A 55986-nucleotide genomic window follows, 5' to 3' on the forward strand; every position below is an offset into this window, starting at 1 on the left:
CGACCAGGCACGAGGTCAATCAATAAATTGGCATTGACAATGTGCACGCTGTTGAGTTCTCAAGGACCAGACGCACTTGCTCCTCGGCTCGAGTTCGAGCTTCAGCCACAAGGCTTGTGTTCTTGGCTTGCCACCGGTTGTTCGTCGGACCCGGAGGTCCAGTGGCTCATCCCGAGGGGAGAGAACCGGTGGGCTTGTCATCCTAGGCGTCGAAGCGATCCGGCGCAAGGCCCGATCTGAACTTCAGTGGAGGATGGTCCCGCTTGAGGGCCGGCGTGCTCTGGGCTTTCGCTCCAGCCGCTCCGCCGCACCTTTGGGGTGACGAGTAAGAACTATACGCAGCCCTGAGCGAGTGCGCCAAGCCGGCTCCCATCCCGGGCGTGTCGCTTTGTGCAACACACGTCGCCCGGACGCAGCGATGCCCGGTTCCACAGGGGAACCGGGCATCGCAGGGGGTCAGGCAACGGGGTCAGGCGAGCGTCACGCCGGCGAGGGTCTTCTTGCCACGACGCAGCACGAGCACTCCCCCGGGCAGGGCGAGGTCGGACAGCGGGGCGGCCGGGTCTTCGGCCCGGACGTTGTTCACGTAGACACCGCCCTGGTCGATCGCGCGGCGGGCTTCACCGAGGGACTTCACGAGCTCGGTCTCCACCAGTGCACGCGCGACGTCCGCTCCGCGCTCGAGTGTCACGGATCCGGGCAGCTCGGCGATCGCCGATCGCAGGGTCTCCGCGTCCAGGGCACCGAGGTCACCGTTGCCGAACAGCGCCGCTGCGGCGTCGATCGCTGCCCGTGTCGCCGCCACCCCGTGCACGAGCGAGGTGACCTCGAACGCCAGGGTCCGCTGGGCCTCTCGCCGGAAGGGTTCGTCGGCGACGGCCTGCGCGAGCCGCTCGATCTCGGCCCGCGTCAGGAACGTGAACTCCCGCAGTCGGGCGATCACGTCGGCGTCCGCCGTGTTGAGCCAGAACTGGTACAGCGCGTAGGGCGAGGTCATCTCGGCATCGAGCCAGATCGCGTTGCCCTCGCTCTTGCCGAACTTCGTGCCGTCGGAGTTCGTGATGAGCGGGGTCCCGAGGGCGTGCACCGTGGCACCTTCGGCACGACGGATGAGCTCCGTACCGGAGGTCAGGTTGCCCCACTGGTCCGAGCCGCCGGTCTGCAGCGTGCACCCGTACTGCCGCCAGAGTTCGCGGTAGTCGAGCCCCTGCAGGATCTGGTAGCTGAACTCGGTGTAGCTGATCCCCGCATCGGAGTTCAGCCGCGCGGCCACCGCGTCCTTCTTGAGCATCGAGTTGACCCGGAAGTACTTGCCGACGTCTCGCAGGAAGTCGATCGCGGACAACGGGGCGGTCCAGTCGAGGTTGTTCACCAGGCGGACGCCGTTGTCGCCGTCCGGACTGAGGAACCGGGACACCTGTGCCTGCAGCCGGGACACCCACTCCGCAACGGTCTCCGGCGTGTTCAGTGTTCGCTCCGCCGTGGGACGGGGATCGCCGATCAGACCGGTCGACCCACCCACCAACGCGAGCGGCTTGTGCCCGGCGAGCTGCAGCCGCCGCATGGTCAGGAGCTGCAGGAGGTTGCCGCAGTGCAGCGACGGCGCCGTCGGGTCGAAGCCGCAGTAGTACGTGATCGGCTCACCGTCGAGGGCCTCTTTCAGCGCGGTCTCGTCGGTCGAGACCTGCACCAGACCGCGCCACTGCAGTTCGTCCCACACCGAGTCGAAGGCCGGGTCGTTCTGCTGGCGCGTCAGGACGTCTTGAGCGGTATCACTGGACACCCCGCCATCGTAGCGGCGACGGACGTCCAGCAGGCGCGGCAGCCGGGAGGCCCGTGGCCGGGTTCACGAGTCCAGCGCGCCCTTGTGCCGTCGGTACGTCGAGACCGTGGGGTCGCCCGTCAGCCAGAAGCGCCAGGGGTACCGCACCCCGCCGGCGATGCCGCCGACGCCGGTGCGCGGGCCTCGGGAGATCCGTGGGACCGCAGCGCCCGCGGGCGGACCGGCCAGGGTCTCGGACAGGAGCTCGTCGATCACGTGGGCCGGTCCGGCGGAGGCGAGCCGGGCCTCCAGGCCGGGGGCCAGGGTGAGCACGAACGGACCGGACCCGTCGAGGAGTGACGTGCCGTCGTCCTGCCCGAGGACCGCTCCGAGCGCACCACCGAGGTTGCCGGGCCCGCGTGCCAACGCGACGTCCGCGACCTTCGAACCGCGACGCGCTCGCGCGACGTCCAGGCCCTCGACGACCTGCGCACCGCGCAGCAGGGAGCCCGACGAGGTGCCGGTCGGCCCGCTCACCACGTTGACGCAGGTGTGGATGCCGTACGAGCGGTAGGCGTACAGCGTGCCGGGCGGACCGAAGAGGTGGCGGTTGCGCTCCGTCATCCCCCGGTGACCGTGGGATCCGGGGTCGGTGGGGCCGGAGTAGGCCTCGACCTCGGTGATGCGGAGCGCCACGCCACGCCCTGCGATCGTCGCACCGAGCAGGGCCGGCGCGATGATCGGGGCGGGCTCGGCGAGCAGCGCGGCGATCCCACGGCTCATCGCGAGAAGGGCGCGCCCTCGGCCAGGTCGCGGACGCGGCGGGTGACGGACGCGAGCTGCTCGGCGACCCGGTCGGGTGCGGTGCCACCGACTCCGGACCGCGATGCGACGCTGCCCTCGATGGTCAGGACGGAACGGACGTCGGGCGTGAGGTGCTCGGACACCGACCGGTACTCGTCGTCGGTCGGCTCGTCGAGTTCGATGCCGCGCTCCTCGCAGTACCGGACGAGCGCGCCGGAGACCTCGTGCGCATCCCGGAACGGGACGCCCTGACGAACCAGCCACTCGGCGACGTCCGTCGCGAGCGAGAAGCCCTGCGGCGCGAGCTCGGCCATCCGGTCGGTGTCGAAGGTCAGGGTCGCGATCATGCCGGTGAACGCGGGCAACAGGACCTCGAGCGTGGCGACGGAGTCGAAGACCGGCTCCTTGTCCTCCTGCAGGTCGCGGTTGTACGCCAGCGGCAGTCCCTTGAGGGTCGCGAGGAGCCCGGTCAGGTTGCCGATCAGGCGCCCCGACTTGCCTCGTGCGAGCTCGGCGATGTCCGGGTTCTTCTTCTGCGGCATGATGCTCGAGCCGGTCGAGAACGCGTCGTGGAGCCGGACGAAGCCGAACTCCTTCGTGTTCCAGAGGATGATCTCCTCGGACAGGCGCGAGACGTCGATGCCGATCTGCGCGAGGACGAACGCGAACTCGGCGACGACGTCACGAGCTGCCGTGGCGTCGATCGAGTTGTCCGCCGGACGGTCGAAGCCGAGCTCCGCGGCGATCGCGGCGGGGTCGAGGCCGAGGGAACTGCCCGCCAGCGCACCGGCACCGTACGGGCTGACGCTCGCGCGGCCGGCCCAGTCGCGGAGGCGCTCGAGGTCGCGGACGAGCGGCCAGGCGTGCGCGAGCAGGTGGTGGGCCAGGAGCACGGGCTGTGCGTGCTGCAGGTGCGTGCGCCCCGGCATGATCGCGGCCGGGTGCTCGGTGGCCTGCTGGGTGATCGCGTCGACGAGGTCGATCACGAGCCGGCCGATGCGCCGCCCGTGGTCGAGCATGTGCATGCGACCGAGGGTGGCGATCTGGTCGTTGCGGCTGCGACCCGCGCGGAGCTTGCCGCCGAGCTCGGGACCGAGGTCGGCGATGAGCAGGCGTTCGAGAGCGCCGTGCACGTCCTCGTCGGAGTCGTCGGGCTGCAGTGCGCCGTCGGCGTGCGCCGCTTCGAGCCGGTCGAGGCCGGCGAGCATGCGTTCGAGCTCGTCGGCGGTCAGGTAGCCCGCGGTGTGCAGCGCTCGGGCATGAGCACGTGACCCCGCGATGTCGTAGGGCGCGAGCTGCCAGTCGAAGTGCGTCGACTTCGAGAGCGCGGCGAGGGCCGCACTCGGGCCGTCGGCGAAGCGGCCGCCCCAGAGGGCGCCGGTGTTGGTGGCGTCGGTCTTCTCGTCGGTCATGTCGTCCTGCGTCGTTTCGTCGGTACTGGGCGGGCCGGGGGCTGGGGCCGCGGGCCGTTGGTCGGTGCGCTGCGGCTGTCGGTCAGTTCGCCGCGTCGCGGCGGGCGGAGATCTTGCTGGGCAGTGACCAGAGCTCGATGAACCCCCTGGACACGGACTGGTCGAACGCGTCACCGGTGTCCGACGTCGCCAGGTCGAAGTCGTAGAGGCTCTGCTCCGACCGGCGGCCCGTCACGGTGGCACGCCCGCCCTGCAGCCGCAACCGGACGTCGCCGGAGACGTGCTGCTGGGTGTGCTCGACGAAGGCGTCGAGGCTGCGCTTGAGTCCGCCGAACCACAGTCCGTCGTAGACCAGGTCGGCCCACTCGGACTCAACGCCACGTTTGAACCGGGCGACGTCGCGCTCGAGGGTGAGGCTCTCGAGCTCCTCGTGCGCGGCGATGAGCGCGATCGCTGCCGGCGCCTCGTAGACCTCGCGCGACTTGATGCCGACGACCCGGTCCTCGACGACGTCGATGCGCCCGACCCCGTGCTTGCCGGCGACGGCGTTGAGCTCCTGCACCATGCGCAGCACGCTGAACCGCTGCCCGTCGAGGGCGACCGGGACACCGCGGTCGAAGGTGATCGTGACCTCGTCGGCCTGCTGCGGGAGCGCCGGGTCCTGCGTGGCCGCGTAGAGGTCGGCGGCGGGGGCGTTCCACGGGTCCTCGAGGAGCCCGGTCTCGACGGCTCGGCCCCAGACGTTCTGGTCGACCGACCACGGCTCCCGTTCCGAGTGCTGGATCGGCAGCCGGTGCTCCTGCGCGTACGCGATGGCGCGGTCGCGGGTCAGCGCGAGGTCCCGCACCGGGGCGACGGTCCGCAGGTCCGGTGCGATCGCCGCGACTGCTGCCTCGAAGCGGACCTGGTCGTTGCCCTTGCCGGTGGAGCCGTGCGCAACACTGTCGGCACCGAGTTGCTTCGCCGTCAGCGCGAGGTGCTTCGCGATGAGCGGGCGGCTCAGTGCCGAGACGAGCGGGTACCGCTTCTGGTAGAGCGCGTTGGCCCGGAGCGCCGGCACGATGTACTCGTCGGCGAACTCGTCCTTGGCGTCGACGACGAGTGACTCGACGGCGCCGCAGTCGAGCGCACGCTGCCGGACCGCCTCGAGGTCCTCTCCGCCCTGGCCGACGTCGACCACGAGTGCGACGACGTCCTTGCCGGTGGCGTCGCGCAGCCAGCCGATCCCGACGGAGGTGTCGAGACCGCCGGAGTACGCGAGGACGACGCGGTCAGCCACTGGTGTTCGGTCCGTCGGCTAGTCGTTGGCGAGCAGCCAGGCCAGCAGCGCCTTCTGGGCGTGCAGACGGTTCTCCGCCTCGTCCCAGATGATGCTGCGCGGGCCGTCGATGACGTCGGCGGTCACTTCGAACCCACGGTCGGCCGGCAGGCAGTGCATGAAGACGGCGTCGTCGGCGGCGTGCGCCATGAGCGCGTCGTCGACGCGGTACCCCGCGAAGGTGTCGAGACGCGACTGCTTCTCGGACTCCTTGCCCATCGACACCCAGGTGTCGGTGACGACCACGTCGGCACCCGCGACCGCGGCCACCGGGTCGGTCACCACGAGGACGGATCCGCCCGTCACGGCGGCGCGTTCCTCGGCGTCGGTGACGACCTGCGCCGAAGGGGAGAACTCGGCAGGGGCGGCGACGCGGACGTGCATGCCCGCCGTCGCCCCCGCGAGCAGGTACGACTGCGCCATGTTGCTCGCGCCGTCGCCGATGAACGCCACGGTCTGCCCGGCGAGGGCACCGCGGTGCTCACGGATGGTGAGCAGGTCGGCGAGGAGCTGGCAGGGGTGGAAGTCGTCGGACAGCGCGTTGACGACGGGGACCGTCGTGCCGGCGGCCATCTCCTCGAGCCCGGCCTGACCGTAGGTGCGCCACACGATCGCCGACACCATGCGCTCGAGCACACGGGCGGTGTCCGACGGGGTCTCCTTGCCGCCGAGCTGGCTGTTGGCCGTCGAGATGATCAGCGGGCTACCGCCGAGGTCGGAGATGCCGACGTGGAAGGACACCCGGGTACGGGTCGACGACTTGTCGAAGATCACCGCGACGCTCTGCGGACCGGCCAGCGGCTTCTCCGCCCAGCGGTCGGCCTTCATGCGGTCGGCGATGTCGAGGATCGCGGACTGCTCGACCTGGCTCAGGTCGTCGTCGCGGAGGAAGTGGCGGGTCATGCGGTGGGCTCCTGCGCTGCGGCGACGGCCGCGAGGCTCTGGGCGAGGATCGACAGGAACTCGTCGATCTCGGCGTCGGACACGATGAGCGGCGGCGCGATGCGCAGGCTCGACTCGTTGGGGGCGTTGATGATGAGGCCACGCTCGAGGGCGGCTGCGTTGACGGCCGGACCGATCGGACCGGTCAGACCGACGCCGATGAGCAGGCCGGTGCCACGGACCTCTTCCACCAGCGGGGAACCGATGGCGCGGATGCCGTCACGGATCCGCTCGCCCTTGACCACTGCGCCGGCGACGAGGTCGGCGCGCTCGATCTCCTCGAGCACCGCGTTGGCGACGCGGGTGCCGAGCGGGTTGCCGCCGAAGGTCGAACCGTGCTGCCCGGCCGAGAACAGGTCGGATGCCCAGCCGAACGTGACGAGGGCGCCGATCGGGAAGCCACCGGCGATGCCCTTGGCGACGGTGATGGCGTCCGGCGTCACACCGTGGCCCTGGAACGCGAACCAGTTGCCGGTCCGGCCGACACCCGTCTGGATCTCGTCGAGGATCAGCAGTGCGCCGTGCTCCGCGGTCAGTCGGCGTGCCGCCAGCAGGAAGCCCTCTGGCAGGTCGACCACGCCGGCCTCGCCCTTGATGGGTTCGAGGATCAGGGCGGCGACGGAGTCGTCGATCGACGCTTCGAGCGCCTCGATCGAGGTGTCGATGTGCTCGACACCCGGGATCATCGGCAGGAAGTCCTGCTGCAGCGCGGGTTTGCCGGTGAGCGCGAGCGCGCCCATGGTGCGGCCGTGGAAGCCCTGCTTGAGCGCGAGGATCCGGGTCTTGGTGCCGTCTGCACCCTTGTTGAGGCGGGCCAGCTTGAACGCGGCCTCGTTCGCTTCGGCGCCGGAGTTGCCGAAGTACACGCGGCCCGCGTCGCCCGCGCCGGTGATGCGCTTGAGGCGCTCGGCGAGTTCGAGCTGCGGCGGGGTGGCGAAGTAGTTCGACACGTGCACGAGCTTCGCGGCCTGGTCGGCGATCGCCTCGACGAGGGCGGGGTGCGCGTGGCCGAGCGAGTTCACCGCGATGCCGGCGAGGAAGTCGAGGTACTCGTTGCCCTCGACGTCCCAGACGCGGCATCCCTGGCCACGCTCGAGCATGATCTTCGGCGGGGTCAGGGATCGCATGAGCGACGCCCCGAACCGGTCGTTCCAGGTCTCGGTCTGCGTCTCGGTGCTCACTGCTGGTGTCCCTTCTCGTCCGTACCCGCCACGTGCTGGCCGGTACTGCTGTCGATCGACGGCGACGCCACGCGACGGCCGATCTCGGCGTGGGTCATCTGGTTCTCGGTTCGTCGGCTCGGGTCCGGGATCACCTCGGTGCCCGCACCCCGCAGGGTGAAGACCTCGAGCAGGATCGAGTGCGGGATCCGGCCGTCGATGATCGTCGCACCGCCGACCCCGCCGACCACGGCGTCGAGGCACGCGGTCATCTTGGGGATCATCCCTGACTCGAGGCTCGGCAGGAGCTCGCGGAGCTCGTCGACCGCGATGAGGTCGACGATCGAGTCACGGTCGGGCCAGTTGCGGTACAGCCCGGGGACGTCGGTGAGCATCATGAGCTTCGAGGCCCGGAGCGCGATCGCCAGGGCACCCGCCGCAGCGTCCGCGTTCACGTTGAGTGCCTGGTCGGGGTGCGCGTCGTCGATCGCGATGCTCGAGACGACCGGGATCCGGCCGGCCTCGATCGCGGCGAGCACGCCGGACGGGTCGACGTGGGTGATGTCCCCGACGTGGCCGAGGTCGTACTCCTGCCCGTCGACGACGACGCCCTTCTTCTCGCCGGTGAACAACGAGCCGCCGTCGCCGAACACGCCGACGGCCAGGCCCTCGCCGTGTTCGTTCACCAAGTCGACGATCTCGCGGTTGACCTCGCCGGCCAGGACGTCGCGGACGACCGTGATCGCCTCGGTCGTCGTGACGCGGTAGCCGCCGCGGAACTCGGACTCGATGCCCTGTTCCTTGAGGGCGGCGGAGATCTGCGGACCCCCGCCGTGCACGACGACCGGGTGCAGGCCGGCGTAGCGCAGGTAGACCATGTCCTCGGCGAAGGCGCGCTTCAGGTCCTCGTTCACCATGGCGTTGCCGCCGAACTTGACCACGACGACCTTGCCCGAGAAGCGCTTGAGCCAGGGCAGCGACTCGATGAGCGTCGCGGCCTTCACCGCGGCGAACTCGTGTTCTTCTTCCTTCGTGAGGGGCGTGCCGGCCCCGTTCGTGTCGGCCGCCATCAGCTGGAGTACGCGCTGTTCTCGTGCACGTAGTCGTGCGTGAGGTCGTTGGTCAGGATCGTGGCCGAGTGCGTGCCGACACCGAGGTCGATGCGCACGTGGGTGTCACGCGGGGTCAGGTCGACGGAGTCGCTCGGCTCGTCGGGTGCGCCCGCGTGGCAGACCCGGACGCCGTTCATGCTGACGTCCACCGCGTACGGGTCGAACTCGGCGTCGGTGGTGCCGATCGCTGCGAGCACCCGTCCCCAGTTCGGGTCGTTGCCGAAGACGGCCGCCTTGAACAGGTTGTTCCTGGCGACGCTCCGACCGACGGTCACGGCGTCCTCCTCGGTCGCGGCGTGCACGACCTCGATCGCGATGTCGTGGCTCGCGCCCTCGGCGTCCTGCTGCAGCTGGCGGGCCAGGTCGGCACAGACCGCGGTCAGGGCCTCCTGGAAGTCACCGACCTCGGGCGTCACGCCGCTCGCACCCGACGACAGCAGGACGACGGTGTCGTTCGTGGACATGCACCCGTCGGAGTCGACCCGGTCGAACGTGATGCGGGTGGCGGCGCGGAGCGCCTGGTCGAGCTGGTCCGGCGTCTGCACGGCGTCGGTAGTGATGACGACGAGCATCGTCGCGAGACCCGGGGCGAGCATCCCAGCGCCCTTGGCCATGCCGCCGACGGTCCAACCGTCCTCGGTCACGACGGACTGCTTGGCCTTCGTGTCCGTCGTCATGATCGCGGTCGCCGCATCGGGACCGCCGTCGTCGCTGAGTGCCGCGCTCGCCAGGTCGACGCCACGGAGCACGTTGTCGCGGAAGCTCTGGTCGCCCACACCGATGAGCCCGGTGGAGCAGACGACGACGTCGCCGGCTCCGATCCCGAGGGCGTCGCCCACGGCTTCGGCCGTCAGGTGCGTCGTCTGGAAGCCGAACGGGCCGGTGAAGCAGTTCGCGCCGCCGGAGTTCAGGACGACGGCACGGGCGACGCCGTCGCCGACGACCTGGCGGGACCAGATGACGGGGTGCGCCTGGGCTCGGTTGCTGGTGAAGACGGCGGCCACGGCCGCGTCGGGGCCGTCGTTGACGACGAGGGCGACGTCCGGCTTGCCGCTCGTCTTCAGGCCGGCGGTGACACCGGCGGCGCGGAAGCCCGCTGCCGCGGTGACGCCCTGGAGGCCCGGCTCGGTCTGGGTGGTCGTGCCTGCGTCGGTCACGGTGCGACTCCGTCCACGCTGAGGCCCGTGGTCTCGGGGAGACCGAGGGCGATGTTCGCCGACTGGACGGCGGCGCCCGCCGTGCCCTTGGCGAGGTTGTCGAGCGCGGTCACCGCGACGACGCGGCCGGCGGCCTCGTCGACGGCGATGCCGACGAGCGCGGTGTTCGCACCGATCGTGTCCGCGACCCGGGGGAACTCGCCCTCGGGCAGCAGGTGGACGAAGGGCTCGTCGGCGTACGCCTGTTCCCAGGCGAGCCGGACGTCGCGTGCGCTGACGCCGGGCGAGAGCTTCGCGGTGGTGGTCGCCAGGATCCCCCGCGACATCGGGACCAGGACCGGCGTGAACGAGATCGTCACATCGGAGGCTCCCGCGACCTGCAGGTTCTGCTGGATCTCGGGGACGTGCCGGTGCGAACCGCCGACGGCGTACGCGCTGGCGGACCCCATGATCTCGGAGGCCAGGTAGGTGGTGCTGAGCTTCTTTCCTGCACCGCTCGGGCCGACGCTGAGCACCGCGACGAGGTCGTCGGACTCGACGAGGCCGGCCTGGATGCCCGGCTGGATGCCGAGCGTCACCGCGGTGACGTTGCAGCCGGGTACCGCGATGCGCTTCGTGCCGACCAGGGCGGAACGCTGCTTGCCCTGCGACGCGATGTCGTCGACCTCGCGCCATTCATCGGCCGAACCCGGGGCGGGTGCCGCGAGCAGGAGCTCGGGCAGACCGTAGGTCCACGCGCCGAAGTAGTCACCGCCGTAGAACCGCTCCCACGCCGCCGGGTCCGTCAGACGGTGGTCCGCGCCGCAGTCGATGACGAGCGCGTCGTCGCCGAGTTCCGCGGTGATCGCACCCGACTGCCCGTGCGGCAGCGCCAGGAACACCACGTCGTGCCCGCGCAGCGTCTCGGCCGTCGTCTCCGCCAAGGTCAGGTGCGACAGCGAACGGAGGTGCGGCTGGGTCGCGATCAGGGGCTGTCCGGCGTTCGAGAACGCCGTCACCGTCCTGACCTCGAACTCGGGGTGGGCGGAGAGCACGCGCAGGAGCTCACCACCCGCGTAGCCGGAGGCTCCCGCCACGGCGACGGATACGGACATGGGATTCCACCTTTGGTCGGACTGGTCGTCGAGAGAGTCGGAGGCGGCGACCCCGGGCGGTGCTGATCCCGTGTGGGTCAGTCGCGCAGGGTCGCCCCGAATCGCTCGCCGGCACGTCGGACAGCGCCGTCACGGGCCTCGGTGGCCTCGGCAGCGGTCAGCGTGCGGTCCGTGGCACGGAAGCGCAGGGCGAACGTCAGGGACTTCTGTCCCTCGTCCACGCCGGAGCCCCGGTAGTCATCCACGAGCCGAGCATACTCCAACAGGTCCCCGGCGCCAGAGCGCACCGCATCCAGCACGTCACCGGCCGGCACGCCGACGTCGACGACGAGCGAGAGGTCCTGCGTGGCTGCCGGGTACGAGACGATCGGCGCGACCGCGACGAGTTCCGGGGCCGCGGCGACCAGCGCGTCGAGGTCGAGCTCGACGACCGCCACCACGCGGGGCAGGACGGCGGCCTCGGCCAGTTCGGGCAGGAGCTCTCCGGCGACGCCCACGACCGTGCCGTCGACGAGCAGCGACGCGGCACGGCCCGGGTGCAGTGACGGGTGGGTCGTCTGCGCGACGGTGAGTTCGACACCGACGGCCCAGGCGACCTGGCGGGCCGCGTCGATCGCGTCGGCGATGCCGAACGGTTCTGCCGTGGCGCCGGGCTGCTTGACGACCCGGTGGCCGGTGAGCAGTGCGGCGACGTGGAAGGGCTGGGCGGGCAGCGAGGCGTCCAACGCCTCGAGCGTTGCACGGTCGGGCCGGGCGGCGCCCGCCGGGACCTCGTCGGTGCCGAGCGTCACGCCCGTCACCGGCAGGAACACCCGGGACGTCTCGTAGAGCGCGACGTCGACGAGCCCACGCGACACGTTGCGACGGGCGGCGTCGACCAGGGCCGGCACGCCACTGCGGCGCAGGAGGTTCTGCTCGCTGTCCAGGGCGTTGGCGAGCACGACGCTCGGTCCGCCCTGCGGGTCGATCCCCGGGTAGGCGTCCTGCGTGGCCGCCGACACGAACGGTGCCGTGACGACCTCGGTCAGGCCCGCCGCGGCCAGCGCCGAGGCGACCCGGCGACGAGCCTGCTGGTGCCGGGTCAGGCCCCGACCGGGCGGAGCGACCGGCAGCACGCTCGGGATCCGGTCGTAGCCGACGATGCGCGCGACCTCTTCGACGAGGGTGGTGTCGTCGGTCAGGTCGGGACGCCAGGTGGGCGGGGTGACCGCGAGCTGCTCGCCGTCGGCCTCGACCCTGGCGCCGACCGCACGGAGCGTGTCGATGACCTCGGCGTCGGTGTACTCGACACCGACGAGCTCGGCCGGACGCGAGAGCCGCATCGTCACGGTCGCCCTCGGCTCGCTGTCGACGAGCGTCGACCCGAGGGCGTCCGCGGTGCCGCCGGCGAGCTCGACGAGGAGCTCGACGGCACGGTTCGCCGCAGCCTCGGCCACCTGCGGGTCGACCCCACGCTCGAAGCGCCGGGATGCCTCGCTGGGGAGCTTGTGGCGACGAGCGGTGCGGGCGATGGAGACCTGGTCGAACCCGGCGGCCTCGATCAGGACGTCGGTCGTGCTCGCCGAGATCTCGGTGCGGGCTCCGCCCATGACGCCGGCGAGGCCGACGGGACCGTCGTCGTCCGTGATGACGAGGTCTTCGCGGTCGAGCTTCCGGACGGTGCCATCGAGGGTCTCGAGCGTCTCGCCGGCGGTCGCGCGGCGTACGCCGAGGCCGCCCGCGATGGTCTGCAGGTCGTAGCCGTGCAGCGGCTGACCGAGCTCGAACATGACGTAGTTCGTGATGTCGACGGGGAGTGAGATGGAGCGCACGCCAGCCAGGGAGAGGCGCGACACCATCCAGGACGGTGTCTTCGCGGTGGGGTCGATCCCGCGGACGACACGGGTGACGAACGTCGACGCTCCGACACGACCCCGGATCGGGCCCTGGTCGTCGATCGTGACCCGGAAGCCCTCGGCCGAACGCGGTGCGACGCGGTCGACGGGGTCGTGGAAGCTGGCTCCGGTGGCGTGCGCGTACTCACGGGCGACCCCGCGCATGCTGAGCACGTAGCCGCGGTCCGGCGTGACGTTGATCTCGACCGCGGCGTCGTCGAGGCCGAGGAGCGCGATGGCGTCGGCGCCGACGGTGGGATCCATGCCGAGGTCGGCGAAGCGCAGGATGCCGTCGTGCTCGTCGCCCAGCCCGAGCTCGCGGGCCGAGGCGATCATGCCGTCGGACACGTGCCCGTAGGTCTTGCGGGCGGCGATCGGGAACGGCCCGGGCAGGACTGCGCCGGGCAGCGTGACCACGACGAGGTCGCCGACGTCGAAGTTGTGGGCGCCGCAGACGATGCCTCGGGGCTCGGCCTCGCCGACGTCCACCTGGCACCAGTTGATGGTCTTGCCGTTCTTCTGCGGCTCGGGGACGCGCTCGAGGACCCGACCGACCACGATGGGTCCGGTCAGGTCGAAGGTGTGGACGTCCTCTTCCTCGAAGCCGACCGACACGAGCGCCGAGTGGACGTGCTCGAGGGTGACGTCCTCGGGGAGGTCGACCGACTCACCGAGCCAACGGAGTGGGACGCGCATCAGACCACCGTTCCGAACTGCTGCGAGAAGCGGATGTCGCCCTCGAGGAAGTCACGCATGTCGTTCAGGCCGTTGCGGAACTGCAGTGTCCGCTCGATGCCCATGCCGAACGCGAAGCCCTGGTACTCGTCCGGGTCGATGCCGGCGGCACGCAGGACGTTGGGGTTCACCATGCCGCAGCCACCCCACTCGACCCACCGCGCGCCACCCTTGGCGTTCGGCTGCCAGACGTCCATCTCGGCGCTGGGCTCGGTGAACGGGAAGTAGTTCGGGCGGAGCCGGATCTGCGCCTCGGCGCCGAACATCTGCCGGGCGAAGTGCTCGAGCGTGCCGCGCAGGTGCGCCATCGTCAGGCCCTTGTCGATCGCGATGCCCTCGACCTGGGTGAAGACCGGCAGGTGCGTGGCGTCGAGCTCGTCGGCCCGGTAGACGCGACCCGGCGCGATGACGTACAGCGGGAGGTCACGCGACAGCAGCGACCGCACCTGCACCGGCGAGGTGTGGGTGCGCATGACCAGGTGCCGGTCGACCGGCTCGACGAAGATCGTGTCCGCCATGGCCCGGGCCGGGTGGTCCTGGTCGAAGTTCAGCGCGTCGAAGTTGAACCACTCGTGCTCGAGCTCGGGGCCTTCTGCCACCTCCCACCCCATGCCGACGAAGATGTCGGCGACGGCTTCGTTCAGCAGCGAGAGCGGGTGGCGGGAGCCGGTGGCTCGGTGGACCGGCAACGCGGTGACGTCGACGCGCTCGGCTTCGAGCCGTGCGCGCTCCTCGGCCACCGCGAGGACGGATTCCTGCTCGGCGATCGCTGCGTTCACCCGCCCGCGGGCCTGCCCGACGAGCTTGCCCGCCGCGGCCTTCTGCTCCGGCGGCACACTGCGCATCGATGCGTTCATCCGCGCCAACGGTGACTGCTCACCGATGTGCGCGGCCCTGGCCTGCTTCAGTTCGGCGACCGTCGTCGTGGCACGGACGGCAGCGAGGGCCGCGTCCACCGCGTCGGCGACGGCCGATTCGCTGATCTCGAGAGGTTCTGACACGAGACCCAAGCCTACCGGCCGTCGGGATACCACCCGCCTGCACCGAGCGGACGGTGGATGGCCGACGCCGGCTACCGGCCTGGGGAGGGAGGAGCGTCAGCTCCGGAGCGCGAAGGCCGACTCGTACAGGCACACCGACGCGGCCGTGGCGAGGTTCATCGACTCCGCCTGCCCGTAGATCGGCACCTTGACGGCCCGGTCGACGAGGGCCAGGTCGTCGGCGGTGAGTCCGCGGGCCTCGTTGCCGAAGACCCACGCGGTCGGTCCGTCGAGCATCCCCTCGGCGCGGACCACCGGCAGGTCGTCGCCGGAGACGTCCGCCGCGAGCACCGTGTACCCGAGGGCCTTCGCACGCTCGATCGTGTCCGCCAGGGTCACGCCGACGGACACCGGCACGTGGAACAGCGACCCGGTCGTCGACCGGACGACCTTCGGGTTGTACGGGTCGACCGAGCGTCCGGTCAGCACCACCGCGTCGGCGCCGGCCGCGTCGGCGGCCCGGATGATCGTGCCGGCGTTCCCCGGGTCCCGCACCTCTTCGAGGATGGCGACCAGTCCGGGCAGCGCGGCCTGGTCGTCGGACGCACCACGGGCCTCCGGGTCGGCGGCGGCCGCAGCGCGGTCCGGGAAGACGTCCTTCACGGACGTTGGGAACTGCTGGCACACCGCCACCACGCCCTGCGGTGTGACCGTGTCGGCCATCGCGTCGAGCACCTGCTCGGTCACGAACCAGGTGTCCACCGGCGCGTCGTCGAGCCCGTGGCGGGCAGCGGCGGTCGGGGTCACGTAGAGCTCGCGCAGGAGCTCCGGGGCGTACTCCAGCGCTTCACGGACCGCTTGGGGCCCTTCCAGCAGGAACAGGCCGGTCTCGGCCCGGACGTCCTTCTTGGCCAGGGCCGCAACGGCCTTCACGCGTCCGGCACGGGGGTTCTCGAGGAGATCGCTCACGACCCAAGTCTAGGAACGACGAAACCCCCGCCGTGCGGCGGGGGTTTCGCGAGCAGAAGAACTGACTACGCAGCCTTCGGGGCCGAGGTGTCGGCCGGGAGGGCCTTCTTCGCGGTCTCGACGAGCGCGGTGAAGGTCTCGGGGTTGTTCACCGCGAGGTCGGCGAGGATGCGACGGTCGACCTCGACGCCGGCCAGGTTGAGGCCCTGGATGAGGCGGTTGTAGGTCAGGCCGTTCGCACGGGACGCAGCGTTGATGCGCTGGATCCAGAGGCGACGGAACTCGCCCTTCTTCGCGTGACGGTCGCGGTACGCGTAGACGAGGGAGTGGGTGACCTGCTCCTTGGCCTTGCGGTACAGGCGCGAACGCTGGCCGCGGTAGCCCTCGGCGCGTTCGAGGATGACGCGGCGCTTCTTGGCGGCGTTGACCGCTCTCTTTACTCGTGCCATTGCACTATTCCTTTACGATCTGCGGGGCTCAGTGGCCGAGGAGCTTCTTGACGTTCTTCGCGTCACCCTTGGAGAGGACCTGGTCCTCGTTCAGGCGGGCCTTGCGCTTGGAGCTCTTGACCTCGAGGTTGTGACGCATACCGGCCTGCTGCTTCATGATCTTGCCGGTACCGGTGACCTTGAAGCGCTTCTTCGACCCGGAGTGGGTCTTCTGCTTGGGCATGGTGGTGCCTTTCCGTGGGATGGATGGGGGGCCGCGTCGTTGCGGGGTCGGTCCGGGGACCTATTCGGCCGCGGCGTCCGTGGATTCCGCAGCTGCCTCGGACGTGGAACCGGCCTCGGCCTCGTCCTTGCCCTTCGCGGCGTGCTCGGTGGCACGACGCTCGGCCTTCTGTGCAGCACGCTTGGCGTTCTGCTCGCCCTTGACGTCGGACTTGTTCTTGAGCGGGGCGATGATCATCGTCATGTTGCGCCCGTCCTGGGTCGGACGCGACTCGACGACGCCGAACTCGGCGATCTCTTCCGCGAACTTCTGGAGGAGACGGACACCCTGCTCCGGACGCGACTGCTCGCGGCCACGGAAGAGGATCATCGCCTTCACCTTGTCGCCGCCGAGGAGGAACCCCTCGGCGCGCTTGCGCTTCGTCTCGTAGTCGTGCACGTCGATCTTCAGGCGGAAACGGACCTCTTTCAGGTCCGTGTTCACCTGGTTGCGACGAGCTTCCTTGGCCTTCTGAGCGGCCTCGTACTTGAACTTGCCGTAGTCCATGATCTTGGCCACGGGCGGCTTCGAGTTCGGCGCGACCTCGACCAGATCCAGTTCGGCTTCCTGCGCGAGACGCAGTGCCATGGCGATCGGGACAACGCCGACCTGCTCACCCTGCGGACCGACGAGTCGGACTTCGGGAACGCGGATTCGGTCGTTGGTACGGGGATCGGTGATGCGGAGCTCCTTCAATCAGGTGGTGGCCGTCCGGGGCGTTTGCCCTGGACGACAGCACGAGAGAGGAGATCTGACGCACGGGATGTCGACCCGTTCGGCAGCCGCCCTGCATCGGATCCGTGGGATCCGACCGACGAGCACAACACGTGCACTCGCGGAGCGGTGGTGACCCGGTAGCCTGGTGGAACGCGGCCGCGGGTGGGAGAGACTCCTCTTTCGTGACACCGTCCGGGTGTTGTCGAGGATCTTGACGTCAGAGAACTGATGTCGAGGGAACTGACGGCACACGGACAGCATCTGCCGCGAGCAAGCCTAGCAGAGGAGCACCGTGAGCGACACCCCGATCGACGACACCGGCATCGACGCCGCCAGGGACATCGCGGAGGTGCCGGCGGTCGAACTCATCAACACCGTTGCGGTGCACCTGCTCAGTGCCGCGGCCGTGAAGGTCGGCCTGGCCGACGACCCGCAGGAACAGACCGACCTGGACGAGGCGCGGAAGCTCATCACCGCGCTGGCCGGCCTGGTCACCGCCGCCGCGACCGAGATCGGCGACCACCACGCCCGCCCGCTCCGCGACGGACTGCGGTCACTGCAGCTCGCCTTCCGCGAGGCGTCGGCGATACCGGACGCGATCGGTGCCGGACCGGGCGAGAAGTACACGGGTCCCGTCAACTAGACGACGTCACCCGATGACGGACGGGAGGCCCGTGGCGGTGTCGCCACGGGCCTCCCGTCCGTTCGTGGGTCGCGCTCAGGACCCGCTGTCGCCGACCAGGCGCGCGACGGCCGCGAGCGGGATCCCGACCCAGTCGGGTCGGTTGCGGGTCTCGTAGACGACCTCGTAGACCGCCTTGTCGAGCTCGAAGGCGTCGAGCAGTGCGCTGTGGGCGGCGAGGTCCGCGCCGGTGCCCTGCTGGTAGCCCTCGAGGAAGCGTGCGCGCGCCTCGGCTGCCCAGGAGGCGGCGTCGACCGGCTCGGCATCGTGCGCCAGCGCACCCGCGACGTAGTCGAACGAGCGCAGCATGCCCGCGACGTCGCGAAGGGTGACGTCCGGCAGCGAGCGTTCGTCGAGGGGGCGGAGCGGTTCGCCCTCGAAGTCGAGGAAGACCCACCCGCGGGGTTCCGGTGCCGACAGGACCTGTCCGAGGTGCAGGTCACCGTGGATGCGCTGCAGGTCCGGCCACGCGGTGTCAGCGGCACGGGCGTAGACGGCGCGGATGGCGTCGGCGTGCTCGGCGACGGCCGGGGCCTCGCGGGCGGCGGTGTCAAGTCGGGCGTGCATCGTCGCGACGGCGACGTCCCGTCGGGACGCGTCCGCCGGTTCCGTCGGCAGCGCTCCCGCCAGGGTGCGGTGCACGTCGGCGAGCGCGGTGCCGAGCTGCTCCGCGCGGTCACCGAACGGGGTGCCGGCCTGCGCCTCCTGCAGGGCGACGCGCCAGGCGTCGTCGAGCCCGGGCAGGAACTCCTGGGCGAAGGCGAGGTGACCCGTCGCCGTGCCGTCCGGGCGTCCGACGTCGGGCCAGTCGGCGCGGAGGGCACCGTAGACCCGCGGCACGCGCGTGCTGCCCGCCGCCGTGAGGGCGAGCTGCGTGGTCACGTCCGGGTTGTCGCCGTGGTGCAGCACGCGGAAGACCTTGATGATGACGCGGTCGCCCGACTCGGTGTCGCAGATGACCGAGGTGTTGGACTGCTCACCCGTCAGGACCCGGGCCGCGGTGACCCGGCCGATCGGGCTGAGGCTGTCCGGTGCCGCGTCGATGCGTGCGGCGAGCGCCGAGACCCATGCGAGGTCGGTGGTGGCGTCGACGATCGCGCCGTCGGGGCCGCTGGTGATCGGCGACTGGTAGAGGACGGGGACCGCGGGGGCCTCGTCGAGCACCAGCCGGGTCCCGTCGTCGGTGGAGATCGTCCGGAGGCGTGGCACGGACCCCTTCGAGGCGTACCAGCGGCGGTCGGCGATCCAGGACTCGAGGTCGCGGTCGCTCGGCGTGCTGGTGTCGGGGGCCGTGGTGCCGGGGGCGCTGGGTGCTCCGTCGCTCATGCAGCGGAACCTACGCGCCGGGGCCTGGCGAGGTGCCGAGTCCTCCACAGGACGCGCTGGCGAACGCTCCGTCCACGGAAGCCCGCTGCCCCCGGTCTGACACGGGCGCGTCGGACGACACTTGCGGCATGCCCCGATCCGCTGCCGCTCCTCCCCCCGCCGCTGACGCTGCACGTGCGCTCCCCGATCCCCGCCGGACCTGGCGGATCCTCGACGACCGCAGGCTCCCCGCACTCGAGCCGTTCGCCGCCGACGTGCGCCGTCACGATGCGGTGACGGTGCGCGAGACGGTGTGGGACTCCGACGACCGGGTGCTCGCCGCCGAGGGTGTCGTGCTCACACGGTTGCCGGACGGCGCCTGGACGATCGACCGGGGTGGGGACGGGATCGACCCGGAACCGCTCGGGAGCGCGTCCGACGATCCCCCACGGGACGCCGTCGAGGTGTTCCTGCGTGGTCGTCCCCTGCGGGTGGTCCTGGTCCGTGACACCGCCACGACGCTCGTGACCCTCCGCGGCGGCGACGGCCGGGTGCGGGCCGAGGTCGCCGACGTGCGCGTGGACGACGGCGACCCGGACACCACCGTGCTGCGGTCGTCGCGGTGGTGGGCCCTGACGGACGACGGACGCGACGGCGCCACGGCACGAGCGGCCGAACGAGCCCTGCACGACGCGGCGACCGATCCGGTGGACGTCGCGTCGGTTCCGCTCCCCCGAGGCCCGGAGCCCACCCCGGAGCGACGACGCGGCCGAGCGAAGCGCCCCCGGCCGGACACCGCCGCCGGGTTCGTCCTGCGGGTGCTCGATGCTCTGCGGCGTGACCTCGTCGCGGCGGATCCCCGTGTACGAGCCGACGGGCCCGAGGCCGTGCACGACCTGCGGAAGGTGCTGCGTCGCCTGCGCAGTGTGCTCGCGGCGTTCCGCGGCGCGCTCGACCGTCAGGCGACGGAGGAGCTCCGTGCCGCCCTGGCCCAGACCGGGCGGATCGCCGGGACCGCTCGCGACGCCGAGGTGCTGCACGCCGGCCTGTCGCGGTCGGCCGCACGAGCCCCCGCCGGGTACGTGGACGCCGAGACCCTGGACCGCATCGGTTCGGAGACCGCGGGACGTCGCAGCGTCGCTGCGGCCGAACTCCGGCGAGCGCTGCGCTCCGACGCCTGGTTCCGGACACTCGACGCCCTCGACGACCTGCTGCTGCGGGCACCGGCCGGGCCGCACGCGGACGACGACGCAGCCGCGTTCGTCACCAGGCGCATCCGGCACGAGCGGGCCCGCGTCGGTCGGCTGCTGGGTGATCCCAGCGATGACCTCGACACCCTGCACGAGGTCCGGAAGGCCGCGCGCCGGTTGCGCTACGCACTGCAGGCGGCCGGTGACCTGCCCGACGTGGGGAAGCGGCGACTCGGACGGCTGCGACGGGTGCAGGAGACCCTGGGCGAGACGCTCGACGCCGCACACGCAGCCGATGCGTACCGACGACTGGCCGCTGTGGCAGCGCAGCACGGCGAGGACACGTTCGGGTACGGCGTCCTGGCGACGACCGAGCAGGCGGCCGGCACGCAGGGCCTGCACCGATCGCGGAAGCTGCTCGCCCGGCTCTGACCGGATGCGAGAATCGGGCCGTGCCGCACTACTTCGAGGACCTCGCTGCCGGACAGACCTTCACCACGCCGGGGCGCACCATCACCGAGGCGGACGTGGTGTCGTTCGCCTCGTGGACGAACGACAACAACCAGGTGCACACGGACGTCGAGTTCGCGGGGAAGACCCGGTACGGGCAGCGGATCGTGCACGGGTTGCTCGGCACCTCGCTGTGCCTCGGGCTCATCGCGCGCACGGGCGTGTTCGAGGGGTCCGCGGTGGCACTGCTCGGGATCGACCAGTGGCGCTTCACCGAGCCGGTGTTCATCGGGGACACCGTGACCTGCACCGTCGAGGTCCTGGGCACCCGGCTGACGAGTTCGGGCAGGACCGGGATCGTCGAGCGAGCGGTGGCACTGCGGAACCAGCACGGCGTGGTCGTCCAGCAGGGACGGATGGACGTCATGGTGCTCACCCGCGGCGCCGCGATCGACTGAGCGACCGCTCGACGAGAGCCCCGCAGAACCTGCTCCGCGCAATCCTGACTCCCTCTTTACAACGATGTACCAGCACGGGAGCATGGACGCATGAGCACGCTCGACGGCACCGTGGCCGCACCTGACTCCGCTTCCGCCCCCGGCCTCCCCCTCGCTTCGCGGCAGGACGGCACGTACCCCCGGCCGCAGATGCTCCGCACCGCGTGGGCCGACCTCGACGGCACGTGGTCGTTCCGGAGCGACGGCGACGACCCCGCGTGGCACACCGGCTTCACCGACGCACGGGACATCGTCGTCCCGTTCCCGCCCGAGTCCCCGGCCTCGGGCATCGACGAGCCCGGCTTCCACCCCGTGGTCTGGTACTCCCGTGCGATCACCCGCTCCGAGCTCGACGCCGCCGGGTTCGGCGACGGCGCCCCTCGACTCGTCCTGCACTTCGGCGCCGTCGACCACCGCGCCCGCGTCTGGATCGACGGGCAGTTCATCGGCGGACACGAGGGCGGCCACACTCCGTTCTCCTTCGACGTCACCGAAGCGCTGGCCACCGACCCCGACGCCGTGCACACCCTGGTGGTCCGCGCCGAGGACGACCCGCACGACCTGACCCAGCCGCGCGGCAAGCAGGACTGGCACGAGGACCCGCACGCGATCTGGTACCGCCGGACCACCGGGATCTGGCAGACGGTCTGGCTCGAGGCCGTGCCGACCGCCTCGATCGCGTCCCTGCGCTGGACGAACGTCGACCACGCGACCATGCGACTGACGGTCCGGCTCGACGGTCACCGCACCGGCGGCGAGCGCCTGCGCGTCGAGGCCCGCTGGGACGACCGCGACGAGCACCTCGCCACGATCGAGACCACCGTCGGCGAGACCGGCGACGAGTTCGACGTGGTCGTGCCGATCGCGCGGCAGACGAACGGGCAGGCCGAGGACGAGCTGCACTGGACGCCGGACACGCCCCGGCTGATCGACGCCACGGTCGCACTGCTGCCGCGCTCCGGCGACGGCACGACAGCGAGCACCGGCGCGCTCGACGCCGTCGCCAGCTACTTCGGGATCCGGACGGTCGGGGTCGACGGCGGCGCGTTCCTGCTCAACGGCCGACGCCACGACGTCCGCAGCGTCCTGAACCAGGGCTACTGGCCCGAGTCCCACATCGCCGCCCCGTCCCGCCAGGCACTCCGCCGCGAGGTCGAACTCATCAAGGAGCTCGGCTTCAACGCGGCCCGCAACCACCAGAAGATCGAGGACCCGCGGTTCCTGTACTGGGCCGACCGACTCGGGCTCATGGTGTGGGGTGAGGCTCCCGGCGCCTACGCGTTCTCTCCCCGCGCCGTGCAGCGTCTGGTGCGCGAGTGGATGGACGCCGTCGAGCGTGACGCCTCGCACCCGTCGATCGTCACGTGGGTGCCCGCCAACGAGAGCTGGGGCGTGCAGCACATCGCCACCGACCCGGCCCAGCAGGCCTACGCACGGGCCCTCGCCGACGTCACGCGGGCGTTGGACCCGACGCGTCCGGTGATCTCGAACGACGGGTGGGAGCACACGAACTCCGACATCGTCACGATCCACGACTACGAGGGCGACGGACCCCGGCTCGCGGCGACCTACGCGGACGAGACCGCTCGGGCCCGACTCCTCGGTGGCATCGGCCCGGCGGATCGCCGCATCCTGGTCGGCGGCGCCGAGGACCTCGGCCAGCCGGTCATGCTCACCGAGTTCGGGGGCGTGAACTACCAGCCGGGCGTCCAGCGCGAGGACGGCTGGGGCTACACGTCGGCCAGTGACGGCGACGACTGGGTCGCCCGCATCACCGCGCTGTACGACGCGATCCGTGCGAGCTCGTTCCTCGCCGGGTCCTGCTACACGCAGCTCACCGACACCATGCAGGAGACGAACGGCCTGCTCAACGCAGACCGGTCCCCGAAGGTGCCGATCGAGCAGATCCGTCGCGCGGTCACGGGGCGCTAGCCGGGAGGCCCGCACTCCGTGAGCAGCAATGGTCGGGTCCGGCAGACGGATCCGACCATTGCTGCTCCCGAAGCACACCGGTCACGTCGCGGCGGACGCGTGACGGCCCGCGATGCGGGGCGCGGCCCGCGGTCTGGGAGGATCGGGCGGGTGACGAACGTGGCGGAAGCGAGCCGGGCCTCCAGGCGGGGGTTCCGCAGCCTGCTGACCGGACGACGCAGCGCCTGGACCGCACCGCTGCTGATCTGGGCGGCCTCGCGGGTGGTCAGCACCGTGCTGCTGGCGACCGTGTACCTGCTGGCGACCGCGAACGGCTGGCCGTTCGCCTCGTACCGGCAGGATCCCTCGTTCTTCACGTTCTCGGGCTCGTGGGACGCCTCGTTCTACCGGATCATCGCCGAGCACGGGTACCCGGCGACGCTGCCGACCGATGACTCCGGGCACGTCCTGCCGAACGCGTGGGCGTTCCTGCCCGTGTTCCCCGCGGTGGTGCGGGTCGTGATGACGCTGACCGGAGCGTCGTTCTGGGTCGCCGGGGTCGTGGTGGCGTCGATCGCCGGGGCGGGTGCCTGCGTGCTGCTGTACCGGCTGGTGCTCGCCGTCGGGTGCTCGCACCGAGCCCGCTGGGCGACGGCCCTGTTCGCGTTCGCACCGACGGGGTTCCTGCTGCAGGTCGCCTACGCGGAGAGCCTGCTGCTCGTGCTGCTGTTCGGCGCGCTGCTCGCGCTGGTCGGGCGACGGTACTGGCTGATCGCCCCGCTCGGTGTCGTGGCGGCGTTCACGAAGCCCGGGGTCCTCGCGCTGGCGCTGGCACTGGCCGTGCACCTGGTCCTGCGGTGGGTGGCGTGGCGCCGACAGCAGGACGCGTTCCCGTGGCGCGACCGGATCGCGATCGTGGTGACCGGCCTGGTCGTCGCGGCTGCGGGACTGGCGTGGCCCGTCATCGCGACGGCCGTGACGGGGCGACCGAACGCGTACCTGGACACCGAGTTGTCGTGGTGGGTGGGGTTCGTCGGCCGCCGGCACTTCGCGCCGCTGACGCCGTGGTTCACGATGGCGTCGACGTGGCTCGGGCCGCTCGGCATCGGACTCGTCGTGGTGGTGCTCGCCGGCGCGGTGTGGTTCTTCTCGCGCAGGAGCACCAGGGCCCTGGGCACCGACGTGCTCGCGTTCACGGCGTCCTACGGGCTGTACCTGGTGGCGGTGTTCCTGCCGCAGCAGTCGTTGCCGCGGTTGCTCATGCCGGCGGCGCCGTTGCTCGGGTCGGACGTGTTCGTGGGGACGCGGCGGCGGGCGGTGACGTGGCTGGTCGTCGGGGTGTGCCTGCAGCCGGTCGCGATCGTGCTGCTGTGGTTCCTCGGGTACCCGTGAGCGGTGCTGGTCGTCGGCTCTGCAAGACACCGGTGTTCGCCGGTTGAACACGCGCAGACCGCGGTGCGACGCGCGAACGCGGGTGTTTTGCGGGCCGCGACAGCGCTACGCGTCGAAGGTGTGGAACCAGGCCGATCCGCCGGGGTGCTGCACCGTGATCATCTCGTCGAGGTCTCGGTAGGGGCCGTCCTGGTTGTGGCTCGCCGACTTGATGCGGATGGTGCCGTCGGGCTCGGTGAAGACCTCGGACACGATGGTGGTGTGGTCGGGTGAGCCGTTGGCGTTCCAGTCGAAGAACACGATGTCGCCGACCTTCACCTTGTCGCGCTCGTCCGACGAACGCCGGGTGAGCCCGAACTCGCCCGCGTTGTCCGCGAGCCAGGGGTCCATCGTCGGGCAGTAGGTCCACGTCGCGCTGTGCTCGGCACCGGCCGCCCGGTTGTACCAGTCCGACCGCTGCTCCCACCCACGGGCGATGAGCGTCTGGCTGACGTAGTTCGCGCAGTCGCCGCCGATGGGGTTCATCGTGCCGTACTCGGCGAGGTTGTAGTCCTTCCAGTACCGCATCGCGTAGGCGAGCTGCCGGTCGACGTCGGTCAGTGCGGCGTAGGCGAGGGTGGTCGAGGCGACAGCGCTGCCCGCAGCGGGCGTCGCGGCGGCGGTCGGCCTCGGCGATGCGGTCGCGGTGTCCTGGGTGGCGCCGCTCTGCCCGTCGTTCGCGGCGCTGCCGTTGCCGTCCGAGGACTGGTTCGCCGACGGGGTGGGTTCGATCGCGGACGTGAAGAGTGCGACGTCGGCGTCGCCGGCGGTGTACATCGCCTGGTGCGGGGCCGTGAAGGTCACCTTCGACGCGGTGGCCTGCACGTCACGCGCCGCGACACCGCCGACGGTGACGCCCTTGACGGCGGCGAGTCCGGTCCCCGTCACGGTGACCGTGACGCCACCGGCGAGCGGGACCTGTGCCGGAGCGAGGGCCTTCGCGACGGGTTTCGCCGTCGTCGTCGACGTGTCGTCCCCACCACGGGAGCTCCCGCGCCCGCCGACCGACCCATTGCCCTTGTCACTGCCGGAGGAGCACGCCGCGACGGCGAGCCCGATCCCGGCGACGCCGGCGAGGGACAGGAGTGCGCGGCGGTTCATCGAGGCAGTCATGACACGACCAGCGTAAGCGACACCTCCGTCGTTCCGACACGGCATGATCGTCTTCGGGGGCGAGCGTCCTCCGTGTCCCAGCGGACCCGTTCGGAAGGAACACACACATGCCCGAGAGCCACGACTTCTTCGTCGCGACCGACCCCGAGACCGCCCGTGCACAGGTGCGCGAGGCCCTGTCCCGCGAGGGCTACACCGTCGACGACGCCGAGCAGGGTGCACTCCGTGCGACCCGCGGCAGCCTCGGCCTGACGCTGCTCATCGGCGGCATGGCGAACGACCGCACCTTCCACACCCGCCTGGACGTCCAGATCATGATCGCCCCGGACGGCCGCACCGTCGCCCGACTGCTGCGCGGCTCCGGCAAGTCCGCGATCAAGGGCGGAGCGCTCGGCATCTCGCGTGGCAACCGCGCCTTCGAGCAGGCCGCGAACGCGATCCACACCACCTTCGCGCAGTCCGGCGTGCTGACCGAGAGCATCGCGGGCTGACGCTCGGGGCGTCGAGGCTCCCGTCGGCGCGCTGACGGACCGGGGGGCCGGTGCCAGCCGTCGTCAGGCCTCTCGTCCTTCAGGAGGTCGCGTCAGCACGCCCGACGGACAGCCCGACGACGGCAGAACGGCCCGGAACCTGTGGGTTCCGGGCCGTTCGTGTTGCTACCTGGTGGAGCTAAGGGGATTCGAACCCCTGACCTTCTCATTGCGAACGAGACGCGCTACCAACTGCGCCATAGCCCCAAGTGCTCGATCACATTAGCACCCTCGGTCGGCCCAGCCGAAATCGCCGGTGGCCCGTCGGGCGTGCCGCGGGTCAGACCGCGCGGCGCCGCCGCATGATCGCGTCGAGGTCGGCCTGCTGGTAGGCGTCGTCGTCGAGGACTCCCATGCCGGCCCACTTGCTCGGCGGACCGGCGGGAGCAGCGGGTTCGTCGGCAGCGGGAGCAGCGGTCACAGAACCAGCGGCAGCAGCGGGTGCCCGCAGCCCGAGCCGCTCGGCCAGACGACCCTGGTCGTGCGCGGACAGCGATGCCGCAGCTTCCTCGAGCTCGGGTCGCATCCGCGAAACCCGCGCCAGCGAGGGGTCGGACTCCCCCGCGCGGATCGCCGCCGCTTCGGCCTCGGCTTCCGCCTTGGCCGCGGCGACGCGCTCCTTCAACCGGGCAGCGAGTTCCGCCGACGACTCGGGCGATGCAGCCGGTGCTGTCGGCCGCTCCACGTAGAGGGGCTTGGGCACGTGGTTCGGGGTCCACGAGCGATCCGCAGCGGGCGCGGCGGGTTGCTCGGTCGACAGGGGCGGGGCCGGGTCCGTCCAGGCGGTGGACGGCCGGGAGGCGCGGGTCGCGCCCGTCTCGCCGGCCGCGAGACGCTGCTTCCGCGCCGTCGCCACCTGGTGCAGCTGGGCCAGGACCGCGGCGGACCCACCGGCGGCGACGAGTCCGGCGACACCGACGAGCCAGAGCGACGGTGCCGCGACGAAGACCACGAGGGCCACGACGATGCCGAGCGTGCCGAACAGGGTCGCCCCGAGCCGGGAACGGCGCATGCGCATCGCGGTCAGGGCCGGCACGGCGGACGCCCGCTCGAGCACCGGGGCCTGCTCGGCCAGGCGGCGGGTGATCTCACGCTGCCGCGCTGCCTCGTGGGCTCGGACGATGGCGGTGCGCTTGGCCTCTTCGGACCGGGCGACGCGCTGCGCCTGGGCGAGGGACTTCGCGTTCATCTCGATGCGGACCTCGTCCGGCAGCTCGGCGGTCTGCGCGAGGATCCGCAGGGTCTGCTGCAGCCGGATGGCGTTCCGCTCCGTGGCCAGGTACTGGCGGCGGGCGGCCCACGACGGCATCAGGTAGACGAGCCAGAGGACGGCCGCGACGAGCAGGACGATGCCGCCACCCCACGAGCCGATTCCTGCCATGCGAACACGGTAGGGGCGGCGGTTCCCGCGCCGCGTCATTGCCGGACGCGTGTTGCGCGTGTCGGGGCGGAATCTGCGGAAGGCGAGCCGCGCCTCCAGGCCGTCAGAGGCGGCCCGTCAGATGCGGGGCGTCGTGTCCAGCGGCATCGCCGCCTCGTCGCGTGCGGCGAGCGGCACGGTGCCCACCCCGGGAGGCACCTGCCCCTGGACCCAGCGCTCGAGGACGCCGCCGCGGACCTCTTCCGCCACCAGCGCGAAGCAGAAGTGGTCGCGCCAGTCCCCGTTGATGTGGATGTACCGGCGACGGAGTCCCTCGTACCGGAAGCCGAGCTTCTCGACGACGCGCAGGCTCGGAGCGTTCTCCGGCCGGATGCAGATCTCGATCCGGTGCACGCCGAGCGACCGGAAGCAGTGGTCGACCGCGAGGGCGACCGAGATCGGCGTCACGTTGTGGCCGGCGGCGTCCTCGACGACCCAGTAGCCGATGGAGGCACTCGCGAGCGAGCCGTAGGAGATGCCGGAGACGTTGAGCTGACCGACGAAGCGGCCGTCGAGCTCCATCGCGAACGGGAGCCCGAGTCCCGCGCGGGCGTTGGCCTGGAGCGCGCGGATGCTGCCCCGGACGTCGGTCGAGACGTGTCCGGAGGGGTTCGTGGCCTCCCAGGTGCGGAGCCACGAGCGGTTCGTCGCGAGTGCCGCGTCGAGGTCGCGGGTGTCGCGGAGCCGGAGGGGCCGGATGGTGACCCGCCCGTGGGACAGGGTCGGGATCGTCGTCATCGCTGGGTTCCTCCGGGGTCCCGCCGCTGTGCGGGACGGGGTGTCCCGCCCGGGTCCGTGATCTGACGGACCCGAGCGGGATGGCCGACTATTCGCCCGCGTTGAACTCCTTCAGCCACGACTTGAGGTCGGGGCCGAGGTCATCGCGGTCCGAGGCGAGCTGCACGATCGCCTTGATGTAGTCGAGTTTGTCACCGGTGTCGTACCGGCGTCCACGGAACACGACGCCGTACACGCCGCCGGTCCACTCTTCGGCGCTCGCCATCTTCATGAGCGCGTCGGTCAGCTGGATCTCGCCGCCCTTGCCCGGCTCCTGCTTCTCGAGGACGTCGAAGACCTCGGGACGGATGACGTAGCGGCCGATGATGGCCAGGTTCGAGGGCGCCTCGCCCTGCGGGGGCTTCTCGACGAGCCCGGTGATCTTCACCACGTCGTCGGTGTCGGTCGGCTCGACCGTGGCGATGCCGTACAGGTGGGTCTGCGACTCGGGGACCTCGAGCAGGGCCACGATGGTGGCGTTCTTCTCGCCCTGGACCTCGATCATGCGCTGGAGCAGCGGGTCGCGGGCGTCGATGATGTCGTCACCGAGGAGCACGGCGAACGGCTCGCGGCCGACGTGCATCTTCGCGCGGAGCACGGCGTGGCCGAGGCCGAGCGGGTCGCCCTGCCGCACGTAGTGCATGTCGGCGAGGTCCGTCGACTGGTTCACCTTCTGCAGCTTCTCGTGGTCGCCCTTCTTGCGGAGGGTCTCCTCGAGCTCCGACACGTGGTCGAAGTGGTTCTCGAGCGCGTTCTTGTTGCGCCCGGTGATCATCAGCACGTCGGTCAGCCCGGCACCGACAGCCTCTTCCACCACGTACTGGATGGCCGGCTTGTCGACGACCGGGAGCATCTCCTTCGGCATCGCCTTGGTCGCGGGGAGGAAGCGGGTACCCAGCCCTGCGGCCGGGATCACCGCCTTCGAAATCTGGAAGCCCATGGTCAGACCGTATCCGATCCCCCTTTCGAGGGCATGTCGTCGCTCCGGGGGACACGAGACTCCGCGGGTTCCCGGCGGGAAGCCGCAACCGTACCCCCTCGGTAGACTCCTGCGCATGATCGCCGATCTCGGGAACGAGAAGCGCGCCCTGCGAGCCGAGCTCCGGCAGCGGCGGCGCACCCGGACCACGACCGAACGCGACGCGGACACCCAGACCCTGACCGCGACCCTGCAGCGCTTCGTCGAGGAACGCCAGGTGACGTCCCTCGCCCTGTACCTGTCCGCACCGGACGAGCCGAACGTCCGCCCGTTCCTGAACTGGGCGTTCGGGCAGGGGATCCGCGTGCTGCTGCCCGTCACCCGCGAGGACGGGCTGCTCGACTGGGCCGTGGGCGACGGCGAGAGCGAGACCGAGAGCCTGCTCGGCCTGCCCGAGGTGGTCGGCGAGGTCCTGTCCCCGCTCGCGATCAACGACGTCGACGCGATCCTCGCCCCGGCGGCGGCGGTCGGGCACGACGGCGTCCGCATGGGCTGGGGACGCGGCTACTACGACAAGACCCTAGGGTCCATGGCGAACCGTCCGCCCGTCTATGCTGTGATCTTCGACGCGGAGTACCTCGACGAGGTCCCGCGCGAACCCCACGACGAACCCGTCGACGGCATCATCACGCCGTCGCGCATCATCACGTTCCGGAGCTGACGTGCCCACCTACTCGTACCGTTGCACCGAGTGCGACAACGCGTTCGACATCAAGCAGTCCTTCTCCGACGCCACCCTGACGGAGTGCCCGGTCTGCGGCGGCGTCCTGCGGAAGGTGTTCTCTCCCGTCGGCGTGACCTTCAACGGTGGCGGCTTCTACCGCACCGACTCGCGCCCGGCCCCGAAGTCCGAGGGCTCGTCGAGCACCCCCGCGAAGTCCGAGCCGAAGAAGTCCGAGCCGGCGGGGAAGACCGAGTCGAAGCCCAGCAGCTCGAAGCCCGCCGCGTCCTGACGGGGTCCGCGCTCTCCGGATAGCTTGGGGCGCGTCGCCACTCGGCGGCCGTCCTCGACCCGGAAGGAGACCCTCGCATGAAGGGCTTCAAGGAGTTCCTGCTCCGCGGCAACGTCATCGACCTGGCCGTCGCAGTCGTCATCGGTGCGGCGTTCACCGCGATCGTCACCACGATCGTCAACGCCCTGATCAACCCGCTCATCGGTGCGGTGTTCAACGCGTCGAGCCTCGACGAGGCGCTGGTCGTCGCGATCCCCACGTTCTCCGGCGGTGACGCAGAACTGAAGTTCGGCGCGATCATCGGCGCCGTCCTGAACTTCGTCATCGTCGCCGCCGTCGTGTACTTCGCGCTCGTCGTGCCCGTCAACCACCTGAAGAAGGCGGCGTTCGAGCGCGTCCAGAACGACGAGCAGCAGACCCCGCAGGACGTGCCCCCGACCGACGTCGAGGTGCTGCTCGAGATCCGCGACCTGCTCCGCCCGCAGACCGGCGGCGCCGCGAGCACGGGGGCGCACATCGCCCCTTCGAACGCTCCAGAGGGGCCCGGCATCGGCGGCTCGACGAAGCTCTAGCCCCGGGGCCGCCGCAGGACACCGGTGTTCGTGCGCCGCACACCCGCAAACCGCGGTGCGCAGCGCGAACACCGGTGTTTGCGGAGACGGGCGCCCGCGTCAGGCGGCGGGGACCGCGCGGCGCTTCGCGAACATCGCGACGGCGTACTGGGCACCGGCGAGCACGTGGCCCGCGGTGCCGAGGTACACGAACACCAGGGCCACGACCCGGACCCAGGGTGCGTTCTCGTCGACGGTGTGCACCGCGGAGAACAGCAGCACCGGCAGCCCGACGAACAGCAGGGCCGAGCGGATCTTGCCCGTCCACGTGACGTCGAGGTCCGGGTTGCCGTGGAACAGCACGCTCGACAGGACGACGAGCACCAGGTCGACGAGCACGACGACGGCCACCACCCACCAGGGCAGCAGGCCGACGAGCACCAGGGACAGCACGATCGCGATGATCGCCAGGCGGTCGGCGACGGGGTCGATCGCTTTGCCGAGCTTGGACCCCTGGTCGAACTTCCGGGCGATGAAGCCGTCGGCCCAGTCGCTCACGCCGATCACGACGAGGGTGACGAGCGCCCACCCGGGGTGCCCGGCGACGACGAGGCCGATGAACACCGGGATCAGCACGAGGCGGAACAGCGTGATCAGGTTCGGCCAGGTCTGCCAGTCGGGGCGCTGCCGCGCGGTCTCAGTCATCACGGGCCAGGCTACCGGTTACCAATGTGGGGGGACGTCGCGCCGGAGCTGGTCGTCGTTCTCACCGTCGCGGTGCCGCGCCGGTTCCGGCGGTGGCGCCGGGTCGTAGCCCGCCACCGGCTGGGTGGTGACTCGTCTGCGGCGCCGCACCGGGCCTCCGGACAGATCGTCCGTCTCGCCTCCGTGGGCGGGCCGGATGGGAGGCGCGGCTGACGACGCGTCGTCGACCCGCGTCCACGTGCCCACCAGCTGGTCCGTCTCCGGCGTCACCGGACCGGCGGGCCGCGAGGCCCGGCGGCTCGGCCGAGACGTCATCGCCGGGCGGGGATCGGCGGGATCGAGATCTCCTGCGTGGCGCCGCGGTCGACCCCGAGCACGGCGGCGACGGTGTCGGCGACGCGGTCCGGGTCGGAGAACAGCTGGAACGCGTGCACGCGCACGTAGTGCCAGCCCAGTCGGCGGAGCACCTCGGGACGCAGGCGCAGGGACTCGCGCAGCGATCCCTTGACCAGCGACGCGTCGGTCTCGATCGTGACGCACACCCCGCCGTGCGCGGCGACGAGGCCGAGCTTGCCGCGGTGTCCGAGCGCCACCGGGATGCCACGCATCTCGAGGCGCCGGGCCAGGTCGACGAGCAGCGGGTCGGAGTCGTCCGGCACGTACTCGGCGGTGGTGCGGGCACGCACCTCGGCCAGGATCTCGGCGAGGGCGACGGTGCCGTGTCCCATGCGCTCGGCCTCGATGTCCGACGGCTGGAAGCAGGTGACGATGACCATCGAACGACGCGCACGGGTCATCGCGACGGCCAGCAGCCGCTCGCCACCGGGCTTGCCGAGCGGACCGAAGTCGCGCAGCACGCGGCCGTGCGGGGTGCGGCCGTAGCCGATGGAGAACACGACGCGGTCGCGGCTCTGCGCCACCGACTGCTCGAGCGTCGCCACGATGAACGGCTCGGCACGGTCGCCGATGACGAACTCGGTCAGGTCCTTGTGGCCCTGGGCGGCGGTCAGCACGGCCTGCTCGACGCGCACGGCGTGCTTCGCCGAGGCCGTGATGACCATGAGCGACTCGGTCGGACGGGTGCGGGCGTGGTCGATGACGAGCCGGACCACGCGGTCCACCTCGGCGTCGACGCTCTCGACGGCTCCGGACTCGGGGTCCGGGACGGCCTTGCCGTCGCTGACGTAGTCAAGCGCGATCGACCCGTGGCCGAGGAACGAGCCGGCCCACGGCAGAGACTCGATCTTGCCGCCGTAGAAGCGACGGTTCACGAGTTCGGCGAGGTCCTCGCCGCCGGCGCGGTACGACCGCGACAGCGACAGGGTCGGCAGCAGGGTGGACAGCTTCGCCAGGGCGGAGTCGGCGTGGAACGCGTCGAGCGTGCCCTCGTCGACCTGCAGCGCCCGGTGCTCGGGGTCCACGGCGATGCGGAACGGCGACGGCGTCTGGGTGACCGGGTCGCCGAACACGACGGTCTGCCGGGCACGACGGACGGCTCCGACGGTCTCGGCGATCGTCACGGCTCCGGCGTCGACCAGGATCACCGTGTCGAAGGGCATCGTGTCGGCGATCTGCGGCACCTCGTACGGGCTGGCGAGCCAGACTGGTGCGATCGACCGGGACAGGTGCGGTGCGGAGTCCTGCAGCAGGCGCGAGGTGATCGCGCCGTCGCGGAGCTGGGTCTTGAGCGCCGTCGCTTCTTCGGGCCAGTCGACGAGACCGACCTTCCAGTTCTCGGCGAGCTGCCACGCCAGGCCCTGGGAGACCCCGGCTGCGTGGGCGTCGTCCACCAGACGGAAGTCGGCCTCGACCCGGTCGAGCATGTCGGTGTTCGCGCCGAGCAGGGCCCGGTCGGACTCGAGCATGGTCTCGAGGGCGGACTGCCACCAGGCGAGCTCGAGCTCGGCCGGCACCTGCACGTCCGGCACGTGCCGGTTCGCCAGGTCGGTGATGAGCGGCTCGAGCTGCAGGTCGCGCAGGGTCTGCATGAGCTCGGTGCGCTCCTGCAGGTTGTGCAGGACGTCGGACTCGGCGGCGAGCTCGGCGATGGTCGGGACGAGCTGGTCGACCGGGGTGTTCGCCAGCTGGCGGTCACGCTCGGTGCGGCCCAGCGGCTCGTCGAGGCGCGCGAGGTCCTCGGCGACGTTCGAGAACAGCACCTGGACGTCGGCGATGCCCGTGGGCACCTCGGGGTTCACGCCGGCGGCGACGTAGCGCTGCCAGAGCACGCGCTGCTGCTGGACGCGGGTCAGGGCCTCGTGCAGGTCGGACACGTGCACGCCCGGACGGACGTACTCGCGGGCGAGCTTCTTGAGCCGGCGACGGTTCGTCGACGACATCGGAGCGCCCTCGCCGCGGGGGGCGGTGGCGGCCACGAGCTCGGACACCGATCGGTCGAAGACCACCGGCAGGAAGCGGTCGAGCGTGTCGCGGATCTCGGTGAGCAGGCGCAGGTAGATGCCGAGCTCGTTGATCGTCGTGAACTGGCGCATGTGCGTCGAGCTCACCAGGTCGTGGGCGCGGCGGAGCAGGGTCGGCAGGCCGTCGGCGTCGAGGTCCTTCGCGATGCGGTGCGCACGCTGGGCACCGTCGCTCGAACCGAACTTCGCGCCGTACCAGGGCGAGTCGTCGGGGCCGTAGCGGAACTCACCGAGGTTCGCGGCGCTGACCATCGTCTCGGCGACGCGCGAGCGGCCGTCGACCATCGAGGCGACGGACTGCTTCGACAGGCGCGCGGTGGTCGACGGGGCGACGGGCAGCAGCGACAGGCGCGACAGCTCCACCAGGCAGTCGAGCACCGAGACGCCGAAGTCGGGGTCCTTGCGGGTGAGTGATCCGCGGTAGTCCTTCAGCACCTTGCGCAGGCGGACCAGCGCGTCGTCGACCTCGCGGAGGTTCGGACGCGCGGCCTTCTCGTTCCGGGCGATGGCACGGACGACGTCGCGGCGCAGGGTCGACGGCGTGACCGCGACCCCGGGCAGCTGGACCTCACCGAAGCGGGCGGCGATGCCCCGCAGGGTGGCGCGGCGCGGGCTCACGACGAGCACGCGCTTGTTCGCGGCGACCAGGCCGCCCAGGGCGTTCACGATGGTCTGGGTACCACCGGTGCCGGGCAGGGTCTTCACGACGATGGAGTTGCCGGCCGTGATCTGCGCGATCACGTTCTCCTGCTCGTCGTCGGCGTCGAGCAGGAGCGTGTCGGTCTCCGGGCTGCGCTCGTCCGACGGGGTCTGCTCGACCGGGTGGTAGGACTGCTCGACCTGCCACTTCGCGCTCGGGTTGCCCGCCAGGGCGTCGAGCACGGGGTGCGACAGGTCGCCGGTGTCCTCGACCATGCCGGTCGCGACCTCGGCGAAGGTGGACACCACGAGTCGGGCGTGCACCGAGAAGCCGGGGATGTGCGCGGTCAGACCACGCAGGCGGTCGATGACGGGGTTCGGCGTGAAGGAGCCGTCCTGCTGCGCGAGGGCCACGAAGGACTGCGCGTCGAGGATGACTCCGAACTGCTCGTGCAGCGCGTCGGCGAGGCCCGGGTTGAGCACCGGTTCGCCGAGCAGGCGCACCTCGAAGTCGCGTCCGTGCCGGCGGATCGCCAGGGGTCGCAGGAGCACCGGGCCGCGGAACTGCTCGTCGCCGTGCTTCCAGTCGGCCATGCCGATGCCGAGCTTCACGGCGTCGATGCCGCGCACCGTGGCGAGCTCGGTGCCCTTCGCCTCGACGTGTCCGGCGGCCACGCGGGCGGCACGGAGCGCCACCTCGTCGCGGATCAGGCTGGACAGCAGGGTCGTCTTGCCGGTGATGAACTGCGCGAGACCGCCCGGGTGAGTGGTCGAGAGCTCGATGCGGGCGCGCGGGTGGTCGCTGAAGTGCGTGAGCGGGCTCGTGCCACCGACGCCGGTCAGCTGGGTGCGCCAGCCGTCCCACGTCGGTTCGGCCGCGTTGCCGGCCTGCAGCCGCGGGTCCCCCAGGCTGATCGCCTGCGGGCTCGTCATCTGCAGCTCCGGGCGGAGCGTGCGGTCCGGCTCGTCGTCGGTCCGTTCCTGGTCCACGTCCTGCTGCTCGTCTCGATCGTCGTCGGGGCGCGCGCGGGCACCCTCGACGGGGACGTCGTCGTTCACGTCGTCCTCACCGTCGGTCACCCTGTCCGCTCGCCACACATCCGACACTGTAGGCGGAACCGGACGGCCTCTCTGGCAATGAACCGAGGTTTCGGGGTTTCCGCACGGACGCGACCGCCGTCCGACCCGACGTGCGGCGCGTCCGACCCGGCGTGCGGCGCGTCCGATCCGACGGCGGCCCCGTCCGGTGTGGTACCAACGGGGCATGGCCATCGACGACCGCACCACTCCGTCCGCCCCCACGCCGAACCGGCGTCGATCGGTCCCCGCCGAGATCTCACGGTCGTGGCTGCTGGTCTCCGGTACCGCCACCGACCGGTTCGACAAGTCCCAGCGCTCCCGCGCCGACCAGATCATCCTGGACATCGAGGACGCCGTCGACCCCGCCGCGAAGCCCTCGGCCCGGCAGGGCGTCGCCGCCTGGCTCGCCGGCGGCGGCGAGGCCTGGGTGCGCATCAACGACGTCACGACGGACTTCTGGGCGGACGACGTCGAGGAGCTCCGCGGCCTGCCCGGGCTGCAGGGCGTCATGCTCGCCAAGACCGAGTCCCCCGCGCAGGTCACCGACACCTGGCACCGGCTCGGCGGCCAGACGCCGGTGATCGCCCTGGTCGAGTCGGCCCTGGGCATCGAGGAGTCCGTGTCGATCGCCAAGGCGCAGGGCGCGTTCCGCCTGGCCTTCGGTTCCGGTGACTACCGCCGCGACACCGGGACCAGCGCCGACACGCTCGCGATGGCGTACCCGCGATCGAAGCTGGTCGTCGCCTCGCGCGTCGGCGACCTGCCGGGTCCGATCGACGGCCCCACGGTCGGCTCGTCGCACCCGATCCTCCGCGAGCAGTCGCAGGTGGCCGTGTCGCTCGGCCTCACCGGCAAGCTCTGCCTGGACACCGAGCAGCTCCCCGTCATCAACGAGGTCATCTCCCCCACCCCGACCGACGTCGCCTGGGCGCAGGACTTCCTCGACGACTTCGAGGCCCGCGGGCGGGTCATCCGCGACGGTTCCGACCTGCCGCGGCTCGGTCGGGCGCAGAAGATCCAGCGGCTCGCACAGGCGTTCGGGGTCGAGGCGCGGTAGGACTGCACGCATGACCTGGTCCAACGTCCCCGGCCCTCCGCCGCAGTCCTCCTCCGGCCCTACGGACGCGCAGCGCGCGGCGTGGGAGCGCGGTGGCACCACGCTGTTCCCGCCGGCGAAGCTCGCCGACCGGATCTCGACGGTGCTGCTCCTGGTGTTCGGCGCCGTCATGACCGCGATCACGGCGGTCGTCGGCATCGTCGCGATCGCCTCGGCCACGGCAGAGTGCGACGCCTCGGCCGGGTGCACACCCGGTGGGTACTTCGGTGGCGCGGCCATCGCGGTCGGTGGCGCCTTCGTCATCGGGGTCGCCACGATCGTGCTGTCGATCGGCGCGTGGATCCGACGGAAGCCGTCGTGGTGGATCGCGGCGATCGGCTTCGTGCTCGCGATCGTGGTCATCGCCTGGGGCGGGGTCGTCTTCGCGAACGCCGTCGACAGCGGTTCCGGATCGTCGTCGGTGTCCGCCAGCGCCTGACCGGCGCGCAGCGACACCACCCATCCGACCGGACACCGGTCGTCCGACGCGTGTCGGGTCGGAGAACGCGTGGGGGTTCCGGCCTGGAGGCGCGGGTCGCGGCCGCCACGCGCCTCCGGTCCGTACCGGGGTAGCGTCCCGGGCATGGTGACGGTGTCGCGGACAACGGTCGCGGTGGTCGGTGGCGGCCCCGCAGGGGTCGTCCTCGGGCTGCTGCTCGCCCGCGCCGGCGTCGACGTGCGCGTGCTCGAGCGGCACGACGACTTCAACCGGGACTTCCGGGGCGACACGGTGCACGCCTCGACCATCCGGCTGCTCGACGAACTCGGACTCGGTGCACCGTTCCGGGCGTTGCCGCAGTCACGCCTCGACGACTTCTCGCTGCCGATGCCCGACGGCTCCCGGCTGCTGCTCGGTGACTTCTCGCGTCTCGCGCCCCCGTACGACCACGTGGCGATGGTGCCGCAGTGGGACCTGCTCGACCTGCTCGTGACCGCCGCCCGTGAGGAACCGTCGTTCCGCATCTCGATGGGCGGGGCGGCGACCGGACTCATCGAGGAGAACGGGGTCGTGACCGGGGTCCACCTGCGGCCGAGGGACGGGACCGACGAACCCGGGGAACTCCGCGCCGACGTCGTGATCGCCTGCGACGGGCGGAACTCGGTGCTGCGTCGCGCCGCCGGGCTCGTGCCGCGAGCGTTCCGGGTGCCGTTCGACACCTGGTGGTTCCGGTTGCCCCGGCACCCCGGGGACGCGGCGAGCGCCCTCACCCCCGCGTTCTCGGACCGGGACGTGCTGCTGAGCTTCCCGCGGCCGGAGTACCACCAGGTCGCGTACTTCGCGCCGAAGGGTTCGGACACGGCCCTGCGCGCTGCAGGGGTGGCGGCCTTCCGTGCCCGGGTGGCGCGGCTCCGGCCGGACTTCGCGGACCGGGTCGACGCGATCGCCTCGATGGACGAGGTGCACGTGCTCGACGTCCGGATGGACCGCCTGCGCCGGTGGTGGCGCCCGGGTCTGCTCTGCATCGGGGACGCCGCGCACGCGATGTCGCCCGCCGGCGGGGTCGGCATCAACCTCGCGGTGCAGGACGCGGTGGCGACCGCGACGATCCTGGTGCCGGCGCTCCGACGCGGGCTCCGCGGTGGCGGCCTCGACCGGGCGCTCGCAGCCGTCCAGCGTCGTCGGACCCCGCCCGCCGCCCTGGTGCAGGCCGCGCAGGCCGTGCTGCACCGGGTCGTGTTCGAACGGGCCTTCGCCGGGCACCTGCAGGACGGTCCGCCGCTGCTCCCGGTGCTGCTCGCGCGCTGGGTCCCGCCGGTCCGGGGCCTCTACGCCCGCGGCATCGCGTTCGGCCCGCTGCCGGAACACGCGCCGGCGTGGGCTCGTCGGTGACGAGGGGGAGGCTCGACGGTGCGGGCGCCTCGTCGGTGCGGGAACTGGGCGTCACCCTCGGGGCCGGGCGCATGCTGGGCCGATGAAGCAACGAGTCATCGGAGACGTGTCCGTCAGTGCCATCGGTCTGGGCGGGATGCCCATGTCGATCGAGGGCCGGCCGGACGAGCGTCAGTCCATCGCCACGATCCACGCAGCGCTCGAGAACGGTGTCACGCTCATCGACACCGCCGACGCGTACCACCTGGGCGGCCACGACGAGGTGGGGCACAACGAGGAGCTCATCGCGCGGGCCGTCCGGGAGTTCCACGACGACACCTCGGACGTGCTCATCGCGACGAAGGGCGGCCACCTGCGTCCCGAAACCGGCAACTGGGCGCAGAACGGGCACCCGGAGTACCTGAAGGAGGCAGCGAAGGCCTCGGCGAAGCGTCTCGGTGTCGAGTCCATCGGGCTCTACCAGTTCCACCGCCCCGACCCGGCCGTGCCGTACGCGGACTCGATCGGGGCGCTCGCCGAGCTGCTCGACGAGGGCGTCATCCGGATGGCGGGCATCTCGAACGCCGACCCGGACCAGATCCGCACCGCGAACGAGGTGCTCGGCGGACGCCTGGCATCGGTGCAGAACCAGTACTCACCGAAGTTCCGGTCGAGCGAGCCGGAACTCGAACTGTGCGACGAGCTCGGCATCGCGTTCCTGCCGTGGAGCCCCCTCGGCGGCATCGGGAGCGCGGCGGACCTCGGCACGGCGTTCGAGGACTTCGCGTACATCGCCCGCGACCGCGGGGTCACCCCGCAGGTCATCGCCCTGGCGTGGGAGCTGCAGAAGAGCGACGTCGTCGTACCGATCCCCGGTGCGTCGCGGCCGCAGTCGATCCTGAACTCGATCACGGCGCCGACCGTGCGACTGCGGCCGGAGGACGTCGCACGCCTCGACGCCTCACAGCCCGCGGCCGTCTGACGCCCGTTCCCCCGACGGGGGAAGCACGACGCCCCGCCGCTCCTGGTTCAGGAGCGGCGGAGCGTCGTCGTGTGTGGCTGGGCGTGCGCCCGCTCAGCTCTTGGCGGGGCAGACCGCCGAGACCTGGTCGAGTGTGGTCTGCACCTCGGTCTGGGCCGTCTTGACCTCGGCGGAGTCCTCGGCCGCGCCGGAGCGGATGGCGGAGCTGTAGCCCTTCGCGGCGCCGGAGAAGTCCTCGAACGTGTCGTGGACCTGATCGTTCGAGACCTTCGTCAGCGCCGAGTCGATGCGCTGGACGAACTCGTCGACGAGTGCCGCACGGGCTTTCGGCTCAGCCGGGGCAGAGCTCGAACCCTGCTCCTTGAGGAACGACGCGAGTTCGTTCTCGAGCAGGGAGCAGGCTTCTTCCTTGGTCTGGGCGGGTGCTGCGGCGGCGGTCTTCGAGGCCGACGGTGCGCTGGACGAGCCCGAGTCGCCACCGGACGAACCGCCGTCGCCGCCCGAGCAACCGGCGAGCAGCGTGAGTGCGAGGCTGGCGGTGGCCAGCGCGATGAGCTTCTTGGGCATGGTGCAGAGTCCCCCTCGATCTGTCCGCACTCCCCCGGATGAGGTGCAGATCCGTCATCGAGCGTACAGGGAACATCTACAAGGAGACCGGCGGCGGTTGTGGGCGAGCGGCAGCCGACCGGAGGCGCGTGGCGCGTACCGTCGAGGGCATGCGAGCCATCACGTTCGACGACGCTTCCATGTCCGTCACCGACCTGCCCGACCCCGAACCCGGCACGGACGAGGTCCTGATCGAGGTCGCCGCGGCCGGCGTCAACAACGCCGACCTGCAGCAGCGCGCCGGGAACTACCCGCCGCCGCCCGGGGCGTCGGAGATCCTCGGGCTCGAGGTCTCCGGCACGGTGCGGGCCGTCGGCGCGGGCGTCACGACCGTGGCGGTGGGCGACCGGGTGTGCGCCTTGCTCTCCGGCGGCGGGTACGCGGCACTCGTGGTCGCGCCGGTCACCCAGGTGCTGCCGGTCCCCCACGGCGTCGACCTGGTCGAGGCGGCCGGTCTGCCCGAGGCCGCCTGCACGGTCTACTCCAACATCGGCATGCTCGCCGGGCTCCGCCCCGGGCAGACACTCCTGGTGCACGGCGGAACGGGCGGCATGGGGTCGCACGCGGTGCTGTGGGCGAAGGCCCTCGGTGCGACGGTGATCGCGACGAGCGGCGGCGACCGCAAGGTCGCCGCGTCCCGTGACCTCGGCGCCGATCTGGTCATCGACCACCGCACGGAGGACTTCGTGGAACGCGTCCTGGCGTTCACCGACGGTGTCGGCGTCGACGTGGTGCTCGACGTCGTCGGACCGTCCTACCTGGAGCGGAACCTGCGGGCCCTCGCCCCGAACGGGCACATCGCGGTCATCGCCTCGGGCAGCGGCCGCACCGCCGAGCTCGACTTCGGTGTGCTGATGCGGAAGCGCGCGACGATCAGCGGCACGACCCTGCGCGCACGGCCGCTCGCCGAGAAGGCCGACATCGTCGAGGCGGTCCGCTACAACGTGTGGCCGCTGGTCGCCGACGGCCGGGTGCGCCCGGTCATCGACTCGGTGCTGCCCCTGGCCGAGGTCGAGGAGGCCCACCGCCGCGTGCGCGACGGTGAGGTGATCGGCAAGGTGCTGCTGACGCCCTAGGCGTGCACGCGGGCGAGGAACTCGACGAGCGCCGGGTGCTGCGGGCGGTCGAGGACGTCGGCGGGGGAACCCTGCTCGACGACCTCGCCGCGGTGCAGGAACACGATCCGGTCGGCGACGTTCCGCGCGAAGTGCATCTCGTGCGTCGTCATCAGGATCGTCGAACCCTGTCGCTTCAGCTCGGTGACCAGGTCGAGCACCTCGCCGACGAGCTGCGGGTCGAGGGCGCTCGTGACCTCGTCGAGCAGCAGGAGTTCCGGGTCCGACGCGATCGCCCGGACGATGGCGACGCGCTGCTGCTGCCCGCCGGACAGGCGGTCGGGGTACGCATCGGCGAACGAAGCGAGGCCGATCCGGTCGAGCAGGCGGCGCGCAGTGTCCTCGGCTTGGGCTCGTCCGATGCCGTGCACCTGGCGGGAGGCGAGCGTGACGTTGTCGAGCACGCTCATGTGCGGGAACAGGTTGAACTGCTGGAACACCACGCCGATGCGCGCCCGCACGGCGTCGACGGCGATGCGCGGGTCGGCGATGTCCGTGCCCTGCAGCAGGATCTCGCCGTCGTCGATGCCCTCGAGCAGGTTGACCGTCTTGAGCAGCGTCGACTTGCCGGAGCCCGAGGCCCCGATGACGCAGATGACCTGGTGGCGGTGGACCGTCAGGTCGATCCCGCGCAGGACCTCGTGCTCGCCGAAGGCCTTGCGCAACCCGCGCAGTTCGAGGACCGCGGCGTCCTCACCGGACGCACCACGGGCCTCCAGGCCGGCCTCGCTCATACGGTCCCTCCGATCTGCTCGCGCCGCTGCTGGCGACGCGCGATCGCGTCCGTGACGCGGATCAGCGGCAGGCTGATCACCACGAACAGCAGTCCGGCGACGAAGTACGGCGTGAAGTTGTAGGTCTCGGCCTGCGCGATCTGGGCGGAGCGGACCGCATCGACGGCACCGAGGATCGACACCAGACCGACGTCCTTCTGCATCGACACGAAGTCGTTCATCAGCGCCGGCGTGACCTTGCGGATCGCCTGCGGCAGCACCACGAGCCGCAGGGTCTTGGCGTGCGACAGTCCGAGCGACCGGGCGGCCAGACGCTGGGAGGGGTGCACGGCCTCCATGCCGGCCCGGAGCACCTCGGCGATGTAGGACGAGTAGGTCAGGGTGATCGCGATCGTGCCCCAGACCTCGGCGGGGAGCCGCGGGAACACCCCGAGTCCGGGGATGCCGTAGCCGACCAGGTAGAGCACGATGATGAGCGGCAGACCGCGGAACAGGTCCGTGTAGCCGGTCGCGAGCATCCGCAGCGGGAAGAACACCGGGTTGCGCAGACCGCGGACGACCGCGAGCAACGTGCCGAAGACGGCGACGCCGATGGCGCTGAAGAACAGGATCCGGACGTTCAGCCAGAGGCCCAGCAAGATGTCCGGGAACGTGTCGACCGCGGTCTCCGGGTCGAAGAACGACTGCTGCACCGCCGCCCACCCGGGGGTGTTCACGACGCCGAAGTACACGACGGCGAGCACGACCAGGGTGGAGACGACCGACACCACGACGGAGCGACGGCCACGCTGGCGACGGTAGAGCCGACGCTCGAGCTCGACCTGGCTCGGCGCGGGTGCGGCGACCGGGGTGCCGGCCCCTGCTGGCAGGGTCATCCGGTTACTTCAGGACCGGCGTACCGGTCTCCGACGACAGCCACTTGGTCTGCAGGTCCCGCAGGGTGCCGTCGTCGTCGAGGGTCTTCAGGGCCTTGTCGACCTTGCTCGTGAGCTCCGAGTCCTTCGGCAGGACGAAGCCGAACTCGTCGCCCTTGCCGTCGGACGGGAACTGCGCGGACACGGTGCCGTCGTCGACCTGCGCCGAGGCCATGTAGAAGGCCGTCGGCAGGTCGGTGACGATCGCGTCGATCTGCCCGGACTTGAGCGCGAGCACGGCGTCGTCGTTGGAGTTGAACACCTTCGGCGTGACCCCGAGGACGTCCTTGACGCTCGCGATGCTCGTCGAACCGGTCGCGACGCCGATGGCGTCCTGCTTGAGCGCGGCGATGGTGGTGTCGTCGGCGGCCTTCGACCCGGACGTCGTCACGACCGCCTGGGTCGTCGTGTAGTACGCGCTCGACATGTCGACGGCCTTCTTGCGCTTCGCGTCGATCGAGAACTGCTGGACGTTGAGGTCCCAGTCCTTCGGGCCCGGGGCGATGGCGCTGTCGAAGGTGCTGCGCTTCCACACGACGTCCGACTTGCCGTAGCCCATCTCCTTCGCGACCGCGTACGCCACGGCGGACTCGAAGCCCTTGCCGGACTCGGGCTTGTTGTCCTCGATCCAGGGCGAGTACGCCGGGTCGCCGGTGGCGATCGTGAGCTTGCCGTCGGTCACGGTGCCGTCGGCGTTGCCGCTGCCCCCGGCAGAGCAGGCCGACAGGGCGAGGGCGGCGACCGCGGCGGTGGCGACGGCGAGGGTGAAGCGGAGGTGACGGGTCACGGTCGGGCCTTCGTGCGAGGGGGGTGGGGGCAGGTCGAAGTGTACTTCGCGGTGGGATACCAACGCGAAACGGTGTCACGGTGCTACTCGGCGGCAGGGTCCCCGTCGTCGGCCATCGTGAAGTCGTCGAACGAGAAGCCCGGCGACACCAGGCAGCTCAGCAGCACCTCGCCGTCGCCCGGGATCGTCCGCTGCCACACGCCGCCGCGCACGAACGCCTGCGCGTCGTTCACCCGGTCGCGTCCGGCGTCCGGGCCGAGGGTGATCGTCGCGCCGGGCTCGGGGACGTCACCGTCGCCGCCGAGCTGCAGGTCGACGGTGTCCGGGCCGTGCCACATCCAGATCTCGTCGCTCGTGACCCGGTGCCAGGCGGAGGCCTCGCCCGGGGGCAGCAGGAAGTGGATCAGCGTGGCGGCGGGACGCTCCCCCGCGGGGGTGGTGACCGTCGCCGGCGAGGTCCAGGTGCGGACGTACCAGCCGCCCTCGGGGTGCGGTTCCATGCCGAGGGCGATCGCGCGCTTCGGCACGTCGAGCCACTCGATCAGCTCACCGGTGACGGTTCGGCGTGCGGCCATGCCGAGGTGGGGTGCGGACTCGGTCATCGTTCCTCCTGGTGCGGTGCGGCGGTGTTCATGTGCGGTGAAGCCGGTTCGGTGACGACGCCCGCCGCCGCGCGGACGACCCCGCGGATCACGGTGGCGGCCGCCCGCCCGGCGCCGTCCTCGACGAGCTCGGCGAGCGCGTCCGGCACCGTGCGGGCGTCGACGTCGAAGACCGCCAGGTCGGCACGCGCCCCGACGGCGAGGTGCCCGATGCGGTCCGACCCGACGGCGAGCCCCATCGCGTGCGCACCACCGAGGGTCGCCGCTGCGAGCAGCCGCTCGTGCAGGTCGCGGTGCCCGTAGCCCTGGGCGCGGGCGATCCGGTGCAGTGCGGTGACGTCGGCCATCAGGTCGAGGGACGGTGACGACGACAGGGAGTCGGTGCCGATCGCGATCGGGCTGCCCTCGCGCAGGTAGTCGGCGACGGGCGGCGGGTCGAGGCCGATGACGGCGTTGGAGCGGGGGCACAGCGCCACCGCGGTGCCCCGGGCCCGCAGGAGCGCCCGGTCGGCAGCCGTCATGTACACGCCGTGTGCGATGTGGCAGTCCGGCCCGAGCACACCGAGCCGATCGACGAACGCGGTCGCACTCGCACCGAAGCCCAGGGCTCGCAGCGCCCGGAACGACGGCACGTTCGCCAGGTGCCAGTCGTTCCCGTGGCCGACGCCGTCGACCCCGTCGAGTCCGGGGACCGGACCGAGGGCGATGCGCTCCCCCTCGAACGCCGCCTCGCCGAGGTGCAGGTGCAGCCGCAGGCCGCGCTGCCGCACGATGTCGGGGAGTTCGAGCAGTGGAGCGACCTCGAGGGAGTACGGCGCGTGCGGCGACAGGCCCGCACCGGGTGTCGTTGGGATCCGGTCGAGTTCGTCGAGCACCTGGTCGCGACCGTGCGACTGCCAGGCGTCGTTCTCCCAGTCCATCACCTCCCAGTACGCGATGCCGCCGAGTCCGGCGTCCTGCAGCGCGGTCGAGGCCTCGATGTCGGTGACGATGTCCGCGATGCTCGTGACGCCGGCCAGGATCGACGACCGCGCACCGTCCGCGGCTTCGGCCCGCCAGTCGTGCGGTTCGGCGTAGTCGACGTTGAACGCTGCGGCCCAGTCCTCGAACCCGTTGTACTGGCGCTGGCCGACACTGGCCATGCCGGTGTACTGGAGGTGCGAGTGCGCGTTGACGAGGCCGGGCAGGAGCGCGCCACGCCACTGCCGCTCGGTGAAGGTCGCGCCGGCCCCGGAGAGCTGGTCGATGACCCACGACCGGTCGCCGACGTGCAGGATGCGGCCGTCCTGCACGGCCACCGCGCCGTCGGCGATCGGCGGCGCGGTCATCGGGACGACGACGCGCGCCGAGTGCACGGTGACCGGGTGTGGACGGGCGCTCATGCCGGGTCTCCGAAACGGTGGGTCCGGACGTCCGGCTCGCGGTCCGCCGGGTGCTCAGCGGGAAGGCCGGGAGGCACGGGTCGGCTCCCGAAGGCGGCGAGCGCAGCGCGGGCGGTCACCTCGTCGACCGCGGGGTCGATCGGCACGACGGCACGCTCCAGCTCGTCGCCGCGTTCCAGGAGCATCCGGACGGCGCCGAGCTGCACGGCGAACGACAGGTCCATGATCTCGACCGGGTTGCCCTCGGCCGCGGTGATGTTGATGCAGCCGCCGTCGTCGAGCACGATCGGTCCGCCGTCGGCCCCGGGGAACACGAACCGCTCGGCCTTCGGCCCCACGTCCTGGCGCCGGGCCCCGGCGGCGAGGGCGCCGTCGACGGCGATCTCCTGGTCGACCCCTCCGGCGACGGCGAGGACCACGCCGTCCGCGCAGGCACGAAGCACGTCGAGGTCGATGGTGTCCGGCACCCCGGTGGCGCTCATCACGAGGTCGGCGTCGCGCACCGCCTCGGCGAGCGGGGCCACGGCGTACCCGGCGAACCGCGCCTGCAGGGCGCGGACCGGGTCGGTCTCGGCGACCGTCACCCGGAACCCGAGGGCGGTGAGCGCCAGGGCGACCCCCTCGCCGACGTGTCCGAACCCGGCGACGACCCCCGTGCCTCCCGTAACGACGCGGTGCGTGCCGGACGCGAGCCCGTCGACCAGGTCGAGCACCGCGAACACCGTCGACTGCCCGGTGCCGTACCGGTTGTCGAAGAACGTCTTGGTGCGGGCGTCGTTCACCGCGACCACCGGGATGCCGAGCTCGCCGCGCGCCGCAAGTACACGCAGGGGTCGCAGGCCGCTCGTGGTCTCCTCGGCGGCGCCGAGCATCGTCGGCAGCAGGTCGGGGCGTTCCTGGTGGGCGAGCCGGATGACGTGCGAGCCGTCGTCGAGCAGGATGTGCGGCGCGGTGTCGAGCATCGCGAGGGCCAGCTGCTTCTGCTCGGCCAGCGTCGCCGTGCTGCTCGCGAACACCGTCAGGCCGGCGGACCGCAGCGCTTCGGCGACGGCGTCGTCGGTCTCGTCGGCGTGGGCGTAGACGACGACCTCGGCGCCGGCGTCACGGAGCAGCAGGCTGAGCACGGCCGTCTTGGGCTCGAGGAACATCGCGACGCCGATGCGTGTGCCCCGCAGGAGCCCACCGTCGCGGAGTTCCGCGGCGACCGAGCGGGCGACCGGCATCGACCGTCGGGCCCAGCGCAGGCGGGCGTGGGCCGCGGGGTCGTCCTCGGGGTCGCGGCCGGTGGACACCAGGAAGACGTCGTCGGAGAGCATCGGGACGGCGAGCACGCCGGGGCGGGCGGGTGCGACGGGGCCGAAGGCGTCCTCGTCGACGGCGGGCAGGTACCGGCCGGCGTCGATGACGACCAGGGTGGTGCCGCGTGGGCGGTCGGCGGCCTGCTCGACCGCAGGGGTCGATTCGTCGGGCGTCCCGAGGCACCAGAGCTGGTCGACGAGGTCGGACGGCTGCGGCAGGTTCGACTGCGGCTGCGGCTCGGCTTCGCGCGCGCCGAGTGCGGTCAGCAGGTGCCGGAGTGCGTTGGCGTCACGGGGGTCGCCGCCGACGATGCGGAACCGGCGTGCGGCGACGATCAGGTTGGTCGCTGCGGCGAAGCGCCGGACGGCCGCCGAGGCCCAGGCCAGCGTCTCGGCGTCGGGTGCTGGCGGCATGTGCCAATCGTAGGGCGACCGGCGGCGGCGATCGGGTTCAGCGCAGGTGGCCGGGTCCTGGCGTCGTGTCCCAGCCGTCGGGTGTCGGCTCGGCCGGGGTTCGCCCGCGGTGGTGGCGGAGCACACCGACGAGCACGGCCACCCCGATCAGGCTCACGATCGCGAGCCCGATCACGTAGACGGTCGTCACGATCCCGCCGACCGCCGCGGGGACCATGCCGTACTGCGCGGCCGAGAACGGGACCCCGGACACGACGAACGCGATCAACGTGGCGATGGTGCCGTTCGCGTCCCACAGCCCGTGCAGCACCGAGACCACCACGTACGCGACGATCGGCGGCCACGACCAGTGGAAGCGGGCACGCCCGGTGGCCGCACCGAAGAGCACCGCACCGAGGATCGCGGTCCAGAGCACGTGCCCGACCGGCGCCAGCACCGCGCGGACCACCTCGGTCTGCAGGAGCGACGCCAGGTCGATCCCCCGGGCCGTGATCGCCGCGTTGAAGGCGTAGCCGGCGGACTCGAACGCGGCGAACCCGGCACCGATCGTCGCGCCGAGCAGCGCACCCTGCCTCGCCGTCTTCGGGCGGACGCGCCACCCCACGACGACGAGCAGGACGCCCTTCACGAACTCCTCGACGAACCCGACGACCAGGTACAGCCCGGCTCCCTGCTCCAGGTCGGCCTCGAGCAGCGACGCCCCGAGCACCCCGAGGATCCCGCCCACGAAGAACGCCGTGACGAGCTGCATGGTGCTGACCGTGCCGGTGACCCGTTCGATCACGAACAGCACGACGGTGAACGGCACGAGGAAGCTGCCGAGCAGGATGATCGTCGGCACGAGGTTCGTGTTCTGCGTCGACACCGTGACGATGATCGTGACGACCCACAGCACGAAGCCGACGAGCAGGGTCTTCCACCACCAGCCGTGGCGGTGGTGGGGGTGTGCGACGGGCGTGTCCCAGGGCAGGCTCATGGGCACATCGTGCTCCGGGCAGGGCGAGGGGCGTCACGGGAATGCCCGGCGGTGCTCCGACGTACTCTCTGCACATGAGCGATGCGACGACTGCCCCCGACCGCGTGACCATGTTCGGCGCCGACTGGTGCCGCGACTGCCGTCGGTCCAAGGCGCTGCTCGACACCCTCGGCGTGGACTACGAGTACGTCGACGTGGAGCAGGACCTGTCCGCCGCCGACCGTGCCGAGGCGATCAGCGGCCGGAAGAACATCCCCGTCGTGGTGCTGCCCAACGGCAAGCACTTCGTCGAGCCGTCCGACGCCGAGCTGCGGGCCGAACTCGAGGCCTCGGGCGTCGTCTGATCGGCGCTCGGCGCTGCGACTCCACGCGCTCAGCGACACCTCACGCGCCGCGGCGTCCGTGAGGTGTCGTTGAGCGCGAAAGGTCGCCGCATCGGCGGCACCGGCGGCACCGGCCCCACCGGGCGGACATCGGATGAATCGGGCATCATGATCGCGTGATCATCGACGCTCACCACCACCTCTGGGATCCCGCCGACCGGTCGTACCCCTGGATGGACGACTCGGTCGCTCCGATCCGCCGCCGGTTCGACGTGGACGACCTGATCGCCGCCGCCCGGGGCACCGACGTCACCCGGACGATCGTCGTGCAGGCCGTGCACGACCCCGGCGAGACCGCGTGGCTCCTCGAGCAGCCCGAGCCGGTCGCCGGCGTCGTCGGCTGGGTGGACCTGACCGCCCCCGACGTCGCCGACCGGATCGCCGCCGTCGTCGCGCGCTCCGGTGGCGACCGGCTGGTCGGCAACCGCCTGGTCGGCATCCGGCACCAGGCGCAGGACGAACCGGACCCGGACTGGCTCGCCCGGCCCGAGGTCGTCCGCGGGGTCCGCGCCGTGGCCGCCGTCGGCCTGGTGTTCGACGTGCTCGTCCGCGCGCGCGAGCACCGCGCAGCCCTCACGCTGCTCGACGCCGTGCCCGAGGGCTCGTTCGTCCTCGACCACGCCGGCAAACCCGACATCGCGGGCGGGGACCCCGGGTGGCCGGGCCGGATCGACGACTTCGCCGCGCGTCCGAACGTGGCCTGCAAGGTGTCCGGACTGTTCACCGAGGCCGGCCCGGAGTGGCGACGGCAGCCCGTCGACCGGTACGCCCGGCAGGTGATCGAGTGCTTCGGCCCGGAGCGGTCGCTGTTCGGGTCCGACTGGCCGGTCTCGACGCTCGCCACGACGTACGACGACGTCGTGTTGCGGACCACCGAAGCGCTGGGCGACCTGTCCCCGGACGAACGGCAGGCGGTCTTCGGCGGGACGGCGGAGCGCACCTACCTGCACGGCAGGACCCTCAGCACCCGGAACCTTGTCGGAGCTCTGGACCAGACATAGGATGTCTCTGGTTGCGCCGGTGCAGCCGGAGAGCGAGGAACGATGCAGTTCGCACGACTCGGCCCCGCGGGCGGCGAGATCCCCGTCGCGGTCGACTCCGACGGCGAGGTCCTCGACCTCCGCCCGATCACGACCGACATCAGCGGGGCGTTCCTGGCGTCCGACCCGGTCACCCGCGTCCGGCACGCGCGGAGCGCCGGCGACGTCCGAGCGCTCCCCGACGCCGAGGGCCTCCGCCGCGGCGCACCCGTGGCACGCCCCGGCAAGGTCGTCTGCATCGGCCTGAACTACCGCGACCACGCCGCCGAGACCGGTGCCGAGATCCCGACCGAACCGATCGTGTTCATGAAGGACCCGATGACGGTGATCGGCCCGGACGACGAGGTCCTGATCCCCCGCGGCAGCGAGAAGACCGACTGGGAGATCGAGCTCGCCGTCGTCATCGGGCGGACCGCCCGCTACTGCGACTCCGACGAGGCCGTGAGCGCCTGCATCGCCGGGTACGCCATCGCGAACGACGTCTCCGAACGGGCCTTCCAGCTCGAGCGGGGCGGGCAGTGGGACAAGGGGAAGTCCTGCGAGACGTTCAACCCCCTCGGCCCGTGGCTGGTCACCCCCGACCAGGTCGACCCGGCGGCGCTCGCGCTCCGGCTCACCGTCAACGGAGTGGTCCGCCAGGACGGCACCACGGCCGACATGATCTTCCGACCCGTCGAGATCGTCCGGTACCTGTCGCAGTTCATGGTGCTGTACCCGGGCGACGTCATCAGCACCGGCACCCCGGCCGGGGTCGCCCTCGCCGGGCACGCGCCGTACCTGCGGCCCGGCGACGTGGTCGAGCTCACCGCCGACGGGCTGGGTTCGCAGCGCCAGACGGTGGGAGCAGCCTGATGGCCGACACGACCGCCCAGACCGGCACGACCGGAAGGCCCGGCAGCCACGCGGGTCTCCGCGCGATCGTCACCGGCGGCGCCTCCGGCATCGGCGCGGCCATCGCGGCCGCACTCCAGGAACGCGGCGCAGCGGTCGCGGTGCTCGACCTGCAACCGTCCACCGCCGAGGGGGTCGTCTCCGTCACCTGCGACGTGTCGTCCGACGAGTCCGTCCGTGCAGCCGTCGCCTCGGCGGTCGACCAGCTCGGGGGTCTCGACCTGCTCGTGAACAACGCCGGCATCGGCGCCCAGGGGACGGTGGAGGACAACACCGACGACGAATGGCGACGCGTGTACGAGGTCAACGTGCTCGGCGCCGTGCGCCTGTCCCGCGCCGCACTCCCCCACCTCCGAGCGTCGGACAGCGCGAGCATCGTCAACACGTGCTCCGTCGCGGCCACCGCCGGGCTGCCCCAGCGGGCGCTCTACTCCGCCACGAAGGGGGCGATCTCCGCACTCACCCGTGCGATGGCCGCCGACCACGTCCGCGAGGGCATCCGGGTCAACGCCGTCAACCCCGGTACCGCGGACACCCCGTGGGTCGCACGACTCCTGTCATCCGCGGACGACCCGGCCGCCGAACGCGCCGCGCTCGAGGCACGTCAGCCGCACGGACGCCTGGTGCAGGCGGCGGAGGTCGCCGAGGCGGTCGCCTACCTGACGAGCCCGCTCGCCCGGTCGACGACGGGCGTCGAGCTGGCGGTCGACGGCGGGATGCAGGCGCTCCGGCTGCGGCCGGCCTGATGGTCGCCCCGCGGCTCCGCCGCACCGGCCTGGAGGCCCGTCCCGGGTATCGTCGGGACGTCCCGTCGCGCACGCGGCCGGGTCCACAGGAGGTGGTGACGTGGCGTCGTTGACCGACGATGCGATCGCACGCATCCAGCAGATGATCGTCAGCGGCGAGCTCCAACCCGGCCAGCGTCTCCCGCCCGAGAAGGAACTGAGCGAGTCGCTCGGACTGTCCCGCAACAGCCTCCGCGAAGCGGTGAAGGCGCTCGAGCTCATCCGGGTGCTCGACGTCCGACGCGGCGACGGCACCTACGTGACGTCGCTCGAACCGGGCGTCCTGCTCGAGGCGGTGTCGTTCGTCGTCGACATGCACCACGACCGGTCGCTCGTCGACCTGCTCGAGGTGCGCCGCATCCTGGAACCGGCGTCCGCCGTCCTGGCGACGGCCCGCGCCACGGAGCAGCAGATCGACGAGCTCGCGACCCTGATGCAGTCCGTCGGCGAGGACACCGGCGTCGAGGACCTCGTCGCCCACGACCTGCTGTTCCACTCGACCATCGCGGGCATCGGCGGCAACCAGTACCTGTCCGGGCTGCTCGACGCGCTGTCGAGCAAGACGGTGCGGGTGCGGGTGTGGCGCGGACTGACGCAGAACGGGTCGGTGCAGCGGACGCTCGACGAGCACGCGGCCATCGTCGACGCCATCCGGCGCCGGGATCCGCAGCTCGTGCAGGCCCTCGTCGTGTCGCACGTGGAAGGTGTCGAGCGCTGGTTGCGACGCTCACTCGACTGAACCCGACAGTCCTCCCAGGAACCTCGGAGTTGTGTCAGTCCTCGGCCCTGACTCCGGCAACCATGCCGCGGCAACCGCACCCACGAGGAGGACACCGTGCTCGGTCTCATCATCAGCTTGATCATCATCGGACTCATCGCCGGCGCTCTCGCCCGGCTCATCATCCCCGGCAAGCAGAACATCGGCATCCTCATGACGATCGTCCTGGGCATCGTCGGTTCGTTCGTCGGCGGGTTCCTGGGGTTCCTGATCTTCCAGCACGACCCGATGGACGGCTTCTTCCAGCCGGCCGGCATCATCGGCTCGATCATCGGTGCCATCATCGTGCTGTTCATCTACACGCGGGTCGCCGGCCGCGGTTCGCGTCGCTAGGCACCACGCTGCCGGTCCGACCGGCGCACCACCGAAGGCACCCCGAACCACGCAACCGCGTGGTTCTGGGTGCCTTTCCTCGTGCGCGGGTCAGACCGCTAGCAGGCCGCCCGCGCGCAGGTCGTCCCACAGCGCCTCCGGCACGTGGGCGGCGGACCGGGCGACGTTCGAGCGCACCTGGTCGGCGGACTGCGCTCCGAGGGCGATCGCCGCGACCGCCGGGGCCCGGCGTGGGAACGCCAGCGCAGCCTCGGGCAACGTGACCGCGTGGCGCTCGCACACGTCGGCGATGGCGTTCGCCCGGTCGATGAGCGCCGCCGGCGCCTCGGCGTAGTCGTAGGTCGACCCCACCGCGGGTCGCTCCTGCCCGAGCAACCCCGAGTTGTAGACACCGACCGCCACCACGGCGACGCCGAGCGCAGCGCACCGCGCCACCAACGCCGCCCCGGGCTGCTCGAGCAGGGTGTACCGACCGGCGAGCATGACGACGTCGCAGAGCCCGGTGTCGACGGCCGCCGACAACGCCTCGACCGAGTTCGACCCGACCCCGACCGCCCGCACCACGCCCTCGTCGCGCAGCTCGGCGAGCGTCGGGAGCGCCTGGGTCAGGCCGTCGGTGAGCGAGTAGACGTCCGGGTCGTGCAGGTAGGCGACGTCGACGTGGTCGAGCCCGAGCCGTCCGAGCGACTCGTCGAGCGACCGCCGCACGCCCGACGGCGACGGATCCCACTGCCGCACGGTGTCGTTCGGCACCGCGAAGCCGCCGGAGGCCAGGTCGTCGCCGTCGCCACGGCCCGGCACGAGCAGCCGTCCGACCTTGGTCGACACGAGGAAGTCCTGCCGGGGGCGTCCGGCGAGCGCCACCCCGAGTCGTCGTTCGGACAGGCCGAGGCCGTAGTGCGGCGCGGTGTCGAACCCGCGCACCCCGGCGTCCCAGGCAGCGTCGACCGTAGCGCGGGCGTCGTCGTCGGACACCGGGCGGAGCAGGTTGCCGATCCCGGCGCCGCCCAGCCAGAACGGTCCACGGTCGAACTCCTGAGCGGATTGCGTCATGCCTGTCCTTCCAGGGTCCAGACGAGCGGGATCCCGTCGTCGTCGCCCGAGTAGTCGTCGTCCGCCTCGAGCAGGGGGTTGATGACCGCCTGCCAGGCCGCGTTCACCGGGTCGTCCGCCAGTGCGCGGCGCATCGCACGGTAGTCCTCGACCTCGATCAGGTGCACCAGGTCCTGTCCGTCGCGCCAGATGCTCCAGTTCGACACCCCGGCGGACCGCAGCCGGTCGGCCAGTGCGGGCGGGATCGCCGCGTGCGCCTGCTCGTAGTCGGACTCCCGTCCGGGCCGCAGCCGGGTGCGCGAGAGGATCCGCTGCATCAGTCGCGCAGGAACAGCTCGACGACCGGCACGGCGACGTCGGGTCGCACGATCGGCAGCGTCAGGGTGAGCGTGCCTGCGGGCTGGCCGCCGAGACCGGTGTTCTGCGCCCGGGTGCCCGGTGGGATCTCGCGGAAGTGGATCTCCGACGCGTCGTTGAGCAGCTGCGCGTACGCCACCTTGCCGGCGAGGTCCGGCAGGTGCACGTGCTCGAACGGCCACGCGAACAGGTGCAGGTACAGGCGGTTGCCGTTCTGCGTGTAGACGGTGTTCCGCGGGGCGACGAACCGCGAGGGCCCGGCGCCGTACACCGAGCGGGCGTGCTGTCGCATCCACGTCCCGATGCCGTCGAGCGTCTGCCGCGAGACCCCGTCGAACTCGCCGCGACCGGTCGGTCCGATGTTGAGCAGCATGTTCCCGTTGTTCGAGACGCCGTCGACGAGCATGCGGACGAGCAGGTCGACCGGCTTCAGGTTCGTGTTGTCACGGTCGTAGCCCCACGAACCGTTCAGCGTCTGGCAGGCCTCCCACGGCACCGGGACGCCGTCGACCTCCATCGGCTTGTCGGGCTGGTACTGCTCCGGGGTGACCAGGTCGCCGGGGATGTCGAGCCGGTCGTTCACGATGATGCCGGGCTGCAGGCGCTTCGTCAGCGCCATGAGCTCCTCGGAGCCCCACTCGTCCTGGCCCTTGCCGCCCCAGATGTCCTCGTGGTCGTTGTCCCGGTACGAGAAGTCGTAGAACAGGTAGTCGACCTGCCCGTAGTCCGTCAGGAGTTCCTCGATCTGCCCGTGCAGGTACTCCCGGTACCGGGTCATGTCGCGCCCCTCGTTCAGCGCCGTGATCGCCTGCTCGCCGTCGTCCCGCCGCGGGTGCACGCCGTCGACGGTGAAGTCCGGGTGGTGCCAGTCGATCAGCGAGTGGTAGAAACCGACGCGCAGCCCCTCGGCACGGACGGCGTCGACGAACTCCCGGACGATGTCCCGGCCGAAGGGGGTGTTCGTGGACTTGTAGTCGGTGAGCGCGGTGTCCCACAGGCAGAAGCCCTCGTGGTGCTTCGTCGTGAGGACGACGTACTTCATCCCCGCCTGTCGTGCCCGACGCGCCCAGTCCGCTGCGTCGAACAGGTCCGGGTCGAAGTGGTCGAAGTACTTCTGGTAGTCCTCGTCGGTGATCCGTTCGCGGTTCTTCACCCACTCGTGCCGTGCCGGCAGGGCGTACAGCCCCCAGTGGATGAACATGCCGAACCGGTCGTGGGAGAACCACGCGGGGAACCCCGCGGCGTCGGTCGCGGTCTGCGGCTCTGCAGGTGCGGTGATGGTCATGTGGCCAGTGTTCCTTTCAGGGGAGGACGAGGGGAGACGCCACGGCAGCGCTACCGGCCGCCGAGGCCGCTGGTGACGATGCCCTTGACGAGGTGCTTCTGGAGCAGGATCAGCAGGATCACGGTGGGCAGCATCGAGATCACCGACGCCGCCATCACGAGGTTCCACTCGGAGCCCTGCTGCCCGAAGAACTGCTGCAGGCCGAGCGGGATGGTGCCGCGGGCCTCGACGTCGTTGACGATGACGAGCGGCCAGAGGAACGAGTTCCAGTACGCGATGAACGAGAACACGGCGAGGACCGCCATCGTGGGTCGGGCGAGCGGGAGCATCACCGAGAAGAACGTCCGGATCGCTCCGGCACCGTCCACCCGTGCAGCGTCGTCGAGCTCCTGCGGCACGGTGAGGAAGAACTGCCGCACCAGGAACGCGCCGAGGGCCGTGAACGCCCACGGGATGATGAGCGCCTGGAAGGTGTCGACCCACCCGAAGCCCTGCATCATCACGTACATCGGGATCACGAGCACGTCCTGCGGGATCATCAGCGTCGCGAGGAACAGGATGAACACCGTGTTCCGGCCGCGCCACCGCAATCGCGAGAACGCGTAGCCGGACAGCACCGCGACGGCGACGTTGATCGCCGTCCCCGCCGCGGCGACGAAGACGCCGTTCAGGATGAACCGGGCGAACGGCAGGTACGTGAACGCCTGCGCGTAGTTGCCCCACTCGATGGACGAGCCCCACAGCGTCGGCGGTGTGGTGAACACGTCGGCCGACGGCTTCAGGCTCGTCGCCACCATGTAGATGAGCGGCGAGACGAACAGCAGGGCCACCAGGCACAGCAGCACGTAGCCCACCGCGTGGCGCACCCGGCCGGACTGCCGGTGCGTGCGGGGCAGCGCCCGCGGGTTGATCGTCCGGTTGGACGAGGTCAGCTCAGTCATAGTGCACCCACCGCTTCTGTCCGAGGAACTGGATGGCCGTGATG

The 55986-nt window shown here is 71.3% G+C and carries 55 protein-coding genes and 1 tRNA gene (1 of these 56 only partly in view); 20 read left to right on the top strand and 36 right to left on the bottom strand.

Features of this window, described 5'->3' with window-relative positions:
• Window positions 1-469 precede the first annotated feature (469 nt).
• The 15 genes from tyrS to infC form a co-directional block, all read right to left on the bottom strand.
• The gene (gene tyrS, locus DEJ30_RS14075) at window positions 470-1783 is read right to left on the bottom strand and encodes a tyrosine--tRNA ligase (protein WP_258369964.1); all 1314 of its coding nucleotides are present in this window, start codon (window positions 1781-1783) and stop codon (window positions 470-472) included.
• Between the two features lie 63 nt (window positions 1784-1846).
• Window positions 1847-2545: a DNA-3-methyladenine glycosylase gene (locus DEJ30_RS14080; protein WP_110862351.1), complete on the bottom strand. Its 699-nt coding sequence runs from the start codon at window positions 2543-2545 to the stop codon at window positions 1847-1849.
• Complete coding sequence (gene argH / locus DEJ30_RS14085) at window positions 2542-3978, bottom strand: argininosuccinate lyase (protein WP_110862352.1); 1437 nt, start codon at window positions 3976-3978, stop codon at window positions 2542-2544. Before argH ends, DEJ30_RS14080 begins: the two co-directional genes overlap by 4 nt.
• A gap of 82 nt (window positions 3979-4060) precedes the next feature.
• Entirely contained in the window at window positions 4061-5257 is a 1197-nt protein-coding gene (locus DEJ30_RS14090; protein WP_110862353.1) for an argininosuccinate synthase, read from the bottom strand.
• An 18-nt stretch (window positions 5258-5275) separates the two neighbouring features.
• Complete coding sequence (gene argF, locus DEJ30_RS14095) at window positions 5276-6199, bottom strand: ornithine carbamoyltransferase (RefSeq protein WP_110862354.1); 924 nt, start codon at window positions 6197-6199, stop codon at window positions 5276-5278.
• On the bottom strand, window positions 6196-7419 hold the full coding sequence (locus DEJ30_RS14100; protein WP_027466545.1) for an acetylornithine transaminase: 1224 nt from the start codon (window positions 7417-7419) through the stop codon (window positions 6196-6198). Before DEJ30_RS14100 ends, argF begins: the two co-directional genes overlap by 4 nt.
• Complete coding sequence (argB, locus tag DEJ30_RS14105; protein ID WP_071405141.1) at window positions 7416-8468, bottom strand: acetylglutamate kinase; 1053 nt, start codon at window positions 8466-8468, stop codon at window positions 7416-7418. Before argB ends, DEJ30_RS14100 begins: the two co-directional genes overlap by 4 nt.
• The gene (argJ, locus tag DEJ30_RS14110) at window positions 8468-9667 is read right to left on the bottom strand and encodes a bifunctional glutamate N-acetyltransferase/amino-acid acetyltransferase ArgJ (protein ID WP_110862355.1); all 1200 of its coding nucleotides are present in this window, start codon (window positions 9665-9667) and stop codon (window positions 8468-8470) included. The genes argB and argJ overlap by 1 nt, the downstream gene beginning before the upstream one ends.
• Window positions 9664-10761 carry an N-acetyl-gamma-glutamyl-phosphate reductase gene (locus tag DEJ30_RS14115; RefSeq protein WP_110862356.1) on the bottom strand — a complete coding sequence of 366 codons (1098 nt, stop codon included), beginning with the start codon at window positions 10759-10761 and terminating at the stop codon, window positions 9664-9666. Before DEJ30_RS14115 ends, argJ begins: the two co-directional genes overlap by 4 nt.
• Window positions 10762-10838: 77 nt before the next feature.
• Window positions 10839-13331, bottom strand: coding sequence for a phenylalanine--tRNA ligase subunit beta (gene pheT, locus DEJ30_RS14120; protein ID WP_110862357.1), 2493 nt, complete (start codon window positions 13329-13331; stop codon window positions 10839-10841).
• On the bottom strand, window positions 13331-14371 hold the full coding sequence (gene pheS, locus DEJ30_RS14125) for a phenylalanine--tRNA ligase subunit alpha (RefSeq protein WP_110862358.1): 1041 nt from the start codon (window positions 14369-14371) through the stop codon (window positions 13331-13333). The genes pheT and pheS overlap by 1 nt, the downstream gene beginning before the upstream one ends.
• 96 nt (window positions 14372-14467) lie before the next feature.
• Window positions 14468-15319, bottom strand: a complete 852-nt coding sequence (locus tag DEJ30_RS14130; RefSeq protein WP_110862359.1) for an RNA methyltransferase — start codon at window positions 15317-15319, stop codon at window positions 14468-14470.
• A 65-nt stretch (window positions 15320-15384) separates the two neighbouring features.
• Entirely contained in the window at window positions 15385-15768 is a 384-nt protein-coding gene (gene rplT, locus DEJ30_RS14135) for a 50S ribosomal protein L20 (RefSeq protein ID WP_017887975.1), read from the bottom strand.
• Between the two features lie 28 nt (window positions 15769-15796).
• Window positions 15797-15991 (bottom strand): 50S ribosomal protein L35, encoded by a 195-nt coding sequence (gene rpmI, locus DEJ30_RS14140; protein WP_017887976.1) that lies wholly within the window; start codon window positions 15989-15991, stop codon window positions 15797-15799.
• A gap of 60 nt (window positions 15992-16051) precedes the next feature.
• On the bottom strand, window positions 16052-16726 hold the full coding sequence (infC, locus tag DEJ30_RS14145; protein ID WP_081827403.1) for a translation initiation factor IF-3: 675 nt from the start codon (window positions 16724-16726) through the stop codon (window positions 16052-16054).
• A 313-nt stretch (window positions 16727-17039) separates the two neighbouring features.
• Between infC and DEJ30_RS14150 the strand changes: the two genes are divergently transcribed.
• Window positions 17040-17390, top strand: coding sequence for a DUF1844 domain-containing protein (locus DEJ30_RS14150; protein ID WP_110862360.1), 351 nt, complete (start codon window positions 17040-17042; stop codon window positions 17388-17390).
• A gap of 75 nt (window positions 17391-17465) precedes the next feature.
• Here the strand turns inward: DEJ30_RS14150 and DEJ30_RS14155 are convergent, their stop codons facing one another.
• A complete protein-coding gene (locus DEJ30_RS14155; RefSeq protein WP_110862361.1) occupies window positions 17466-18755 on the bottom strand; it encodes a phosphotransferase in 1290 nt (429 codons plus the stop codon).
• A gap of 128 nt (window positions 18756-18883) precedes the next feature.
• On the opposite strand from DEJ30_RS14155, the gene DEJ30_RS14160 reads away from it, so the two are divergent.
• The 4 genes from DEJ30_RS14160 (at window position 18884) to DEJ30_RS14175 (ending at window position 24174) form a co-directional block, all read left to right on the top strand.
• On the top strand, window positions 18884-20356 hold the full coding sequence (locus DEJ30_RS14160; RefSeq protein ID WP_110862362.1) for a CHAD domain-containing protein: 1473 nt from the start codon (window positions 18884-18886) through the stop codon (window positions 20354-20356).
• Window positions 20357-20376: 20 nt separating this feature from the next.
• A complete protein-coding gene (locus DEJ30_RS14165; RefSeq protein WP_110862363.1) occupies window positions 20377-20832 on the top strand; it encodes a MaoC/PaaZ C-terminal domain-containing protein in 456 nt (151 codons plus the stop codon).
• Between the two features lie 90 nt (window positions 20833-20922).
• Entirely contained in the window at window positions 20923-22803 is a 1881-nt protein-coding gene (locus DEJ30_RS14170) for a glycoside hydrolase family 2 protein (RefSeq protein ID WP_110862364.1), read from the top strand.
• A gap of 150 nt (window positions 22804-22953) precedes the next feature.
• Window positions 22954-24174 (top strand): hypothetical protein, encoded by a 1221-nt coding sequence (locus DEJ30_RS14175; RefSeq protein ID WP_181420148.1) that lies wholly within the window; start codon window positions 22954-22956, stop codon window positions 24172-24174.
• Window positions 24175-24279: 105 nt separating this feature from the next.
• Here DEJ30_RS14175 and DEJ30_RS14180 read toward each other — a convergent pair whose 3' ends face one another.
• The gene (locus DEJ30_RS14180) at window positions 24280-25326 is read right to left on the bottom strand and encodes an amidase domain-containing protein (protein WP_181420149.1); all 1047 of its coding nucleotides are present in this window, start codon (window positions 25324-25326) and stop codon (window positions 24280-24282) included.
• A 107-nt stretch (window positions 25327-25433) separates the two neighbouring features.
• On the opposite strand from DEJ30_RS14180, the gene DEJ30_RS14185 reads away from it, so the two are divergent.
• Complete coding sequence (locus tag DEJ30_RS14185; RefSeq protein ID WP_071405149.1) at window positions 25434-25817, top strand: hypothetical protein; 384 nt, start codon at window positions 25434-25436, stop codon at window positions 25815-25817.
• Window positions 25818-25987: 170 nt separating this feature from the next.
• Here DEJ30_RS14185 and DEJ30_RS14190 read toward each other — a convergent pair.
• The 4 genes from DEJ30_RS14190 to galU form a co-directional block, all read right to left on the bottom strand.
• Window positions 25988-26063, bottom strand: a tRNA-Ala gene (locus DEJ30_RS14190).
• A 73-nt stretch (window positions 26064-26136) separates the two neighbouring features.
• The gene (locus DEJ30_RS14195) at window positions 26137-27237 is read right to left on the bottom strand and encodes a hypothetical protein (RefSeq protein WP_110862365.1); all 1101 of its coding nucleotides are present in this window, start codon (window positions 27235-27237) and stop codon (window positions 26137-26139) included.
• Between the two features lie 117 nt (window positions 27238-27354).
• On the bottom strand, window positions 27355-28014 hold the full coding sequence (locus DEJ30_RS14200; RefSeq protein ID WP_017887986.1) for a GNAT family N-acetyltransferase: 660 nt from the start codon (window positions 28012-28014) through the stop codon (window positions 27355-27357).
• Window positions 28015-28102: 88 nt separating this feature from the next.
• Window positions 28103-28993, bottom strand: coding sequence for a UTP--glucose-1-phosphate uridylyltransferase GalU (gene galU / locus DEJ30_RS14205; protein WP_027466560.1), 891 nt, complete (start codon window positions 28991-28993; stop codon window positions 28103-28105).
• A gap of 115 nt (window positions 28994-29108) precedes the next feature.
• Between galU and DEJ30_RS14210 the strand changes: the two genes are divergently transcribed.
• The 3 genes from DEJ30_RS14210 to mscL all read left to right on the top strand — a co-directional run bounded on the left by DEJ30_RS14210 (window position 29109) and on the right by mscL (window position 30557).
• Window positions 29109-29693 carry a 5-formyltetrahydrofolate cyclo-ligase gene (locus DEJ30_RS14210; RefSeq protein ID WP_071244110.1) on the top strand — a complete coding sequence of 195 codons (585 nt, stop codon included), beginning with the start codon at window positions 29109-29111 and terminating at the stop codon, window positions 29691-29693.
• A 1-nt stretch (window position 29694) separates the two neighbouring features.
• The gene (locus DEJ30_RS14215) at window positions 29695-29985 is read left to right on the top strand and encodes an FmdB family zinc ribbon protein (protein WP_110862366.1); all 291 of its coding nucleotides are present in this window, start codon (window positions 29695-29697) and stop codon (window positions 29983-29985) included.
• A gap of 77 nt (window positions 29986-30062) precedes the next feature.
• Window positions 30063-30557 (top strand): large conductance mechanosensitive channel protein MscL, encoded by a 495-nt coding sequence (gene mscL, locus DEJ30_RS14220; RefSeq protein ID WP_110862367.1) that lies wholly within the window; start codon window positions 30063-30065, stop codon window positions 30555-30557.
• 99 nt (window positions 30558-30656) lie between these two features.
• Here mscL and DEJ30_RS14225 read toward each other — a convergent pair whose 3' ends face one another.
• Both DEJ30_RS14225 and DEJ30_RS14230 read right to left on the bottom strand, forming a co-directional pair.
• Entirely contained in the window at window positions 30657-31241 is a 585-nt protein-coding gene (locus DEJ30_RS14225) for a CDP-alcohol phosphatidyltransferase family protein (protein ID WP_110862368.1), read from the bottom strand.
• 311 nt (window positions 31242-31552) lie between these two features.
• Window positions 31553-35380, bottom strand: coding sequence for an ATP-binding protein (locus tag DEJ30_RS14230; RefSeq protein WP_083404080.1), 3828 nt, complete (start codon window positions 35378-35380; stop codon window positions 31553-31555).
• A gap of 184 nt (window positions 35381-35564) precedes the next feature.
• Here DEJ30_RS14230 and DEJ30_RS14235 point away from each other — a divergent pair, with 184 nt between their 5' ends.
• From DEJ30_RS14235 to DEJ30_RS14250, 4 genes are all read left to right on the top strand, one after another.
• Window positions 35565-36437, top strand: a complete 873-nt coding sequence (locus DEJ30_RS14235; RefSeq protein WP_027466565.1) for a CoA ester lyase — start codon at window positions 35565-35567, stop codon at window positions 36435-36437.
• A gap of 10 nt (window positions 36438-36447) precedes the next feature.
• Complete coding sequence (locus tag DEJ30_RS14240; protein WP_110862369.1) at window positions 36448-36915, top strand: DUF6264 family protein; 468 nt, start codon at window positions 36448-36450, stop codon at window positions 36913-36915.
• Between the two features lie 144 nt (window positions 36916-37059).
• The gene (locus tag DEJ30_RS14245) at window positions 37060-38307 is read left to right on the top strand and encodes an FAD-dependent oxidoreductase (RefSeq protein ID WP_110862370.1); all 1248 of its coding nucleotides are present in this window, start codon (window positions 37060-37062) and stop codon (window positions 38305-38307) included.
• Window positions 38308-38389: 82 nt separating this feature from the next.
• Window positions 38390-39268, top strand: coding sequence for an aldo/keto reductase (locus tag DEJ30_RS14250; protein WP_110862371.1), 879 nt, complete (start codon window positions 38390-38392; stop codon window positions 39266-39268).
• A gap of 93 nt (window positions 39269-39361) precedes the next feature.
• Here the strand turns inward: DEJ30_RS14250 and DEJ30_RS14255 are convergent, their stop codons facing one another.
• Window positions 39362-39835 carry a hypothetical protein gene (locus DEJ30_RS14255; protein ID WP_110862372.1) on the bottom strand — a complete coding sequence of 158 codons (474 nt, stop codon included), beginning with the start codon at window positions 39833-39835 and terminating at the stop codon, window positions 39362-39364.
• Window positions 39836-39984: 149 nt separating this feature from the next.
• Between DEJ30_RS14255 and DEJ30_RS14260 the strand changes: the two genes are divergently transcribed.
• Window positions 39985-40950, top strand: a complete 966-nt coding sequence (locus tag DEJ30_RS14260; protein WP_110862396.1) for an NAD(P)H-quinone oxidoreductase — start codon at window positions 39985-39987, stop codon at window positions 40948-40950.
• On the opposite strand, the gene DEJ30_RS14265 is transcribed toward DEJ30_RS14260, so the two are convergent.
• The 7 genes from DEJ30_RS14265 to DEJ30_RS14295 all read right to left on the bottom strand — a co-directional run bounded on the left by DEJ30_RS14265 (window position 40947) and on the right by DEJ30_RS14295 (window position 48096).
• The gene (locus DEJ30_RS14265; protein WP_110862373.1) at window positions 40947-41723 is read right to left on the bottom strand and encodes an amino acid ABC transporter ATP-binding protein; all 777 of its coding nucleotides are present in this window, start codon (window positions 41721-41723) and stop codon (window positions 40947-40949) included. The two genes, DEJ30_RS14260 and DEJ30_RS14265, sit on opposite strands and share 4 nt — an antisense overlap.
• Window positions 41720-42598: an amino acid ABC transporter permease gene (locus DEJ30_RS14270; protein WP_110862374.1), complete on the bottom strand. Its 879-nt coding sequence runs from the start codon at window positions 42596-42598 to the stop codon at window positions 41720-41722. Before DEJ30_RS14270 ends, DEJ30_RS14265 begins: the two co-directional genes overlap by 4 nt.
• A 4-nt stretch (window positions 42599-42602) precedes the next feature.
• The gene (locus DEJ30_RS14275; RefSeq protein ID WP_110862375.1) at window positions 42603-43424 is read right to left on the bottom strand and encodes an ABC transporter substrate-binding protein; all 822 of its coding nucleotides are present in this window, start codon (window positions 43422-43424) and stop codon (window positions 42603-42605) included.
• Window positions 43425-43507: 83 nt separating this feature from the next.
• Window positions 43508-44026 carry a cupin domain-containing protein gene (locus DEJ30_RS14280; protein WP_258369966.1) on the bottom strand — a complete coding sequence of 173 codons (519 nt, stop codon included), beginning with the start codon at window positions 44024-44026 and terminating at the stop codon, window positions 43508-43510.
• A complete protein-coding gene (locus DEJ30_RS14285; protein WP_110862376.1) occupies window positions 44023-45408 on the bottom strand; it encodes an amidohydrolase family protein in 1386 nt (461 codons plus the stop codon). Before DEJ30_RS14285 ends, DEJ30_RS14280 begins: the two co-directional genes overlap by 4 nt.
• Complete coding sequence (locus DEJ30_RS14290; RefSeq protein WP_110862377.1) at window positions 45405-47120, bottom strand: adenosylhomocysteinase; 1716 nt, start codon at window positions 47118-47120, stop codon at window positions 45405-45407. The genes DEJ30_RS14285 and DEJ30_RS14290 overlap by 4 nt, the downstream gene beginning before the upstream one ends.
• A gap of 37 nt (window positions 47121-47157) precedes the next feature.
• Window positions 47158-48096, bottom strand: a complete 939-nt coding sequence (locus DEJ30_RS14295; protein WP_110862378.1) for a PrsW family intramembrane metalloprotease — start codon at window positions 48094-48096, stop codon at window positions 47158-47160.
• Window positions 48097-48170: 74 nt separating this feature from the next.
• On the opposite strand from DEJ30_RS14295, the gene DEJ30_RS14300 reads away from it, so the two are divergent.
• From DEJ30_RS14300 to DEJ30_RS14325, 6 genes are all read left to right on the top strand, one after another.
• Window positions 48171-48440, top strand: coding sequence for a glutaredoxin family protein (locus DEJ30_RS14300; RefSeq protein WP_017888006.1), 270 nt, complete (start codon window positions 48171-48173; stop codon window positions 48438-48440).
• A gap of 155 nt (window positions 48441-48595) precedes the next feature.
• The gene (locus tag DEJ30_RS14305; protein ID WP_220032961.1) at window positions 48596-49480 is read left to right on the top strand and encodes an amidohydrolase; all 885 of its coding nucleotides are present in this window, start codon (window positions 48596-48598) and stop codon (window positions 49478-49480) included.
• A 42-nt stretch (window positions 49481-49522) separates the two neighbouring features.
• The gene (locus DEJ30_RS14310; protein ID WP_110862379.1) at window positions 49523-50371 is read left to right on the top strand and encodes a fumarylacetoacetate hydrolase family protein; all 849 of its coding nucleotides are present in this window, start codon (window positions 49523-49525) and stop codon (window positions 50369-50371) included.
• Window positions 50371-51156, top strand: a complete 786-nt coding sequence (locus DEJ30_RS14315) for an SDR family NAD(P)-dependent oxidoreductase (protein ID WP_110862380.1) — start codon at window positions 50371-50373, stop codon at window positions 51154-51156. Before DEJ30_RS14310 ends, DEJ30_RS14315 begins: the two co-directional genes overlap by 1 nt.
• 100 nt (window positions 51157-51256) lie before the next feature.
• On the top strand, window positions 51257-51934 hold the full coding sequence (locus tag DEJ30_RS14320; protein WP_110862381.1) for a FadR/GntR family transcriptional regulator: 678 nt from the start codon (window positions 51257-51259) through the stop codon (window positions 51932-51934).
• Between the two features lie 96 nt (window positions 51935-52030).
• Window positions 52031-52306 (top strand): GlsB/YeaQ/YmgE family stress response membrane protein, encoded by a 276-nt coding sequence (locus tag DEJ30_RS14325; protein WP_027466577.1) that lies wholly within the window; start codon window positions 52031-52033, stop codon window positions 52304-52306.
• A 90-nt stretch (window positions 52307-52396) separates the two neighbouring features.
• On the opposite strand, the gene DEJ30_RS14330 is transcribed toward DEJ30_RS14325, so the two are convergent.
• The 5 genes in view from DEJ30_RS14330 to DEJ30_RS14350 are tightly spaced (at most 50 nt apart) and all read right to left on the bottom strand, a layout consistent with a single transcriptional unit that may run on beyond the window.
• Window positions 52397-53359 (bottom strand): aldo/keto reductase, encoded by a 963-nt coding sequence (locus DEJ30_RS14330; RefSeq protein ID WP_110862382.1) that lies wholly within the window; start codon window positions 53357-53359, stop codon window positions 52397-52399.
• Complete coding sequence (locus DEJ30_RS14335) at window positions 53356-53676, bottom strand: L-rhamnose mutarotase (RefSeq protein ID WP_110862383.1); 321 nt, start codon at window positions 53674-53676, stop codon at window positions 53356-53358. Before DEJ30_RS14335 ends, DEJ30_RS14330 begins: the two co-directional genes overlap by 4 nt.
• Window positions 53676-55001 carry an alpha-L-fucosidase gene (locus tag DEJ30_RS14340; protein WP_110862384.1) on the bottom strand — a complete coding sequence of 442 codons (1326 nt, stop codon included), beginning with the start codon at window positions 54999-55001 and terminating at the stop codon, window positions 53676-53678. The genes DEJ30_RS14335 and DEJ30_RS14340 overlap by 1 nt, the downstream gene beginning before the upstream one ends.
• Window positions 55002-55051: 50 nt before the next feature.
• Entirely contained in the window at window positions 55052-55942 is an 891-nt protein-coding gene (locus DEJ30_RS14345) for a carbohydrate ABC transporter permease (protein ID WP_110862385.1), read from the bottom strand.
• Window positions 55935-55986, bottom strand: the 3' portion of a protein-coding gene (locus DEJ30_RS14350; RefSeq protein ID WP_110862386.1) for a carbohydrate ABC transporter permease. Its footprint extends 923 nt past the window's final position; only the last 52 of its 975 coding nucleotides appear in the window; its start codon lies beyond the right edge, outside the window; it ends in the stop codon at window positions 55935-55937. The genes DEJ30_RS14345 and DEJ30_RS14350 overlap by 8 nt, the downstream gene beginning before the upstream one ends.

This window comes from Curtobacterium sp. MCPF17_003 (genome assembly GCF_003224385.1).
Lineage (GTDB): Bacteria > Actinomycetota > Actinomycetes > Actinomycetales > Microbacteriaceae > Curtobacterium > Curtobacterium flaccumfaciens.

What these genes read in the sequence shown, in the direction of transcription:
- DEJ30_RS14080 (WP_110862351.1), bottom strand. Translation starts at nt 2,545, where the DNA reads ATGAGCCGTGGGATCGCCGCGCTGCTCGCCGAGCCCGCCCCGATCATC.
- argH (WP_110862352.1), bottom strand. Translation starts at nt 3,978, where the DNA reads ATGACCGACGAGAAGACCGACGCCACCAACACCGGCGCCCTCTGGGGC.
- argF (WP_110862354.1), bottom strand. Translation starts at nt 6,199, where the DNA reads ATGACCCGCCACTTCCTCCGCGACGACGACCTGAGCCAGGTCGAGCAG.
- argB (WP_071405141.1), bottom strand. Translation starts at nt 8,468, where the DNA reads ATGGCGGCCGACACGAACGGGGCCGGCACGCCCCTCACGAAGGAAGAA.
- DEJ30_RS14115 (WP_110862356.1), bottom strand. Translation starts at nt 10,761, where the DNA reads ATGTCCGTATCCGTCGCCGTGGCGGGAGCCTCCGGCTACGCGGGTGGT.
- pheT (WP_110862357.1), bottom strand. Translation starts at nt 13,331, where the DNA reads ATGCGCGTCCCACTCCGTTGGCTCGGTGAGTCGGTCGACCTCCCCGAG.
- rplT (WP_017887975.1), bottom strand. Translation starts at nt 15,768, where the DNA reads ATGGCACGAGTAAAGAGAGCGGTCAACGCCGCCAAGAAGCGCCGCGTC.
- rpmI (WP_017887976.1), bottom strand. Translation starts at nt 15,991, where the DNA reads ATGCCCAAGCAGAAGACCCACTCCGGGTCGAAGAAGCGCTTCAAGGTC.
- DEJ30_RS14155 (WP_110862361.1), bottom strand. Translation starts at nt 18,755, where the DNA reads ATGAGCGACGGAGCACCCAGCGCCCCCGGCACCACGGCCCCCGACACC.
- DEJ30_RS14160 (WP_110862362.1), top strand. Translation starts at nt 18,884, where the DNA reads ATGCCCCGATCCGCTGCCGCTCCTCCCCCCGCCGCTGACGCTGCACGT.
- DEJ30_RS14170 (WP_110862364.1), top strand. Translation starts at nt 20,923, where the DNA reads ATGAGCACGCTCGACGGCACCGTGGCCGCACCTGACTCCGCTTCCGCC.
- DEJ30_RS14180 (WP_181420149.1), bottom strand. Translation starts at nt 25,326, where the DNA reads ATGACTGCCTCGATGAACCGCCGCGCACTCCTGTCCCTCGCCGGCGTC.
- DEJ30_RS14185 (WP_071405149.1), top strand. Translation starts at nt 25,434, where the DNA reads ATGCCCGAGAGCCACGACTTCTTCGTCGCGACCGACCCCGAGACCGCC.
- DEJ30_RS14195 (WP_110862365.1), bottom strand. Translation starts at nt 27,237, where the DNA reads ATGGCAGGAATCGGCTCGTGGGGTGGCGGCATCGTCCTGCTCGTCGCG.
- DEJ30_RS14200 (WP_017887986.1), bottom strand. Translation starts at nt 28,014, where the DNA reads ATGACGACGATCCCGACCCTGTCCCACGGGCGGGTCACCATCCGGCCC.
- galU (WP_027466560.1), bottom strand. Translation starts at nt 28,993, where the DNA reads ATGGGCTTCCAGATTTCGAAGGCGGTGATCCCGGCCGCAGGGCTGGGT.
- DEJ30_RS14210 (WP_071244110.1), top strand. Translation starts at nt 29,109, where the DNA reads ATGATCGCCGATCTCGGGAACGAGAAGCGCGCCCTGCGAGCCGAGCTC.
- mscL (WP_110862367.1), top strand. Translation starts at nt 30,063, where the DNA reads ATGAAGGGCTTCAAGGAGTTCCTGCTCCGCGGCAACGTCATCGACCTG.
- DEJ30_RS14225 (WP_110862368.1), bottom strand. Translation starts at nt 31,241, where the DNA reads ATGACTGAGACCGCGCGGCAGCGCCCCGACTGGCAGACCTGGCCGAAC.
- DEJ30_RS14235 (WP_027466565.1), top strand. Translation starts at nt 35,565, where the DNA reads ATGGCCATCGACGACCGCACCACTCCGTCCGCCCCCACGCCGAACCGG.
- DEJ30_RS14240 (WP_110862369.1), top strand. Translation starts at nt 36,448, where the DNA reads ATGACCTGGTCCAACGTCCCCGGCCCTCCGCCGCAGTCCTCCTCCGGC.
- DEJ30_RS14245 (WP_110862370.1), top strand. Translation starts at nt 37,060, where the DNA reads ATGGTGACGGTGTCGCGGACAACGGTCGCGGTGGTCGGTGGCGGCCCC.
- DEJ30_RS14250 (WP_110862371.1), top strand. Translation starts at nt 38,390, where the DNA reads ATGAAGCAACGAGTCATCGGAGACGTGTCCGTCAGTGCCATCGGTCTG.
- DEJ30_RS14255 (WP_110862372.1), bottom strand. Translation starts at nt 39,835, where the DNA reads ATGCCCAAGAAGCTCATCGCGCTGGCCACCGCCAGCCTCGCACTCACG.
- DEJ30_RS14260 (WP_110862396.1), top strand. Translation starts at nt 39,985, where the DNA reads ATGCGAGCCATCACGTTCGACGACGCTTCCATGTCCGTCACCGACCTG.
- DEJ30_RS14265 (WP_110862373.1), bottom strand. Translation starts at nt 41,723, where the DNA reads ATGAGCGAGGCCGGCCTGGAGGCCCGTGGTGCGTCCGGTGAGGACGCC.
- DEJ30_RS14270 (WP_110862374.1), bottom strand. Translation starts at nt 42,598, where the DNA reads ATGACCCTGCCAGCAGGGGCCGGCACCCCGGTCGCCGCACCCGCGCCG.
- DEJ30_RS14280 (WP_258369966.1), bottom strand. Translation starts at nt 44,026, where the DNA reads ATGACCGAGTCCGCACCCCACCTCGGCATGGCCGCACGCCGAACCGTC.
- DEJ30_RS14285 (WP_110862376.1), bottom strand. Translation starts at nt 45,408, where the DNA reads ATGAGCGCCCGTCCACACCCGGTCACCGTGCACTCGGCGCGCGTCGTC.
- DEJ30_RS14290 (WP_110862377.1), bottom strand. Translation starts at nt 47,120, where the DNA reads ATGCCGCCAGCACCCGACGCCGAGACGCTGGCCTGGGCCTCGGCGGCC.
- DEJ30_RS14295 (WP_110862378.1), bottom strand. Translation starts at nt 48,096, where the DNA reads ATGAGCCTGCCCTGGGACACGCCCGTCGCACACCCCCACCACCGCCAC.
- DEJ30_RS14300 (WP_017888006.1), top strand. Translation starts at nt 48,171, where the DNA reads ATGAGCGATGCGACGACTGCCCCCGACCGCGTGACCATGTTCGGCGCC.
- DEJ30_RS14310 (WP_110862379.1), top strand. Translation starts at nt 49,523, where the DNA reads ATGCAGTTCGCACGACTCGGCCCCGCGGGCGGCGAGATCCCCGTCGCG.
- DEJ30_RS14315 (WP_110862380.1), top strand. Translation starts at nt 50,371, where the DNA reads ATGGCCGACACGACCGCCCAGACCGGCACGACCGGAAGGCCCGGCAGC.
- DEJ30_RS14330 (WP_110862382.1), bottom strand. Translation starts at nt 53,359, where the DNA reads ATGACGCAATCCGCTCAGGAGTTCGACCGTGGACCGTTCTGGCTGGGC.
- DEJ30_RS14335 (WP_110862383.1), bottom strand. Translation starts at nt 53,676, where the DNA reads ATGCAGCGGATCCTCTCGCGCACCCGGCTGCGGCCCGGACGGGAGTCC.
- DEJ30_RS14340 (WP_110862384.1), bottom strand. Translation starts at nt 55,001, where the DNA reads ATGACCATCACCGCACCTGCAGAGCCGCAGACCGCGACCGACGCCGCG.
- DEJ30_RS14345 (WP_110862385.1), bottom strand. Translation starts at nt 55,942, where the DNA reads ATGACTGAGCTGACCTCGTCCAACCGGACGATCAACCCGCGGGCGCTG.